The 56,121-nt window shown below is 59.2% G+C and carries 53 protein-coding genes, 4 tRNA genes, 2 pseudogenes and 1 riboswitch (2 of these 60 running past the window's edge); of the genes and pseudogenes, 40 read left to right on the top strand and 19 right to left on the bottom strand.

Going from position 1 to position 56,121, the window contains the following annotated elements; all coding sequences use genetic code 11:
- Window positions 1-12, top strand: the 3' portion of a protein-coding gene (htpG, locus tag ABTV22_RS21885) for a molecular chaperone HtpG (RefSeq protein WP_433736553.1). 1,893 nt of this gene lie to the left of the window's left edge; 12 of the gene's 1,905 nt are visible here — the last part of the coding sequence; the start codon falls outside the window, past its left edge; the stop codon is at window positions 10-12.
- Between the two features lie 67 nt (window positions 13-79).
- Window positions 80-808 carry a dienelactone hydrolase family protein gene (locus tag ABTV22_RS21880; RefSeq protein WP_433736552.1) on the top strand — a complete coding sequence of 243 codons (729 nt, stop codon included), beginning with the start codon at window positions 80-82 and terminating at the stop codon, window positions 806-808.
- A gap of 98 nt (window positions 809-906) precedes the next feature.
- On the opposite strand, the gene ABTV22_RS21875 is transcribed toward ABTV22_RS21880, so the two are convergent.
- The 5 genes from ABTV22_RS21875 to purM form a co-directional block, all read right to left on the bottom strand.
- Entirely contained in the window at window positions 907-1,767 is an 861-nt protein-coding gene (locus tag ABTV22_RS21875) for a pirin family protein (RefSeq protein ID WP_433736551.1), read from the bottom strand.
- 62 nt (window positions 1,768-1,829) lie between these two features.
- Window positions 1,830-2,246: an OsmC family protein gene (locus ABTV22_RS21870; RefSeq protein ID WP_433736550.1), complete on the bottom strand. Its 417-nt coding sequence runs from the start codon at window positions 2,244-2,246 to the stop codon at window positions 1,830-1,832.
- A gap of 246 nt (window positions 2,247-2,492) precedes the next feature.
- A complete protein-coding gene (locus ABTV22_RS21865; RefSeq protein WP_433736549.1) occupies window positions 2,493-3,206 on the bottom strand; it encodes a DUF3108 domain-containing protein in 714 nt (237 codons plus the stop codon).
- A gap of 8 nt (window positions 3,207-3,214) precedes the next feature.
- Window positions 3,215-3,865, bottom strand: a complete 651-nt coding sequence (gene purN / locus ABTV22_RS21860; RefSeq protein ID WP_433736548.1) for a phosphoribosylglycinamide formyltransferase — start codon at window positions 3,863-3,865, stop codon at window positions 3,215-3,217.
- Entirely contained in the window at window positions 3,865-4,923 is a 1,059-nt protein-coding gene (purM, locus tag ABTV22_RS21855) for a phosphoribosylformylglycinamidine cyclo-ligase (RefSeq protein ID WP_433736547.1), read from the bottom strand. The genes purN and purM overlap by 1 nt, the downstream gene beginning before the upstream one ends.
- 384 nt (window positions 4,924-5,307) lie before the next feature.
- Here purM and ABTV22_RS21850 point away from each other — a divergent pair, with 384 nt between their 5' ends.
- The 6 genes from ABTV22_RS21850 (at window position 5,308) to ABTV22_RS21825 (ending at window position 10,618) form a co-directional block, all read left to right on the top strand.
- Window positions 5,308-6,360 carry a DUF2066 domain-containing protein gene (locus ABTV22_RS21850; RefSeq protein ID WP_433736546.1) on the top strand — a complete coding sequence of 351 codons (1,053 nt, stop codon included), beginning with the start codon at window positions 5,308-5,310 and terminating at the stop codon, window positions 6,358-6,360.
- A gap of 36 nt (window positions 6,361-6,396) precedes the next feature.
- Window positions 6,397-7,470 carry an AI-2E family transporter gene (locus tag ABTV22_RS21845; RefSeq protein ID WP_433736545.1) on the top strand — a complete coding sequence of 358 codons (1,074 nt, stop codon included), beginning with the start codon at window positions 6,397-6,399 and terminating at the stop codon, window positions 7,468-7,470.
- Between the two features lie 197 nt (window positions 7,471-7,667).
- Entirely contained in the window at window positions 7,668-8,372 is a 705-nt protein-coding gene (gene hda, locus ABTV22_RS21840) for a DnaA regulatory inactivator Hda (RefSeq protein WP_150772678.1), read from the top strand.
- Between the two features lie 227 nt (window positions 8,373-8,599).
- Window positions 8,600-9,244, top strand: a complete 645-nt coding sequence (locus ABTV22_RS21835) for a C40 family peptidase (protein WP_433736544.1) — start codon at window positions 8,600-8,602, stop codon at window positions 9,242-9,244.
- A gap of 165 nt (window positions 9,245-9,409) precedes the next feature.
- A complete protein-coding gene (locus ABTV22_RS21830; RefSeq protein ID WP_433736543.1) occupies window positions 9,410-9,946 on the top strand; it encodes a C40 family peptidase in 537 nt (178 codons plus the stop codon).
- Between the two features lie 18 nt (window positions 9,947-9,964).
- Window positions 9,965-10,618 carry an O-methyltransferase gene (locus ABTV22_RS21825; RefSeq protein ID WP_433736542.1) on the top strand — a complete coding sequence of 218 codons (654 nt, stop codon included), beginning with the start codon at window positions 9,965-9,967 and terminating at the stop codon, window positions 10,616-10,618.
- A gap of 119 nt (window positions 10,619-10,737) precedes the next feature.
- Here the strand turns inward: ABTV22_RS21825 and ABTV22_RS21820 are convergent, their stop codons facing one another.
- Both ABTV22_RS21820 and ABTV22_RS21815 read right to left on the bottom strand, forming a co-directional pair.
- Window positions 10,738-12,051 carry a PQQ-dependent sugar dehydrogenase gene (locus ABTV22_RS21820; RefSeq protein ID WP_433736541.1) on the bottom strand — a complete coding sequence of 438 codons (1,314 nt, stop codon included), beginning with the start codon at window positions 12,049-12,051 and terminating at the stop codon, window positions 10,738-10,740.
- Window positions 12,052-12,118: 67 nt separating this feature from the next.
- The gene (locus ABTV22_RS21815) at window positions 12,119-12,703 is read right to left on the bottom strand and encodes a hypothetical protein (RefSeq protein WP_433736540.1); all 585 of its coding nucleotides are present in this window, start codon (window positions 12,701-12,703) and stop codon (window positions 12,119-12,121) included.
- A gap of 152 nt (window positions 12,704-12,855) precedes the next feature.
- Window positions 12,856-13,085, top strand: a riboswitch (cobalamin riboswitch).
- Window positions 13,086-13,168: 83 nt separating this feature from the next.
- On the opposite strand from ABTV22_RS21815, the gene cobO reads away from it, so the two are divergent.
- From cobO to ABTV22_RS21745, 14 genes are all read left to right on the top strand, one after another.
- Window positions 13,169-13,780 (top strand): cob(I)yrinic acid a,c-diamide adenosyltransferase, encoded by a 612-nt coding sequence (gene cobO, locus ABTV22_RS21810; protein WP_433736539.1) that lies wholly within the window; start codon window positions 13,169-13,171, stop codon window positions 13,778-13,780.
- Window positions 13,777-15,177, top strand: a complete 1,401-nt coding sequence (locus ABTV22_RS21805) for a cobyrinate a,c-diamide synthase (protein ID WP_433736538.1) — start codon at window positions 13,777-13,779, stop codon at window positions 15,175-15,177. Before cobO ends, ABTV22_RS21805 begins: the two co-directional genes overlap by 4 nt.
- A complete protein-coding gene (gene bluB, locus ABTV22_RS21800) occupies window positions 15,174-15,824 on the top strand; it encodes a 5,6-dimethylbenzimidazole synthase (protein WP_433736537.1) in 651 nt (216 codons plus the stop codon). Before ABTV22_RS21805 ends, bluB begins: the two co-directional genes overlap by 4 nt.
- Complete coding sequence (gene cbiB / locus ABTV22_RS21795; protein WP_433736536.1) at window positions 15,821-16,729, top strand: adenosylcobinamide-phosphate synthase CbiB; 909 nt, start codon at window positions 15,821-15,823, stop codon at window positions 16,727-16,729. Before bluB ends, cbiB begins: the two co-directional genes overlap by 4 nt.
- Window positions 16,722-17,714, top strand: a complete 993-nt coding sequence (cobD, locus tag ABTV22_RS21790) for a threonine-phosphate decarboxylase CobD (protein WP_433736535.1) — start codon at window positions 16,722-16,724, stop codon at window positions 17,712-17,714. Before cbiB ends, cobD begins: the two co-directional genes overlap by 8 nt.
- A complete protein-coding gene (locus ABTV22_RS21785; protein WP_433736534.1) occupies window positions 17,711-19,162 on the top strand; it encodes a cobyric acid synthase in 1,452 nt (483 codons plus the stop codon). The genes cobD and ABTV22_RS21785 overlap by 4 nt, the downstream gene beginning before the upstream one ends.
- 148 nt (window positions 19,163-19,310) lie before the next feature.
- Window positions 19,311-19,832: a bifunctional adenosylcobinamide kinase/adenosylcobinamide-phosphate guanylyltransferase gene (gene cobU / locus ABTV22_RS21780; protein ID WP_433736533.1), complete on the top strand. Its 522-nt coding sequence runs from the start codon at window positions 19,311-19,313 to the stop codon at window positions 19,830-19,832.
- Entirely contained in the window at window positions 19,829-20,884 is a 1,056-nt protein-coding gene (cobT, locus tag ABTV22_RS21775) for a nicotinate-nucleotide--dimethylbenzimidazole phosphoribosyltransferase (RefSeq protein ID WP_433736532.1), read from the top strand. The genes cobU and cobT overlap by 4 nt, the downstream gene beginning before the upstream one ends.
- On the top strand, window positions 20,881-21,456 hold the full coding sequence (cobC, locus tag ABTV22_RS21770; RefSeq protein ID WP_433736531.1) for an alpha-ribazole phosphatase family protein: 576 nt from the start codon (window positions 20,881-20,883) through the stop codon (window positions 21,454-21,456). The genes cobT and cobC overlap by 4 nt, the downstream gene beginning before the upstream one ends.
- Before the next feature lie 2 nt (window positions 21,457-21,458).
- Window positions 21,459-22,193, top strand: a complete 735-nt coding sequence (locus tag ABTV22_RS21765) for an adenosylcobinamide-GDP ribazoletransferase (RefSeq protein WP_433736530.1) — start codon at window positions 21,459-21,461, stop codon at window positions 22,191-22,193.
- A gap of 151 nt (window positions 22,194-22,344) precedes the next feature.
- A complete protein-coding gene (locus ABTV22_RS21760; protein ID WP_433736529.1) occupies window positions 22,345-22,749 on the top strand; it encodes a MarR family winged helix-turn-helix transcriptional regulator in 405 nt (134 codons plus the stop codon).
- A 52-nt stretch (window positions 22,750-22,801) separates the two neighbouring features.
- Window positions 22,802-24,010, top strand: a complete 1,209-nt coding sequence (locus tag ABTV22_RS21755) for an MFS transporter (protein WP_433736528.1) — start codon at window positions 22,802-22,804, stop codon at window positions 24,008-24,010.
- Complete coding sequence (locus tag ABTV22_RS21750; RefSeq protein ID WP_433736527.1) at window positions 24,007-24,129, top strand: hypothetical protein; 123 nt, start codon at window positions 24,007-24,009, stop codon at window positions 24,127-24,129. Before ABTV22_RS21755 ends, ABTV22_RS21750 begins: the two co-directional genes overlap by 4 nt.
- Before the next feature lie 72 nt (window positions 24,130-24,201).
- Window positions 24,202-24,768, top strand: coding sequence for a glutathione peroxidase (locus tag ABTV22_RS21745; RefSeq protein WP_433736526.1), 567 nt, complete (start codon window positions 24,202-24,204; stop codon window positions 24,766-24,768).
- Window positions 24,769-25,006: 238 nt separating this feature from the next.
- Here the strand turns inward: ABTV22_RS21745 and ABTV22_RS21740 are convergent, their stop codons facing one another.
- The 3 genes from ABTV22_RS21740 to ABTV22_RS21730 form a co-directional block, all read right to left on the bottom strand.
- Window positions 25,007-26,278, bottom strand: coding sequence for an OmpP1/FadL family transporter (locus ABTV22_RS21740; protein ID WP_433736525.1), 1,272 nt, complete (start codon window positions 26,276-26,278; stop codon window positions 25,007-25,009).
- 147 nt (window positions 26,279-26,425) lie between these two features.
- Window positions 26,426-26,911: a hypothetical protein gene (locus tag ABTV22_RS21735; RefSeq protein ID WP_433736524.1), complete on the bottom strand. Its 486-nt coding sequence runs from the start codon at window positions 26,909-26,911 to the stop codon at window positions 26,426-26,428.
- A 275-nt stretch (window positions 26,912-27,186) separates the two neighbouring features.
- Window positions 27,187-27,411 (bottom strand): hypothetical protein, encoded by a 225-nt coding sequence (locus ABTV22_RS21730; protein WP_003204606.1) that lies wholly within the window; start codon window positions 27,409-27,411, stop codon window positions 27,187-27,189.
- A 962-nt stretch (window positions 27,412-28,373) separates the two neighbouring features.
- Between ABTV22_RS21730 and ABTV22_RS21725 the strand changes: the two genes are divergently transcribed.
- Complete coding sequence (locus ABTV22_RS21725) at window positions 28,374-28,697, top strand: sel1 repeat family protein (protein WP_433736523.1); 324 nt, start codon at window positions 28,374-28,376, stop codon at window positions 28,695-28,697.
- Between the two features lie 175 nt (window positions 28,698-28,872).
- A complete protein-coding gene (rmuC, locus tag ABTV22_RS21720) occupies window positions 28,873-30,237 on the top strand; it encodes a DNA recombination protein RmuC (RefSeq protein ID WP_433741469.1) in 1,365 nt (454 codons plus the stop codon).
- Between the two features lie 100 nt (window positions 30,238-30,337).
- Here the strand turns inward: rmuC and ABTV22_RS21715 are convergent, their stop codons facing one another.
- Window positions 30,338-33,808 (bottom strand): hybrid sensor histidine kinase/response regulator, encoded by a 3,471-nt coding sequence (locus ABTV22_RS21715; RefSeq protein WP_433736522.1) that lies wholly within the window; start codon window positions 33,806-33,808, stop codon window positions 30,338-30,340.
- Window positions 33,809-34,028: 220 nt separating this feature from the next.
- A complete protein-coding gene (locus ABTV22_RS21710) occupies window positions 34,029-34,565 on the bottom strand; it encodes a TetR/AcrR family transcriptional regulator (protein ID WP_433736521.1) in 537 nt (178 codons plus the stop codon).
- Window positions 34,566-34,716: 151 nt separating this feature from the next.
- Between ABTV22_RS21710 and ABTV22_RS21705 the strand changes: the two genes are divergently transcribed.
- The 3 genes from ABTV22_RS21705 (at window position 34,717) to ABTV22_RS21695 (ending at window position 39,178) form a co-directional block, all read left to right on the top strand.
- Complete coding sequence (locus tag ABTV22_RS21705) at window positions 34,717-35,907, top strand: MFS transporter (protein ID WP_433736520.1); 1,191 nt, start codon at window positions 34,717-34,719, stop codon at window positions 35,905-35,907.
- A 150-nt stretch (window positions 35,908-36,057) separates the two neighbouring features.
- Entirely contained in the window at window positions 36,058-37,209 is a 1,152-nt protein-coding gene (locus ABTV22_RS21700) for a TDT family transporter (protein ID WP_433736519.1), read from the top strand.
- A gap of 94 nt (window positions 37,210-37,303) precedes the next feature.
- Window positions 37,304-39,178, top strand: coding sequence for an MFS transporter (locus ABTV22_RS21695; RefSeq protein WP_433736518.1), 1,875 nt, complete (start codon window positions 37,304-37,306; stop codon window positions 39,176-39,178).
- 98 nt (window positions 39,179-39,276) lie between these two features.
- Here ABTV22_RS21695 and sugE read toward each other — a convergent pair whose 3' ends face one another.
- From sugE to rdgC, 3 genes are all read right to left on the bottom strand, one after another.
- Window positions 39,277-39,591, bottom strand: coding sequence for a quaternary ammonium compound efflux SMR transporter SugE (sugE, locus tag ABTV22_RS21690; RefSeq protein ID WP_433736517.1), 315 nt, complete (start codon window positions 39,589-39,591; stop codon window positions 39,277-39,279).
- Between the two features lie 118 nt (window positions 39,592-39,709).
- Window positions 39,710-40,675, bottom strand: coding sequence for a bile acid:sodium symporter family protein (locus tag ABTV22_RS21685; RefSeq protein WP_433736516.1), 966 nt, complete (start codon window positions 40,673-40,675; stop codon window positions 39,710-39,712).
- 156 nt (window positions 40,676-40,831) lie between these two features.
- On the bottom strand, window positions 40,832-41,752 hold the full coding sequence (rdgC, locus tag ABTV22_RS21680) for a recombination-associated protein RdgC (RefSeq protein ID WP_433736515.1): 921 nt from the start codon (window positions 41,750-41,752) through the stop codon (window positions 40,832-40,834).
- Window positions 41,753-41,912: 160 nt separating this feature from the next.
- On the opposite strand from rdgC, the gene ABTV22_RS21675 reads away from it, so the two are divergent.
- The 4 genes from ABTV22_RS21675 (at window position 41,913) to ABTV22_RS21660 (ending at window position 42,440) form a co-directional block, all read left to right on the top strand.
- Window positions 41,913-41,988: transfer RNA gene (locus ABTV22_RS21675), tRNA-Val, on the top strand.
- Window positions 41,989-42,007: 19 nt separating this feature from the next.
- Window positions 42,008-42,084, top strand: a tRNA-Asp gene (locus tag ABTV22_RS21670).
- A 188-nt stretch (window positions 42,085-42,272) separates the two neighbouring features.
- Window positions 42,273-42,348: transfer RNA gene (locus tag ABTV22_RS21665), tRNA-Val, on the top strand.
- Window positions 42,349-42,363: 15 nt separating this feature from the next.
- Window positions 42,364-42,440, top strand: a tRNA-Asp gene (locus ABTV22_RS21660).
- A 209-nt stretch (window positions 42,441-42,649) separates the two neighbouring features.
- On the opposite strand, the pseudogene ABTV22_RS21655 reads toward ABTV22_RS21660, so the two are convergent.
- Together ABTV22_RS21655 and ABTV22_RS21650 are read right to left on the bottom strand one after the other, a co-directional pair.
- Window positions 42,650-42,829, bottom strand: a pseudogene (locus ABTV22_RS21655) (catalase family protein); the annotation flags it as partial.
- A 2-nt stretch (window positions 42,830-42,831) separates the two neighbouring features.
- Window positions 42,832-43,542, bottom strand: a pseudogene (locus ABTV22_RS21650) (di-heme-cytochrome C peroxidase); the annotation flags it as partial.
- Between the two features lie 268 nt (window positions 43,543-43,810).
- On the opposite strand from ABTV22_RS21650, the gene ABTV22_RS21645 reads away from it, so the two are divergent.
- From ABTV22_RS21645 to ABTV22_RS21605, 9 genes are all read left to right on the top strand, one after another.
- A complete protein-coding gene (locus ABTV22_RS21645; protein WP_433736514.1) occupies window positions 43,811-44,524 on the top strand; it encodes an FKBP-type peptidyl-prolyl cis-trans isomerase in 714 nt (237 codons plus the stop codon).
- A 293-nt stretch (window positions 44,525-44,817) separates the two neighbouring features.
- Window positions 44,818-45,273, top strand: a complete 456-nt coding sequence (locus ABTV22_RS21640) for a YkvA family protein (RefSeq protein ID WP_433736513.1) — start codon at window positions 44,818-44,820, stop codon at window positions 45,271-45,273.
- 114 nt (window positions 45,274-45,387) lie between these two features.
- Entirely contained in the window at window positions 45,388-45,729 is a 342-nt protein-coding gene (locus ABTV22_RS21635; protein ID WP_433736512.1) for a helix-turn-helix domain-containing protein, read from the top strand.
- Window positions 45,726-46,097, top strand: coding sequence for a hypothetical protein (locus tag ABTV22_RS21630; protein ID WP_003223109.1), 372 nt, complete (start codon window positions 45,726-45,728; stop codon window positions 46,095-46,097). Before ABTV22_RS21635 ends, ABTV22_RS21630 begins: the two co-directional genes overlap by 4 nt.
- Window positions 46,098-46,505, top strand: a complete 408-nt coding sequence (locus ABTV22_RS21625) for a sel1 repeat family protein (protein WP_433736511.1) — start codon at window positions 46,098-46,100, stop codon at window positions 46,503-46,505.
- A 222-nt stretch (window positions 46,506-46,727) separates the two neighbouring features.
- The gene (locus ABTV22_RS21620; RefSeq protein ID WP_433736510.1) at window positions 46,728-51,500 is read left to right on the top strand and encodes an RHS repeat-associated core domain-containing protein; all 4,773 of its coding nucleotides are present in this window, start codon (window positions 46,728-46,730) and stop codon (window positions 51,498-51,500) included.
- Complete coding sequence (locus ABTV22_RS21615; protein WP_433736509.1) at window positions 51,500-51,850, top strand: hypothetical protein; 351 nt, start codon at window positions 51,500-51,502, stop codon at window positions 51,848-51,850. The genes ABTV22_RS21620 and ABTV22_RS21615 overlap by 1 nt, the downstream gene beginning before the upstream one ends.
- A gap of 124 nt (window positions 51,851-51,974) precedes the next feature.
- Window positions 51,975-52,958, top strand: a complete 984-nt coding sequence (locus ABTV22_RS21610) for a tetratricopeptide repeat protein (RefSeq protein WP_433736508.1) — start codon at window positions 51,975-51,977, stop codon at window positions 52,956-52,958.
- 484 nt (window positions 52,959-53,442) lie between these two features.
- Complete coding sequence (locus ABTV22_RS21605; RefSeq protein ID WP_433736507.1) at window positions 53,443-53,772, top strand: hypothetical protein; 330 nt, start codon at window positions 53,443-53,445, stop codon at window positions 53,770-53,772.
- Between the two features lie 145 nt (window positions 53,773-53,917).
- On the opposite strand, the gene ABTV22_RS21600 is transcribed toward ABTV22_RS21605, so the two are convergent.
- Together ABTV22_RS21600 and ABTV22_RS21595 are read right to left on the bottom strand one after the other, a co-directional pair.
- Complete coding sequence (locus ABTV22_RS21600; protein WP_433736506.1) at window positions 53,918-55,708, bottom strand: bifunctional diguanylate cyclase/phosphodiesterase; 1,791 nt, start codon at window positions 55,706-55,708, stop codon at window positions 53,918-53,920.
- Between the two features lie 144 nt (window positions 55,709-55,852).
- Window positions 55,853-56,121, bottom strand: partial view of a carboxy terminal-processing peptidase gene (locus tag ABTV22_RS21595; protein WP_433736505.1) — the 3' portion only. 1,813 nt of this gene lie beyond the right edge of the window; the window shows 269 of its 2,082 coding nt (coding positions 1,814-2,082); its start codon lies off the right edge, out of view; it ends in the stop codon at window positions 55,853-55,855.

Below are 56,121 nucleotides of genomic sequence, written 5' to 3'. Positions count from 1 at the left end.
TTGTCGGCTTAACTGTGTTGCAGAAAAACCCGCTTCGGCGGGTTTTTTCATTCTGGTGTTTAAAAATCAGGAGTCAGAAATGAGCCAAATCACTGTACGTTCCGTTGCTTACCAGATTGACGGCCAAGCCTACGAAAGCCGCCTGGCTTTCGACGCCGACCATAAGGGCGTGCGTCCGGGGTTGTTGATGGCGCCGAACTGGATGGGCGTCGGCGCCGGTGCTGAGGAGATCGCCAAATCGGTGGCGGCCAAAGGTTACGTGGTACTGATCGCGGATCTCTACGGACAGTCGGTTCGTCCGCAGAATAACGACGAGGCGGGCGCGGCGATGATGCCGCTGAAGAACGACCGAGCATTGCTGCGCAAGCGCATGCAAGTGGCGTTCGAGCAATTGCAGAAACAGGGCGAGGCGGCGGTCGACACGTCGAACCTGGCGACCTTCGGTTTTTGTTTCGGTGGTTGCTGCGCGCTGGAACTCGCGCGTACCGGTGCGCCGGTGAAGGCCGTGGTCTCATTCCATGGCACCCTCGATACACCAAATCCGGCCGATGCGAAGAGCATCAAAGGCAAGGTACTGGTGCTGCACGGCGCGTCCGATCCATTGGTGCCGAAAGAGCAGTTGCCGGCGTTCGAGGATGAAATGAATGCCGCCGGTGTGGATTGGCAGTTGTTGAGCTACGGTGGTGCATTCCACTCGTTCACTGACCCGCATGCCAAGGTGCCGGGCATGATGATGTACGACGCCAAGGTTGCTGCACGGGCGTTTACGTCGATGCACAATTTGCTGGATGAAGTATTCAAGGGTTGATTACCTGAAGATCAAAAGATCGCAGCCTGCGGCAGCTCCTACAGATTTACGCGTTACCCTGTAGGAGTTGCCGAAGGCTGCGATCTTTTGTTTTTGCTCTAGGGCAATTCGATCCGCTCAACTTCCCCCGGTACCGTCGGCCAATCCCCGGCCGCCCAGCGCCGCCGTGCTTCGTCGATCAACGCCGGGTCGCTCGCCACAAAATTCCAGTTGATTCGCCGCGGACCATCCAGCGGTGCCCCGCCAAACAACACCGCATGGCAATCGCTTTCGGCGAACAAGGTCATCTCCTCGCCGGCCGGCAGCACCACCAGTGCATGGGGTTCAACCGTTTCGCCGTCCAGTTGCACCTCACCGCTCAGCACGTACAGCGCACGTTCTTCGTGCTCGGTGGGAATCAGCAGCGTCGTTGCCGATTGAAGATTCACCTCGGCGTACAGTGTGGGAGAAAGCACCGGTACCGGCGATTCCAGGCAGAAGCCTGAGCCGGCAATCATGCGGATCTTCACCCCAAGGCTTTCACTGACCGGCAGCGTCGATGCAGGATGGTGGCTGTAATGACCCGGTCCATGCTCACGTTCCTTCGGCGAAGCCAGCCAGACCTGCAAGCCGTGCATCATGAAATCACTACCTTTGAGTGCTTCTGGCGTGCGTTCAACGTGGGCGATGGCACTGCCAGCGGTCATCCAGCTGACATCCCCAGCATTGACGATCTGATCCGACCCGAGGCTGTCCTTGTGCTGGAGCTGTCCCTCAAAGAGGTAGGTGAGTGTGGACAGGCCAATGTGCGGATGTTGGCGGATATTCATGCCTTCTCCCGCGGCGTAGCGGGTTTGGAGCATGTGATCGAAGAATACAAAAGGCCCGACATTGCGGCATTTGGCTGACGGCAACGGGCGAAGAATCGGCTGGCCTTCGACATCTTCGGCACGAGGGCGAATCACGAGCGGAGTGTTCATGGTGCATTCCAGGCTGAGCGGGTGATGCCATCGAGCATAACCCGCCTGCGCGGTCGTTGCCGCTATTGGCTGAAGGCACCTTCCGAAAGATGGGTTTCGATGCTGACTTCGCTGGTGGTCATCAGCTTGTGAATCGGGCAGCGGTCGGCCACGCGGTGCAGTTCGTCACGCTGGGCGTCGGTGAGTACGCCTTTGAGGGTCAATTTGACGTGCAGCGCGTATTTGCCCTTTTGCTCTTCGCTGTTGTCGCGTTTGACCTCGACGCCAACACCGGTCAGGGGGATGCCCTTCTTCCTGGCATACAGCTTCAGGGTCAGGGCTTTGCAGGCGCCCAGTGCCGCGTCAAAGTAATCGTGGGGTTCCGGTGCCGAGCCTTCACCACCCGCCGTGGTGGGGACGTCGGCAAAAAGCTCATGGTCATCGATTTGTACACTGTGACGAAAACCTTCGGCGGAGACGGTATTGACGGTAACGGTCATGGGAAACCTCGCTGGCATCAGGAGCAGACATTCGATCAAAAAAGACCTTGAAGGTATAGAGCATTGCTCCTGTGGCGGGTTCCACTTTCTTGCTCACGGCTGGACGCGGACCCGTAGGAGCCAGGCTTGCCGGCGAAATCGTCCCGGAGAGCGCCTTCGCCGGCAAGCCTGGCTCCTACAATGAGGGCGCAGACATCCGGCGAAAAAAAGCCCCGCATTGGCGGGGCTCTTTCATATCGGTCTGATTCAACTGCCTTTGACAGCCTTGCCGTTGACCTTGCCGTCCAGGAGCATGATGTTGTATTCCTTGCCGTCGGTTTCGACCTGTTGCAGGCGAACCAGCAGGTAGTCCCAATCCTTGGCAAACCACAGCACGGTAGTGCGCTTGCTTTGTGTCGGGTCGCGTACGCGCTCGACTTTGACTGCGTCGATCTGGCCTGCCTTGGTATCGACCTTCTCCGAGCCCAGCACGCGGAAGTCATAGGTATCGACTTCGCCACCATCGACCACCTGATAGCTCATGCTTTTCTTGCCGGCGGCTACGTCATGCTGCAGGGCAAGCTGATAGGTGGATTTGTCGACCATGCCACGGTTAAGGGGGATGTTGACCGCGTCGCCACGGTCGGTGCCGGTGACCTTTTTGGCGGCCCAATCGAAGTCCAGATCGGCTTTCTTGGCTTTGCCCAGGCCGCCTCGTTCGAAGTGATAGGACTGCGGCAGCAGGGTGTCCTTGTCGAGGGTCAGGGTGCTTTCTTCGGTCAGGCTGGCGATCATCATCGAAGCCTTGAAGCTGAGCTTCCAGACGCCGTTGGCTTCCTTGGTCAGGCTGCGTTCGGCGGTGCCGCTCATGGGCAGCTGTTTCCAGTCGGCGGTGTAGCTGGCGGAGAAAGGTTGAAGTTCTGCAGCCTGTGCGAAGGGCAAAGCGAGCAGAGCGCAAGCGAGGAGCAGGGCGCGACGCATAATATCTCCTAGGTTCGAATCAAGTGGCCGCAGGCCGCGAGCAACTGTCCATCCAGTAAAGCACCTTGATCGCCAAGTGACAGTCGGCCTTCGGCAAACCAGCGCACGGCCATCGGGTAGATCAGGTGTTCCTGTACATGGACCCGCTGCGCCAGACTCTGCGGCGAGTCGTGCAACTCTACCGGTATTACTGCCTGTACGACCAGTGGTCCGCCATCGAGTTCCTCGGTGACGAAGTGCACTGAGCAGCCGTGTTCGGCGTCGCCGGCTTCCAGCGCTCGCTGATGAGTGTGTAACCCTTTGTATTTGGGTAGCAGTGAAGGATGGATGTTGAGCAGGCGACCCTGGTAATGGCGCACGAAATCCGCGCTGAGAATGCGCATGAAGCCAGCCAGTACCACGAGCTTGGGATTGAAGGCGTCGATCAGTTCGACCAGCGCGGCATCGAAGGCCTCGCGGCCGTCGAACGCTTTGTGATCCAGGGTGCGGGTGTCGATGCCCGCGTCCCTGGCGCGTTGCAGGCCGAAGGCGTCAGCGCGGTTGGAGATCACCGCAGCGATGCGGACCGGGCTGTCGCCGGTCCGCGTGCTGTCGATCAAGGCCTGCAAGTTACTGCCGGTGCCGGACAGCAGCACCACGACATCACAGGTGTTAGGCATCAGTGAGCCTTGAGGTTCTTCAGTTCAACCTGAGCCGCGCCTTCGGCAGCGGTGGCGATCTGGCCGATGACCCAAGGTTGCTCGCCAGCTTCACGCAGAACGTTCAGGGCGGTTTCAACGTGTTCTTGCGCCACGCAAATGACCATGCCCACACCGCAGTTCAGCACGCGGTGCATTTCGTTCTCGTCGACGTTGCCTTTCTCTTGCAGCCAGTCGAATACCGCCGGACGGTTCCAGCTCGCCACGTCAACCACTGCTTGTGCGCCTTTTGGCAGAACGCGCGGGATGTTGTCCAGCAGGCCGCCACCGGTGATGTGGGCCATGGCTTTGACGGCGCCGGTTTCCTTGATCAGCTTGAGCAGCGGCTTCACGTAGATACGGGTCGGAGCCATCAGCAGGTCGGTCAGTGGTTTGCCGTCCAGCTGGATGTTTTCGATGTCGGCACCGGACACTTCGATGATCTTGCGGATCAGCGAGTAACCGTTGGAGTGCGGGCCGGAAGACGGCAGGGCGAGCAGGGCATCGCCGGTGGCGACTTTGGAGCCGTCGATGATTTCGGATTTTTCCACGACGCCGACGCAGAAGCCGGCCAGGTCGTAGTCTTCGCCTTCGTACATGCCCGGCATTTCAGCGGTCTCGCCGCCAACCAGCGAGCAACCCGACAGTTCGCAGCCTGCACCGATGCCGGTCACGACCTGAGCGGCGGTGTCGACGTTCAGTTTGCCGGTGGCGTAGTAGTCGAGGAAGAACAGCGGCTCGGCGCCGCAAACGACCAGGTCGTTGACGCACATGGCAACCAGGTCGATGCCGATGCTGTCGTGCTTGTTCAGGTTCAGTGCCAGGCGCAGCTTGGTGCCGACGCCGTCAGTGCCGGAAACCAGCACAGGCTGCTTGTAGCCGGCCGGGATTTCGCAGAGGGCGCCGAAACCGCCCAGGCCGCCCATGACTTCCGGGCGCGCAGTGCGCTTGGCGACGCTCTTGATGCGTTCGACCAATGCTTCACCGGCGTCGATGTCTACACCGGCGTCCTTGTAGCTCAGGGAGGGTTGCTTGCTCATGATCCAGGCCTTTAGGGGGGATTTCTGGGTAACGACCGAGTTCAGCGGGGGCGCCGAAATCGACGGGGGCGATTGCCTCACGCGAATTTCGAAAGTGCCCGGCTGTTGCCGGTCTGCGAAGGCGCGCGATTTTATCAGGCTTGAAGGGCAGCGGCCATCCTCAGGCCGACAGCAGGGGCATATCGGCTTAAAAAAACCTTCATTACTGCGTGTTGATTGCATCCTTCAAGCTTGAGCAGGGTATCGTCATTAACCGTCTATCGTTATGACAGTGCGAAAACTTACCCGGGACGTGTGAATGTTTTGCGCCGGGCAATGGTCACAACCTTGCTCGGTCATCTTCATGCGGCCTGTTCCAGCCGCTCTTGTCGCCAGGAATCTTCCATGCGTTTGTGTAAATTCTTGTTTGTAGGCTGTTTGTCATTGGTCAGTCTGATTAGCCATGCCGAAACGGTCAAAGGCCTTTACCAGGTGCGCGAACCTGTGAGCGGCCAGTCACCCGAGGAGCGCGATCAAGCGACCCAGCGCGCCCTCGACACCCTTGTCTTGCGTCTGACCGGCGACCCCAAGGCCGTACAAAGTCCGGGACTGGCGGCGATCCGCAAAGACCCGCAGCAAATCATCAGTCAGTTCGGCTATGACGCCGGGCCACCGGAGGTATTGAAGGTCGATTTCGATCCAGGCACCACCGAGCAGGCGTTGCGTCGTGCCGGATTGGCCATGTGGGGCGCTAACCGGCCATCGATTCTTGGCTGGTGGCTGAACGATTACACCGAAGGATCAAGCCTGGTGGGCGATGCTCAGCCTGGCGCAGTGCCGTTGCGGCGTGCGGCGCAGCACCGTGGTTTGCCACTGCGGTTGCCGTTGGCGGATCTGAATGAACAGATTGTCGGCACCGCTGCGAACCTGGAAAGTGCCGACCCCGCGCCCTTGCACAACGCCTCGGAACGCTACAATGCCGATGCCCTGCTGGCGGTACATGCCCGCGAAGAAGGGGGGCAATGGCAAGCCAAGTGGCGTTTGTGGCTGGGGGATAAAGCCGAAACCGGTACCGCCACTGGTGCCGATCAAGCGGCACTGGCGGACGCGGTGATGCTGGCGGTCAACGAACGATTGGCGCCGCGGTTCGTCGCTAAGCCTGGGGCTACGGGTCAACAATTGCTGGCCGTTGACGGCATGAATCTTGAGCGTTACGCGACCCTTGGCCGTTTATTGGAGCCTTTTGGCGGGCGCCCGCAAAGCGTGAATGGCGACAAAATACTGTATCGGGTCAATGGCAGTACCGATCAACTGCGGGCGCAATTGTCGCTCGCAAAATTGCAAGAGGTGGCCGCAGCGCCGGCCCCCGTGGCGCCCGTAACGCCTGCGGCCGATGGTTCAACCCCTGCCGTGGCGCCGACAGTTGCACCTGCGCCGCAGCTGCATTTTCGCTGGTAGTTTTTCTTTCTATATATAGAAGCAATGGAGTGGTTCATGGCCGATACGCGGCGTTGGTTCTGGTTGGGTGGAGTGGTTCTGCTCTGCGCGTTTATCTGGCTATTACACCCGATACTGACGCCGTTCCTGGTGGCGTTGCTGCTGGCTTATCTGTTTGATCCGTTGGTGGATCGGCTGGAAAGGGTCGGGTTGTCACGGACGTGGGGAGTGGTCGCGGTATTCGCCTTGTTCTCCTTGATCTTCACGACGTTGCTGCTGGTGTTGGTTCCGATGCTCGCCAAGCAGCTGTTTCGTCTGTATGAGCTTGCGCCGCAGATGTTGGACTGGTTGCAGCACACTGCACTGCCTTGGGCACAGTCAAAGTTTGGTTTGTCCGAGGGGTTCTGGAAGTTCGATAAGCTCAAGGCTGCCATCAGCGAACACATGGGCCAGACCACCGACATTGTCGGGGTGGTGCTGAGTCAGGCGACGGCTTCCGGCCTGGCGTTGATCGGCTGGCTGGCGAATCTGGTGCTGATTCCGGTGGTGAGTTTTTATCTGCTGCGCGATTGGGACCTGATGATGGCGAAGATTCGCAGCTTGCTGCCCCGTGATCGTGAGGAGCGTGCGGTGTTGCTCGCCGGCGAGTGCCATGAAGTACTTGGAGCCTTCGTGCGCGGGCAATTGCTGGTCATGTTGGCCTTGGGCGTGATCTACGCCGCAGGGCTGATGCTGGTGGGGTTGGAGTTGGGGCTGCTGATCGGTTTGATTGCCGGTCTGGCGGCGATTGTGCCGTACATGGGCTTCATTATCGGCATTGGTGCCGCTTTGATCGCCGGTCTGTTCCAATTCGGCGGCGACCTGTACCCAATGATTGGCATTGTCGCGGTGTTTATGGTCGGTCAAGCGCTGGAGGGTATGGTGCTGACACCATTGCTGGTGGGGGATCGCATCGGTCTGCACCCGGTGGCGGTGATCTTCGCGATCCTGGCCGGCGGTGAACTGTTTGGTTTCACCGGTATTTTGTTGGCATTGCCGGTGGCGGCCGTGATCATGGTGCTGGTGCGCCATGTGCATGATTTGTATAAGGATTCGGAAATCTACAGTGGTGTCGACGAGCCCGAGCTTTAGGCTCGATCGCGGGTAACCCGGTTTGCTACCGGGTTGATCCCCGCACCGCCAAAGAAACCGGCATGAAACCGGCCTGCTGACGCAAACCTTTGATTTTGCTTGTGGTGTGTCGCATTGTGCCGTCGGCTTCACGGGTATAAACTTCGCAAACTTTACACAGAGGCCACTTACGGTTCCTTTGGAACTGTTCAGTCAGCATGAAACCGATTCAGCTGCCCCTAGGTGTGCGTCTGCGTGACGACGCCACCTTTATCAACTACTACCCAGGCGCCAATGCCGCTGCACTCGGCTATGTCGAGCGGCTATGCGAAGCCGACGCCGGCTGGACCGAAAGTCTGATTTATCTCTGGGGCAAGCACGGGGTAGGGCGCACGCATTTATTGCAGGCCGCGTGCCTGCGTTTCGAGCAGATGGGTGAACCGGCGGTGTACCTGCCGCTGGCGGAGTTGATGGATCGCGGCGTCGAAATTCTCGACAACCTCGAACAGTACGAGCTGGTTTGCCTGGATGATTTGCAGGCCGTGGCAGGCAAGGCTGACTGGGAAGAAGCCTTGTTCCATTTGTTCAATCGCCTGCGTGACAGTGGCCGGCGTCTGTTGATTGCGGCGTCTACGTCCCCGCGTGAACTGCCAGTCAAGCTGGCAGACCTGAAGTCCCGCCTGACGCTGGCATTGATCTTCCAGATGCGCCCGCTCTCCGATGAAGACAAATTGCGTGCCCTGCAACTGCGGGCATCCCGTCGTGGCCTGCACCTGACGGATGAGGTCGGGCATTTCATTTTGACCCGTGGCACGCGCAGCATGAGTGCTCTGTTCGAGTTGCTTGAAAGGCTCGATCAGGCCTCGCTTCAGGCACAGCGCAAGTTGACCATTCCGTTCCTGAAAGAAACCCTGGGCTGGTAGCCAAGCCCGCGTGGTCTGCGGCTTGCGGCGGCTTGCGGCATATTCCAGACGCCAGAAAATGCGCTTTCCTGCAGGGCGCAGGCTACGCAAATGATCAAAATGGGCTTAAGCGCTTAGATGTAACCGGGAAACCGGGAAGTCACAAAAAGTTCGATTGAATTTGCAAATGAGGGTGATAGCGGGCATAGTCTCGACTTCTTTACCACTCATCAGCCACGGTCGTGCCCATGCTAAAGCGCTTCGCACCCCTCGTGCCTCTCGCACTCGTTACCCTGTTGTTCGGTTGCGCTGCCCACACGCCAGTGTCCCAGCAAGCGCCACAACAGGCTCAAAATTCCGTTACTGCCCAGTCTTCCGTCCGTTATCAAGACTCTCTTTACCAGGACGAAGTGGCCACCGAAAAAGAACTGGCCGCTTTTGCTGATGGCAAGTCCTACCAACTGCCTGCTCTGGCCGACAGCATCCTCGAACGTGGCATGTCCCTGATCGGTACCCGTTACCGTTTCGGTGGTACCTCTGAAGCCGGTTTCGATTGCAGCGGCTTCATCGGCTATCTGTTTCGTGAAGAGGCCGGCATGAACCTGCCTCGCTCCACCCGTGAAATGATCAACGTGGACGCGCCACTGGTTTCTCGCAACAAGCTGGAGCCGGGCGACCTGTTGTTCTTCGCTACCAACGGTCGTCGCGGTCGCGTCAGTCACGCCGGGATCTACTTGGGTGACAACCAGTTCATCCATTCCAGCAGCCGCAAAAGCGGTGGCGTGCGGATCGACAACTTGGGCGACAGCTACTGGAGCAAGACCTTCATCGAAGCCAAGCGCGCCCTTGCGATGGCTCCCGCTGCAAACCCGATTGTCACTGCACGCAAGTAAGCGGACAGTTTGTAAGGCGAACTTAAAGTCTTACTTGAAGTTTGCTGCATAAGCGCTAGAATCTGATCTATGAATGATGGCAAACCGCCTGCGTGCTGCGCAGGCGGTTTTCTTTTCTGCGTCCTCTGCAGGAAAAAGCCGCAGCCAGATCAGGGTGTTCTGCTTATGACGACGTCGGCCCGCCTCACAATCTTGCTCTTCGCCGCGCTGCTCAGTGCTTGCGCCAGTCGCACGCCGCCGCCAGCGCCGGTGGTTCGCCCCCCCATCGTGTTCGGCTCTTCCCAGGCGTTCTCGCCTGAAGCGGAAGACGTGCTGTTTCGTGCGCTCGGTCTGGTGGGCACACCTTATCGCTGGGGCGGCAATACACCGGACTCCGGTTTCGATTGCAGCGGGCTGATCGGCTATGTGTATCGTGATGTCACTGGCATTTCCTTACCACGCACCACCCGTGAAATGATCTCCATGCAAGCGGCCGATGTCGGCAAGGAAGGTCTGCAAACAGGCGACCTGATCTTCTTCGCCACCAATGGCGGTTCCCAGGTCAGCCATGCCGGCATCTACGTCGGTGAAGGTCGCTTCGTCCATGCACCAGCCACGGGTGGCACGGTGAAGCTCGACAGCTTGTCCAAGGCGTATTGGCAGAAAGCCTACCTGAGCGCCAAGCGCGTCCTGCAACCGGAGCACCTGGCGCGAAATCCGTAATCGCCGGAGGTCGTGCTCATGACCGCTCGTACGCTCAATCTCGATGATTCGCTCTATCAGTACCTGCTGGATGTTTCCCTGCGCGAAACGCCGTTACTCAAGCGTTTGCGTGACGAAACCCAGGCGCTGCCCATGGCGCGCTGGCAAGTGGCGCCCGAGCAGGGGCAGTTTCTTGCCCTGCTGGTGAAACTCACGGGCGCCAGGCGTGTGCTTGAAGTCGGCACCTTCACCGGTTACAGCGCCCTGTGCATGGCGGCGGCATTGCCGCAAGACGGTTCGCTGATCTGTTGTGACATTCCAGGCGATTACAACGCCACCGCCCGTCGTTACTGGCAGGAAGCGGGACTCGCTGAGCGCATCGATCTGCGTCTGGCGCCCGCCCTGGAAACCCTGGGCAAGCTGGACTCGCCAGGTCAGTTCGATCTGATCTTTATCGATGCCGACAAGGCCAACTATCCCGCCTATCTGGAGCATGCACTGCGTCTGTTGCGTGTCGGAGGCCTGGCGGTGTTCGACAACACGCTGTGGAGCGGACGAGTGCTTGAGGCTAATCCGGAGAGTGAAGATACCCGAGCCATCCAGGCACTCAATCGTGCCTTGAAAGAGGATGCGCGGGTGGATCTGTCGTTGTTGCCGTTGGGGGATGGGCTCACGCTCTGCCGTAAACGTTAAACACTGAAACTGCGGGCTTGCCCGCGATAGAGGTGGATCGTCCAACATCAATGTTGAATGTGCCTGCCTCATCGCGGGCAAGCCCGCTCCCACAGGTTTTTTGGTCCGCAGGCAATGTGCTATTTGGCGACTGACACCCGCCACACCTTGTTCCCCACATCGTCGGCCACCAGCAAATCCCCCTGCTGGTCAATCACCACGCCCACGGGGCGGCCCATGGCTTCTTCTTTGTCATTGAGAAAACCGCTCAGCACATCCACGGGTGGCCCGACCGGTTTTCCGGCGCTGAAGGGCACGAAAATCACTTTGTAGCCACTGTGCGGTTTGCGGTTCCATGAACCGTGCTGGCCGATAAAGGCGCCTTCCTTGAATTGCGCCGGTAACGTATTGCCTTTGGCGAAGGCCAGGCCCAGCGATGCAGTGTGTGGGCCGACTGCGTAATCGGGTGCAATGGCCTTGGCCACCAACTCAGGGTTTTGCGGTTCGACGCGAATGTCGACGTGCTGACCGTAATAGCTGTAGGGCCAGCCATAGAATCCGCCGTCCCTCACCGATGTGATGTAGTCCGGCACCAGGTCGCTGCCGATTTCATCTCGCTCATTGACGGCGGTCCAAAGGGCGCCGCTTGAAGGCTCCCAGGCCAGGCCATTTGGATTACGAATCCCGGAGGCAAAAATCCGGTGATGGCCGGTCGCGCGATCCACTTCCCAGATCGCCGCGCGTCCTTGCTCCTGATCCATGCCGTTTTCACCGACATTGCTGTTCGAGCCGACAGTGACGTACAGCTTGCTGCCGTCCTTGCTGGCGATGACATTCTTCGTCCAATGGTGATTGAGGGTGCCGCCTGGCAAGTCGACCACTTTGATCGGCTGTGACTTGATCACCGTGTCGCCGTTTTCGTAATGAAAGCGCAGCAGGCGATCGGTGTCGGCGACGTACAGGTCGTTGCCGACCAGGGTCATGCCAAAGGGCGAGTTGAGGTTTTCCAGAAATACAGTACGGGTTTCGGCGATGCCATCGTGGTCCTTGTCCCGCAGCAGGGTGATGCGGTTCGGGCTCGGCACGGCAGCCCCGGCGCGGCCCATGACTTTTTTCATGACCCAGCCACGAATGCCTTTGCCATCATCGGGTTTGGGCGGGGCGTTGGTTTCAGCCACCAGCACATCACCATTGGGCAGCACGTAAAGCCAGCGCGGATGGTCCAGCCCTTCGGCGAACGCGGTCACTTGTGTGCCGGCGGCTGCGACGGGTTTGGCGCCTTGCGGCCAGCCGACAGCCGGAGCGATATTCATCGTCGGGAACAGGGTCTTGTTCGGTTCCGGCAATTTGGGCGACGGACCGGTGCCGTCAGAAACTTGCAAGCTGGAGGTTTCACCGCAGGCGGTGAGCCCGCAGGTGAAACCGAGGACGAGAGCGAGCTGGAGCTTGCGCATGCTGATCTTCCTATGAATGCAGTGACCTGATCAGTAGAGAAGCGCCGGTGCGTGTTGGTTCAACCGCTCAGCCGTGCGCCTCCTTGAGCAACATGGCGATGCCGGGGTGATACTGGCCCGCTTCGTTGTGCAACTTGCGGTAGGCATAAGGGAAATACCAGGCCACGGCGCAGCTGTGCTCTTTTTGCAGATCGTCGACCATGTCCTGCAATTCTTCCGGCGTGGCGCTGTGTTGGGTTTTTTGCGGGGCGACGAACAGGCAGCCGAGTTTCAGGTCGCTGGCGTAGCTGATCTGCCTGGCACTGCTGGTGATGTCGTGCAGGGCCTGAGTCAGATTCAACTGGTTGACCCGTGGCCAGCGTTGCGTCGCCTGTAGCCAGGCGCGTGCTTCGGGCGTGGCGATGAACAGATCGGCGCGGCCGTTGCGCTGGCCTTCTTCGATCTGTTTGCGAGTAGGCGATTGTTCCAGGGTGATGATCTCGGCCATCCACGCGGCAGCACTGAGCAAGCCGAGATTGGCTTTCTCGTCGAGCCAGTAGGGCGTTTCACTGTCGCCACGGATGGCGTTGTAGCGATCGATACAGTCAAACCAGCGTTCCAGCACCGGGCGCAGGAATTCCAGCTTCGGATTGCTGATGATCATGCCTTGCATGGGGCTCGCCTTTTTATTGTGGTGTGAGTTATGGCTCTTTGATATCACTGCTGGCAGCGCGGCACAAGATTGACGTCAGAATATTGAGCGGCAGTCGATATTCCCGAAGCAGGGCCCCGGCTTTAATTGACGCTCCATGCCCAACCCTCTAACCTTCGCCGCTTGTTTCAGGTGCTCTGTGGCCCCGGTCGACAGAGTGAAACAGGGAAGCCGGTGAGTGATCCGTTCAACCGATGAACGCCCACGATCCCGGCGCTGCCCCCGCAACGGTAAATGAGTGAAAACTGCGCCTTGAGCCACTGTGTCCAACGACATGGGAAGGCGCGCAGTTCGGCCAATGCCGCTCATGAGCCCGGAGACCGGCCTGATCCATCCAAGCGGCATCACGGTGGGCGATGCCAGGCTTCTTGCCGTCTATTCTTGTGCCTGCCCGCCGTTATTCCTGCCTCAACGGAGAGCTTCCCCATGACCGATACCCCTGATCGTGACGAACGTCATCTGGCGCGCATGCAGCGCAAAAAAGCCGTGATCGATGAACGCATCGCCAATTCCCCGAACGAATGCGGCCTGCTGCTGGTGCTGTCCGGCAATGGCAAGGGCAAGAGCAGTTCGGCGTTCGGCATGCTGGCCCGCTCGATGGGGCATGGCATGCAGTGCGGCGTGGTGCAGTTCATCAAGGGGCGCAACAGCACGGGCGAAGAGTTGTTCTTCCGGCGCTTTCCCGAGCAGGTGCGTTTTCATGTGATGGGCGAGGGCTTTACCTGGGAAACCCAGGATCGCCAGCGGGACATCGCCGCCGCAGAAGCGGCCTGGGCGGTTTCGCAGGAACTGCTGCGCGACCCGTCCATCGGCCTGGTGGTACTGGATGAATTGAACATCGCCCTCAAGCACGGTTACCTCGATCTCGATCAGGTGCTCAGCGATTTGCAGGCGCGTCCGCCGATGCAGCATGTGGTCGTGACCGGCCGTGGTGCCAAGCCCGAGATGATCGAACTGGCCGACACCGTGACCGAGATGGGCATGATCAAACACGCCTTCCAGGCTGGCATCAAAGCGCAAAAAGGCGTCGAGCTGTGAATCAACCCCGTCACTGCCCTGCGGTACTGATTGCCGCGCCGGCTTCCGGTCAGGGCAAGACCACCGTCACCGCCGCGCTGGCCCGTTTGCATCGCAATCAAGGGCGCAAGGTTCGTGTGTTCAAATGCGGTCCCGATTTTCTCGACCCGATGATTCTCGAGCGCGCCAGCGGTGCGCCGGTGTATCAACTGGACATGTGGATGGTCGGCGAGCAGGAAAGTCGCCGCTTGCTGTGGGAAGCCGCCGGTGAAGCGGACCTGATTCTGATCGAAGGGGTGATGGGGTTGTTCGACGGCACGCCGTCCAGCGCCGACTTGGCGCGACACTTCGGCGTGCCTGTCCTGGGCGTGATCGACGGCACCGCCATGGCCCAGACCTTCGGTGCATTGGCGTTGGGGTTGGCGCGCTATCAGCCGGACTTGCCGTTTGCCGGCGTCCTGGCCAACCGCGTCGGCACCTTGCGTCACGCACAATTGCTCGAAGGTAGCCTGACCGAAGGCTTGCGCTGGTACGGCGCCTTGTCCCGGGAAACCGGAATCGAATTGCCGAGCCGCCATCTGGGGCTGGTGCAGGCCAGCGAGTTGAACGACCTTGATGTGCGCCTCGATGCGGCGGCCGATGCCTTGGCCAGCAGTTGCGAGGTCGCGTTGCCACCGGCAGTGGAATTTGCCGCGCCGGATGTGATGGCTGTCGAACCACTGTTGGCTGGCGTGCGCATTGCCGTGGCCCGTGACGAGGCCTTTGCTTTCACCTATGGCGCCAGTTTGGATTTGCTGCGGGCGATGGGCGCCGAACTGCGGTTTTTCTCGCCGATTCATGACCGCCAATTACCAGAGGCGGACAGCCTGTATCTGCCGGGTGGTTATCCGGAATTGCACCACGTGGCGCTGGCAAAAAACACCTCGATGCTGAGCGCCATCCGTGCCCACCACATCGCAGGCAAGCCCTTGTTGGCGGAATGTGGCGGCATGCTGTATCTGCTCGACTCGCTGACCGACGTCGAAGGCACCCGCGCTGAGCTGACCGGTTTGCTGAGCGGTGATGCGGTGATGCAAAAGCGCCTTGCCGCGCTGGCCTTGCAGGCGGTCGAGTTGCCGGAAGGTTCGCTGCGCGGACACACCTATCACCATTCGCTGACCACCACCGAACTGACGCCGATTGCCCGGGGCTTGAGCCCCAACGGTGGACGCGGGGCGGAGGCGGTTTATCGCGAGGGGCGGATGACCGCTTCGTATGTTCACTTTTATTTTCCGTCCAATCCGTCGGCGGTTGCCGCGTTGTTTGCGCCTGTCTGTGAGACCGCCATCGCTGGCAAGCCAGCTCCCACAATGGACGGTGCAATGCCTGGTGTTATGCAATCTCCTGTGGGAGCGGGCTTGCTCGCGAAGCGGCCATGACCGACAACACATTCAGTGCGGCCGAACGCGAAGCGGTTTACCGCGCCATCGCCGAACGCCGCGACATGCGCCACTTTACAGGCGGCACCGTCGAGCCTGAGCTGTTGCGCCGACTGCTCGAAGCCGCGCACCAGGCGCCGAGCGTCGGCCTGATGCAGCCCTGGCGATTCATCCGCATCAGCGATCGCACGCTGCGCGGCAAGATCCAGGTGCTGGTGGAAGAAGAACGCATCCGCACCGCCGAGGCCCTCGGCGAGCGCACCGACGAATTCATGCAACTCAAGGTCGAAGGCATCAACGATTGCGCCGAGGTGCTGGTGGCCGCGCTGATGGACGATCGCGAGCGGCATATTTTCGGTCGACGCACCTTGCCGGAAATGGACATGGCCTCGTTGTCCTGCGCGATCCAGAACCTGTGGCTGGCATCCCGCGCCGAAGGCTTGGGCATGGGGTGGGTTTCCCTGTTCGAGCCGCAAGCGTTGGCGGACTTGCTGGGCCTGCCGCCCGGCGCTAAACCGTTGGCGATTTTGTGCCTGGGACCGGTCAAGGCATTTTACCCAGCGCCAATGCTGGTACTGGAAGGCTGGGCGCAAGAGCGTCCGCTCAGTGAATTGTTGTATGAGAATTTTTGGGGAGTGCGTCCATGAGTGTGGCGTTGTTGAGTGTCGCCGCCGTGGGGTTGGATGCGCTGCTGGGTGAACCCAAACGCTGGCACCCGCTGGTGGCGTTCGGCCGTTTTGCCGACCGCATCGAGCAACGTTTCAACGGTGGTGGTCGTGGCTGGCGCAGCCATGGCGTCACTGCGTGGGTGATCGCGGTGTTGCCGCTGACGTTGCTGGCGACGGCGTTTTCCTGGGCGCCTTACATAGGCTGGATCGTCGAGATTCTTGCCCTGTATTGCGCCCTCGGCATGCGCAGCCTGGGCGAGCACGTGGAGCCTGTGGCCAAGGCCTTGCGCAGCGATGATCTCGACGAAGCGCGCCAGCGCGTCAGTTATCTGGTCAGCCGTAAAACCAGCGAGCTGGATAAAACCGAAGTCGCCCGTGCCGCCACCGAGTCGGTACTGGAAAACGGCAGTGACGCGGTGTTCGCCGCTTTGTTCTGGTTTGCCGTGGCCGGTGCGCCGGGTGTGGTGCTCTACCGGTTGAGCAATACCCTGGATGCCATGTGGGGCTATCGCAACGAGCGCTTCGAGCGTTTCGGCTGGGCGGCGGCGAAGATCGACGATGTACTCAATTACATTCCGGCGCGTCTGGTGGCGTTGACTTACGCGCTGTTGGGCAAAACCCGACTGGCGTTGAAATGCTGGCGCAGCCAGGGCCCGACTTGGGACAGCCCCAATGCCGGCCCGGTGATGGCGGCAGGTGCCGGTGCATTGGGCGTCGAGTTGGGCGGTCCGGCGATTTATCACGGCGAACTGCACGAGCGTCCGCAGCTGGGCCAGGGCGTGCCAGCGGATGCCGACTCCATTGATCGTGGCTGGCAACTGGTCCAGCGCGGGGTATGGTTATGGCTGCTGATTCTCTGCGTGGGGGCTGAATTTTATGCTTGAACACGGTGGACGGTTGCGCAAGGCGGCGCTCGAATACGGCATCGAGGAAGCCGATTGGCTTGATCTGTCCAGCGGTCTGGCGCCCTGGCCATTCCCGGTTCCGGACATCCCGCTGCGCGCCTGGGCGCGATTGCCGGAAACCGATGACGGGCTCGAGCAAGCCGCCTGCGATTACTACGGCACCTTGCACGCGTTGCCGGTGGCCGGTTCGCAAATGGCCATTCAGTTGCTGCCGCGATTGCGTCGGGCAGGCAAGGTCGGCGTGCTCTCGCCGTGTTATGCCGAACACGCCGAAGCCTGGCGTCGCAATGGCTACATCGTGCGTGAGGTGCTGGAACAGGAAGTCGACTTCTTCATCGACAGCCTGGATGTGCTGGTGGTGGTCAACCCGAACAATCCGACCGGCCTGAGACTGACCCCGACCCGATTGCTCGACTGGCATTCGCGACTGGCCCAGCGCGGTGGCTGGCTGGTGGTGGACGAAGCGTTCATGGACAACACACCGCACTTGAGTGTGGCGCCGTTTGCCCACCAGGTCGGACTGATCGTGCTGCGTTCGTTCGGCAAGTTTTTCGGCCTGGCCGGGGTGCGTCTGGGGTTTGTCCTGGCCGAGCGCAAGTTGCTCAAATTGCTTGCCGAACAGGTGGGGCCTTGGGCGGTGAGCGGCCCGACCCGGGTGTTGGGCCAGGCTTGCCTGCGCGATACCGAAGGCCATACGCGGCAACGGGTGCGCGCCGAGGAGGCCAGTGAACGGTTGGCATTGATGCTGGAGCACTACGGCTTCAAACCCCAGGGCGGTTGCGCTTTGTTCCAATGGCTGATCACCGAGCGTGCCGAACAGTTGCATGAGTTCATGGCCCGGCGCGGCATTCTGCTGCGGTTGTTCACGCACAACAGCAGTCTGCGTTTTGGCTTGCCGGCTGATGAAGCCGATTGGATTCGCCTCGCCATCGCATTCGACGCTTTCACCAAGGAAAACCCATGACAACGCTGATGGTGCAGGGCACCACTTCCGACGCCGGTAAAAGCACGCTGGTGACGGCGCTGTGCCGTTGGGTCACGCGGCAGGGCGTGGGCGTGGTGCCGTTCAAGCCGCAGAACATGGCGCTCAACAGCGCGGTGACGGCCGACGGTGGCGAGATTGGTCGTGCGCAAGCGGTGCAGGCCCAGGCCGCGTACCTGGAGCCGCACACCGACATGAACCCGGTGCTGCTCAAGCCTAACAGCGACACCGGCGCCCAGGTGATCATTCATGGTCGAGCGGTCACGACCATGAACGCCGTCGCCTATCACGACTACAAATCCATCGCCATGCAAGCGGTGCTGGCTTCCCATGCACGATTGAGCGCGGCCTATCCGCTGGTCATGGTCGAAGGCGCCGGCTCGCCGGCCGAAATCAACCTGCGCGCGGGCGATATTGCCAATATGGGCTTCGCCGAAGCGGTGGATTGCCCGGTGGTGCTGATCGCCGATATCAACCGTGGCGGGGTGTTCGCCCATTTGGTGGGCACGCTGGAGTTGCTGTCGCCCAGTGAGCAGGCACGGGTCAAGGGTTTCATCATCAACCGTTTTCGTGGCGACATCGCCTTGTTGCAACCGGGACTGGATTGGTTGGAACAGCGCACCGGTAAACCAGTGATCGGCGTGTTGCCGTACGTCATGGATTTGCACCTGGAAGCCGAGGACGGCATCGATCAGCGCCAGACTGACAAGGCCGAGCAGGTACTGAAAGTAGTGGTGCCGGTGTTGCCACGCATTAGCAACCACACCGATTTCGATCCGCTACGCCTGCATCCGCAAGTGGACCTGCAATTCATCGGTCCTGGCCAGGTGATCCCGTCGGCCGATCTGATCATTCTTCCAGGCTCCAAGAGCGTACGTAGCGATCTGGGGTACCTGAGGGTCAACGGCTGGGACACCGCGATTGCTCGACATCTGCGTTATGGCGGCAAGCTGCTGGGCATCTGCGGCGGTCTGCAAATGCTCGGCGAACAGCTGCATGATCCGCTGGGCCTCGAAGGCGCTCCAGGCTCCAGTGCCGGTTTGGGCTTGCTGGCGTTTGAAACGCAGCTGGAAGCAGAGAAGCAACTGCGTAACGTGCGCGGGCGTCTGGTCCTTGAGAATGCTGAAGTGTGCGGTTATGAAATCCATGCGGGCGTTACCACAGGGATCGCCCTGGAAAACGCTGCGGTGCAGCTTGATGACGGCCGTTGCGATGGCGCGCAAAGTGCCGACGGGCAGATTTTTGGCACCTACCTGCATGGCCTGTTCGAATCGCCAGCGGCGTGCAGTGCGCTGCTGCGTTGGGCGGGTTTGCGAGATGTGCAGGATGTGGATTACCACGGGTTGCGCGAGCGGGATATCGAGCGGCTGGCGGATCTGGTGGAGAAGCATCTCGATACCGGATTGTTGCGTGAGCTCTGTGGAATTTGAGGCAATTGTGAGGACGCCTTCGCGGGCAAGCCTCGCTCCTACAGGTTTCGTGTCGTCCATTGCTGCTGTAAACGACACCCAATCTGTAGGAGCGAGGCTCGCCCGCGAAGAGGCCAGATGCCGCACCGAAGACTTCAAGGAATAAACCATGCTCCAACTGATCCTCGGCGGCGCCCGTTCCGGCAAAAGTCGCCTGGCTGAAAAACTGGCAACAGACAGTCAACTGCAAGTGACCTACATCGCCACCAGCCAACCCCTGGACGGAGAAATGAACGACCGGGTCGCTCATCACCGCGCCCGTCGCCCGGCCGAATGGGCGTTGATTGAAGAACCCCTGGAACTGGCTCGCGTCCTGCACGAAAACGCTCGCGTCGATCATTGCCTGTTGGTGGACTGCCTGACCCTCTGGCTGACCAATTTGCTGATGCTCGAGGACAACGAGCGCCTGAGCACCGAGCGTGATGCGCTTTTGGAGTGCCTGGCGTCGTTACCGGGTGAAATCATTTTTGTCAGCAACGAGACCGGAATGGGTGTCGTGCCGCTGGGCGAATTGACTCGCCGTTTTGTCGATGAAGCCGGTTGGCTGCATCAAGCTCTGGCCGAGCGTTGTCAGCGCGTTGTCCTGACCGTTGCCGGCCTGCCCCTGACTTTGAAAGGAACTGCGTTATGAGCTCATCTTGGTGGCTGAACCCGTGCAAAGCGATCAACGCTCAAGCGCTCGAGCAGGCGTCAGCCCGTCAGCAGCAATTGACCAAACCGGCCGGCTCGCTCGGTCAACTGGAGTCTGTGGCGGTGCAGTTGGCCGGCATGCAGGGGCAGGTCAAGCCGCGACTGGAGCAGGTCGCTATCGCGATTTTTGCCGGTGATCACGGCGTCGTGGCTGAAGGGGTGTCGGCGTTTCCTCAAGAAGTCACCGGGCAAATGCTGCACAACTTCGTCAACGGTGGCGCGGCGATCAGCGTACTGGCGCGGCAACTGGGTGCCACTCTGGAAGTGGTGGACCTGGGCACCGTGACACCGTCGCTCAGCTTGCCGGGCGTACGTCACCTGAATATTGGCCCTGGCACGGCGAATTTTTCACAACAACCGGCGATGACCGTGGATCAAGGCGAACGGGCATTGCAGGCCGGTCGTGACAGCGTGTTGCGCGCGAAAGCGGCAGGTGCGCAGTTGTTCATCGGTGGCGAGATGGGCATCGGCAACACCACCGCCGCCAGTGCGTTGGCCTGTGCCTTGCTGGATTGCCCGGTGGTGCACCTCACGGGCCCAGGCACGGGATTGAATTCGGCGGGCGTCAGCCACAAGGCCGAAGTGATTGAGCGTGCATTGGTCTTGCACGGGGCTCAGCGCGGCGATGCATTGCAAACCCTGTTCAACCTTGGCGGTTTTGAAATCGCAGCATTGGTCGGCGCTTATCTGGCGTGCGCCCAGGAAGGCGTTGCGGTGCTGGTGGACGGTTTCATTTGCAGCGTCGCGGCGTTGGTGGCGGTGCGCTTGAATCCGGAGTGCAGGCACTGGCTGTTGTTCGCTCATCGTGGTGCCGAGCCGGGGCATCGACATGTGCTGGAAACCCTGAACGCCGAGCCACTGCTCGATCTGGGCTTGCGCCTGGGCGAGGGGAGCGGGGCGGCGCTGGCGGTACCGCTGTTGCGACTGGCGTGCGATCTGCACGGGCAGATGGCGACGTTCGCCGAAGCTGCGGTAGCGGATCGTCCGGCATGACCTTGCAACTTGATATGCTGCGTCACGGCGAAACCGAACTGGGCGGCGGCTTGCGTGGCAGTCTTGATGATGCGCTGACCGAAAAGGGCTGGCAGCAGATGCGCGCGGCGGTGATGGAGCAAGGGCCGTGGGACCGTTTGGTCAGTTCGCCGTTGCAGCGTTGTGCGCGCTTCGCCGAAGAACTCGCCGCGCAATTGGATTTGCCGGTAACGCTTGATCAAAACCTGCAAGAGCTGCATTTCGGTCGCTGGGAAGGGCAGAGCGCGGCGGCATTGATGGAAACCGATGCCGAAGACCTGGGGCGGTTTTGGGCCGACCCTTATTCATTCACACCACCCGATGGTGAGCCGGTAGCCGAATTCTCGGCGCGCGTGTTGTCGGCGGTTGCGCGTTTGCAGGCAGCCTATGCCGGCGAGCGCGTGTTGCTGATCAGCCATGGCGGAGTCATGCGGTTGCTGCTGGCTCAGGCGCGAGGTCTGCCCCGTGAACAGTTGCTCAACGTCGAAGTGGCGCATGGTGCGCTGTTCTCGCTTTCGGTCGCGTCCGATGGCGTATTAAGGGAAGTGCTCTGAACATGTTGCCGTTCTGGATCGCCCTGCAATTTCTCAGCAGCCTGCCGATTCGCCTGCCCGGCATGCCGGCACCGCAGGAACTTGGGCGGTCGCTGCTGTTTTATCCGCTGGTGGGGTTGTTGTTCGGTGCGATTTTGTGGGCATCGAACTGGCTGTTGGCGGGCGCACCCTTGTTGCTGCACACGGCGTTGTTGCTGACAGTCTGGGTGTTGCTCAGTGGTGCGCTGCATCTGGATGGCCTGGCTGACAGCGCCGATGCCTGGCTGGGTGGTTTCGGTGACCGCGAGCGCACGCTGACCATCATGAAAGACCCGCGCAGCGGACCGATTGCGGTGGTGACACTGGTGTTGGTGCTGCTACTGAAATTTGCCGCGTTGCTGGCGTTAATCGAGCAGCAGCACGCCATGGCGCTGGTTATCGTTCCTTTACTGGGGCGCAGTGCGTTGCTGGGCTTATTCCTGACGACGCCCTATGTGCGCCCCGGTGGGTTGGGGCAGGCATTGGCCGATCATCTTCCCCGATTGGCGGGTAAGCAGGTGTTGGCGGTCAGCGCGTTGGTTTGTGTGCTGATCGCAGGCCTCAGTGGTGTATTTGCCGTGGTGCTGGCAATCCTGCTGTTCGTCTGGCTCCGGCACGTGATGCTGCGGCGACTGGGTGGGACGACGGGCGACACCGCGGGGGCGTTGCTGGAGTTGTTGGAGGTGGCGGTGCTCGTAGGGCTGGCGCTCACCCTGTAGGAGCGAGCCTGCTCGCGATGGACGTAAACGTTAACGCGTGCTTCCTGAATAAACGCGTCAGCCTCGAGTTCATCGCGAGCAGGCTCGCTCCTACAGGGTTTGCGTGTAACATAAATTTGCATTCCATTATTCGCGGGTATATACACGCACCATGCTCGACTCCCAATGTTTATGCATCAACCTGCGTCGCGCCGCCCGTGGCGTCAGCAGGCATTACGACGGCGCTCTCGACGGCTTCGGGATCAACGTCGCGCAGTATTCTTTACTGTGCAATCTGCAGCGTCTGGATCAACCGAGTATTTCCACCCTGGCCGAAGCCATGGGGCTGGATCGCAGTACCCTGGGGCGCAATCTGCGGGTGCTGGAAGGCGACGGCTTGGTGACGCTGGTGGAAGGCGAGGACATGCGCAATCGCATCGTTCTACTGACCGAAGCGGGCGCCGAGCGTCTGAAAGCAGCCTTGCCGGCCTGGGAGGCGGCGCAACAGCGATTGGTTGATCGCCTGGGCGCAGACAAGCGTGAAACGTTATTGAAGTTGCTGGACGAACTGGCCTGACGCCGGTTGGTTCGATCTTAAGCGGGTATATACCCGCGACCGGAGAACAAGAATGACATCGATGTGGCGTACGTGCGGTTGGGTTCTGTTGGGGAGTGCGCTGATTCTGGCGTTGTCTCTGGGAGTGCGACATGGCTTCGGGCTGTTCCTGGCGCCCATGAGTGCCGAGTTCGGCTGGGGGCGTGAAGTCTTTGCTTTCGCCATCGCCCTGCAAAACCTGATCTGGGGCTTGGCGCAACCCTTTACCGGCGCGCTGGCTGACCGCTTTGGCGCGGCCAAAGTGGTACTCATCGGTGGAGTTCTGTACGCCTTGGGCCTGGTGTTCATGGGCTTGTCCGACTCTGCGGTGACTTTGTCCTTGAGCGCCGGCCTGTTGATTGGTATCGGCCTGTCCGGCACCTCGTTTTCCGTCATCCTCGGCGTGGTCGGTCGTGCGGTACCGCCGGAAAAACGCAGCATGGGCATGGGCATTGCCAGCGCTGCCGGTTCGTTCGGCCAGTTCGCGATGCTGCCCGGTACGCTGGGGTTGATTGGCTGGTTGGGCTGGTCCGCGGCCTTGCTGGCACTCGGGCTGCTGGTGGCGCTGATCGTGCCGCTGGTGAGCATGCTCAAGGACAAGCCGTTGCCGGTGCTTGGTCATGAACAAACGCTGTCCGAAGCCCTGCGCGAGGCCTGTTCCCATTCCGGGTTCTGGCTGCTGGCGTTCGGTTTTTTTGTCTGCGGTTTTCAGGTGGTGTTCATCGGCGTGCACTTGCCGGCGTATCTGGTGGATCAACACCTGCCGGCCACCGTCGGCACCACGGTGTTGGCGCTGATCGGTCTGTTCAATATCTTCGGCACCTACACCGCAGGTTGGCTCGGCGGGCGCGTGTCCAAGCCGCGACTCCTCACTGGCCTGTATGTGTTGCGGGCGGTGGTGATTGCGCTGTTCCTGTGGGCACCGGTGACGACCACCACGGCGTATCTGTTCGGCATGGCCATGGGCTTCCTGTGGCTGTCGACGGTGCCCTTGACCAACGGCACGGTCGCGACCTTGTTCGGCGTACGAAACCTGTCCATGCTCGGTGGGATTGTTTTCCTGTTTCACCAACTGGGCTCGTTCCTCGGCGGCTGGTTGGGCGGAGTGGTGTACGATCGAACCGGGAGTTATGACTTGATCTGGCAGGTCGCAATTCTCTTGAGCCTGATGGCTGCCGCCCTGAACTGGCCCGTGCGCGAACAACCGGTGGCACGCCTGCAAACGCAAATGAGTGCGACATGAACAGTCTCTGGCCACGCATCACGCTTTTTACTGTCTGTGCTTTGCTGCTGGCCCTGGTGTGGTGGGGCTGGCATCAGGGTGGGCTGGCGTTGATGCAGTTGGGTATGGCTGTTTGTTAGAGGGACGCTTGCTCGCTGGATGTGGGGGCGAGTAACTTCGCGTTCTGACGATTCCTACTAGGAAACACCGATATGCTGATGCGCTGGTGTGCAGTTCCCGCGTTACTGGTAGCGTTGACCGGATTGGCTCAAGCGGCAGAGTGCCCGGATTTGCTGCAAGGCTCATTGCCCAAGTTGCGCGCCAATGAATCCATCGATTTGTGCCAACGTTTTGCCGACAAGCCGCTGGTGGTGGTCAATACCGCCAGCTTCTGTGGCTTCGCACCGCAATTCAAAAGCCTTGAAGCGCTGAATCAACGCTTCAAAGGTCAGGGGTTGGAGGTGATCGGCGTGCCTTCCAATGACTTCAAGCAGGAGTCCAAGGACGGCGCCGTGACCGCCAAGGTGTGCTACGTCAATTACGGCGTGACCTTCACCATGACCGAGCCGCAAAGCGTTCGCGGCGACGATGCCACGCACCTGTTCAAGGTCCTGGCCAAGCAGAGCAGTGCGCCGAAGTGGAATTTCTACAAATACGTGATTGATCGCCAGGGCAAGGTGATCGCCAGTTTCTCCAGCCTGACCAAGCCTGATGATCCTGAGTTCATCGCTGCTGTGGAGAAGGCCCTGGCATCTGCGCCGTTAGCCTCCACACCGTGATCTGAAACCGGTTGGTTTCCTTGTAGGAACTGCCGAAGGATCAGGCCGTGTTCGGGTTTTGCCTTTGAAAATCAAGATCAAAAGATCGCAGCCTTCGGCAGCTCCTACAGGGAAACGCATTCCAATGTAGGAGCTGCCGAAGGCTGCGATCTTTTTTCAACGAAAAAGCCCCGCCTCTGTACAAGAGCGCGGGGCTTTTTTGATTCAGTGGCGAGTGGTTCAGGCTCGCCGGGAATCATCAGAAGCGGTAGGTCGCACCGAGACCGAAACCGTTCGCCCAGTTTTCATACTTGGCGCTGTAGGCTTGACGGCCGTTGTTGTTATTGACCTTGACGTCCTCTTCCTTCAGGTAGGAGTACGCCACGTCAATGGTCAGGTCGTCGGTTGGGCTCCAGCCGGCGCCCAGGCTGAAGACCGTGCGGTCGCCAGTCGGGATACGCGGGGAGCGGTTTTCGTTGTTGGTCGGCGACTGGTCGACGGACAGACCGGTGCGCAGTACCCACTGCTTGTTCAACTGGTACGAAGCACCGATGGCGTGGGCCCAGGTGTCGTGCCAGTTCTGCTCTTCAGTGATGGTGCCGAAGCCACGTGCGGCCAGTGCTGCAGGTACACCTTCGTTCTCGACGGAAATATCTTTCAGACGGCTCCAGCGCGTCCAGGTGCTGCCTGCGTACAGGGTCCACTGGTCGTTCAGCTGATGGGTCACGGAGAAGTCAACCGACTCAGGCGTGGTGATATCCAGCGAAGCATCAAACTTTTGGTTCGGGTTCTGGCCCAGGGCCGCCAGCAGGCCGTAGTTGACCTTGGTGTTACCTTCGAGCGTGTACTTCACTTTCGAGTGGTAGGTCAGGCCGAGGCGAGTGCTTTCCAGGGCTTGAACCATGATCCCGATGTTGTAGCCAACAGCGGTGTCATCACCCTCGATCTTGACGTTGCCGTCCGGTGCTCGCGGGTTCAGCGACAGGTTCGATTTCAGGGTGCCGTCGATACGGTTGATGGTCGGACCGAAACCGATCGACACCTTGTCGTTGAAGGCGTAACTGACGGTTGGTTGCAGGGTGACGACTCGCACTTCGCTCTTGCTGCCGAAGTAACGGCCGGCAAAGCTGTTCTCGTAATCGGTCACCAGGCCGAACGGCGCGTAGACGCCGAAACCGAACGTCCAGTGGTCATCGATCGGCTTGACGTAGTAGCCCATCGGCACGCCCATGAACGGGACCATGTCACCGTTGTTGGTGCCGCCGCTCGGACTGGAATGGGCATCTTTGATGTCGGTGTGCGCGTCGATGAATGCAACACCGCCGGTCACTTGTTCGCGTTTGAGGCGAGACATGCCGGCAGGGTTACCAAAAACGGTAGATGCGTCGTCGGCAGAAGAAGATCGCCCGGCAAAACCTGTCCCCATGCCGCTGATGCTTTGTTCGTTCAGGGCAAAGCCACTGGCGAAGATCTGGGTGGATGCCATGGCAACGGCGAGGCTAATGGTGGTTTTGAGCATTACTTTTTTCATTATTAGAACTCCTGGTGATCACCGGGGCGAAAATTACCAACATTTTCGTCCCAGCGCTATAGGCTGCATCGCTTGAGTTAGAGCGGTTTTGTAGGACAATCCGACCAGATTCGCGACCTGTTGTGCGATCTTTGGATCCAGAGGTGATTAGCAGGCGACCTGATTCAGCGGTGAAACACAGGTTTGCCAGGCGCAGGTGAAGTCTCTGAGGCGACCCTGGGGCTGGAAGGTCTGGCGCCAGATTCGGGCCATGCCCAGCAAGTCGTCTGCTTGGGTGGGGAGGGGCGTGTTTTGTTCTTCAACCAGCAGCCAGGCAATGGCGGTGGCGTAACGCAGGTTAACGGTCAGTTCCAGGTGCGGGCCGCTGAGAAAGGCATGCTGGCTGGCCAGGCCGCGAACCAGGCTGGCGCGCTCGGGGTCGAGTGCCAGGTAATGGTCCCAAAGTGCTTGATGGCGGGGTTCGGCGATGCGGTACAGACCGTGTCCACGGCGATCGTGCAAAGCGGTACCAAGGGCTGACTGACTGGCGGCGATGCCCAGCAGCAGGGATTCGGCGGTGGCGCTATGGCATCCAAGGTAAATCAAGGTCGGACGAATCACATAACGGCACAGTTCGCTGGCAGCGATACCCATAAAACCCTCGAAACACGAAATGGTCGGCGAAACCTGAAGGTAGCGTTGGCAGCGATGAATCGACTCAGGTTCGCCGGAAGCGGCTCAGACCGCTTGAGTTGAAGTGTAGTGTCATATTCGCCGCGTAAAGGTCTGTTTTTAAAATATTTCCAGCTTCCAGTTATAACCGTTATACCGGTTGGTGCTTAACCGTAGTGCAGGCCATGTGAAATGACGGGCAACAAAAAGCCCCGCTTTTTGAGCGGGGCTTTTGGTGTTTCAGCCTTGCTGGCGTCTCAGGCGACCAGTGCCTGACGGGTACGCTCGATCACGGCCTGCAGCGGTTCAGCGCTGGAGTATTGATCGGGGTACAGGCGTTCGCTGTGACGGGCGATGCCGTGTTCGTTGACCAGGGTAAAGCTGAAGCAGCCTTTGCGAGCGGCCATGATCAGGCAGTTCATTGGTGCAAAAGCGTTGGTTAGGGTGCGGATGGCATCCTGTGCATGGATTTGAGTAGACATAGTCATGGGTGTTCCTACAAGCGACACGGATAAGAGCCGTGCAAAATTAAAACGTTCCAGTAACGACGACCACCGTTGGTCGAACGAAGAACCCGACTGGAACAAAGCAGCCAGTTTGAAGCGCTGATAATTGGCGCGCTTGGGCTGGCAGGTAGGTACTTAGGAGGGCAGGCAACACATCGAGGGCAAAGGTTCTGGGCCCGGGGTGCAGATCCTGATCAATTTGCAGGTTGGTTCGGTCAGAGTAAATGAGCCTTGCAACACCCTTTGTTTTCGATTCAAAGGCCGTGTTGGCGCTGTATTTACCTGGAAACCATCGAGGTGGTCGATCCCGCTTGTTCGGTGGAAGGCTTCCGTCGGGAAGGCTAACCGGGGGGATTTGTTCGACCAGAATTGACTTTCAGCTTGGTACTAACGCCGCGGATACTAACGGATTGAATTGACGAAGGGAAGTGTGTTAGCCAAAAAGATCTTTTACACAGGGCCTTTGCAGTGGCGAGGCGTCATTTTTCCTTGGGTTATGGGCTGGAATCCGACCGGCGGTACACGCGATTCGCTGCCAGAATCACGGGTTTGGCGGGGTTTATCCCCAGGCAGGGCAAAAAATGCGTCGAAAAAGGGCAGCGATATAACCGACGCGAAGGTACTTGTGCACATTAATTGCGCAGTCTGTAATGCCGCTGTCATCCAGCCTTCAAGTGCGGTGGGTGCCTGTAACCAAATTTTAAGTCAATGAAAAACATCGCTTTTTTTTGCTGGTGAAAAAATCGTCAGTTTGACTGCAGGCCACGTTCCACAGGGGTTTGCGGGGTTTGAGGGGCGGTTGTCCACTGAGTTATCCACAGCTTCTGTGGATTGTCCCGAGCGCTTGCTCTAGGACGGGCGTGCCGGGATTTTTTCACCTTTACCTGTAAGAAAAAAAGAGTAGAGTGGCGCGCCTTCCGATCTGCCCACAGTGCTTTATGAAGTTTCGTACACCATCTGATTCCTCCGCTTCCAAAACGCCCACTGTTGTCACGCCCAAGCGCTTTTCAATGCGGGTGGCCGAATGGCTGCTGGACAGCCCGCGCCTGGGCGAAAACACAAACGTTAAACACATCGCCGGACGACTGCTCAAGCAGCCAGCCCGCGAAGGAATCGTGGAAGCACAAAGTCGCCTCGGCCAGTTGATGTGCCGCGAGTGTGGTAATGCCAGGGACCGTCGGATCGGTCAGGATCTTTTGCGCCAGGCCGCACGGGCAGGGGACCGGCGCGCGCAACAGGAATTGGGTCTGATCGAAGACTGAGCTGTCCAATACTGGAGGCCTTGGTTAACCTTCGAGCATTATTTCAATGGCAGGATTGGCTATGGCTATGGACTTGACCAGCGCATTGCTCGGTCTGGCGGGCGCTGCTCTGCCGTTACTGGTATTGGCCTGGCAAATTCAACGCAAGGCAAGCACGGCCCAAGCCGAAGTGGCGCTGCTGGAAGAGCGACTGGCCACGGCGCATCTGGCGCAGGATGGTTTGAACGCGCAACTGGAAGCCTGTCGCGATGAAATCGCCGATCTCGGCCAGGTCAATGCTGCCCGGCAAGCTGATCTGGCTGCGGTGCGCCGCGAAGTCGAGTTGCTGCAAATCGAACGGGACGATGCCCGCGACGCCTCCCACGCATGGAATATCGAACGCGCCGGCAAAGACGCCGAATTGCGTCGCCTGGACGCCCAAGCCGCCTCGCTCAATGCCGAACTGCGCGAGCAGCAGGAAAGCCATCAGCAACGCCTCAACGACCTGCAGGGCTCGCGGGACGAGCTGCGTGCGCAGTTCGCTGAACTGGCAGGAAAAATTTTCGATGAGCGCGAACAGCGTTTTGCCGAAACCAGTCAGCAGCGCCTGGGGCAATTGCTCGACCCATTGAAAGAGCGCATCCAGTCTTTTGAAAAACGCGTCGAGGAGAGTTATCAGGCCGAAGCCCGGGAGCGCTTTTCATTGGCCAAGGAGCTGGAGCGGCTGCAACAACTCAATCTGCGCCTGAGCGATGAAGCCACCAACCTGACCCGTGCCTTGAAGGGACAGAAAACCCAGGGCAACTGGGGCGAACTGATTCTGGAACGGGTGCTGGAGCATGCCGGGCTGGAGAAGGGCCGCGAGTATCAAACCCAGGTCAATCTCAAAGGCCCGGACGGTGAGCGTTTCCAGCCGGACGTGATCATCTATCTGCCGGGCGACAAGCAGGTGGTGGTCGACTCCAAGGTCAGTCTCACGGCCTATCAGCAATACGTGGCGGCCGAGGACGAAGGCATCCGCCAGATCGCCATCAAACAGCACGTATTGTCCTTGCGCAGCCACGTCAAAGGCTTGGCCGGCAAGGATTACAAGCGGCTCGATGGCTTGCATAGCCTTGATTTCGTCCTGTTGTTCGTGCCAATCGAGGCAGCTTTTTCCGCCGCGTTGCAGGCCGAGCCGACCCTGTTCCAAGAAGCGTTCGACCGCAACATCGTGATTGTCAGCCCGACCACCTTGCTGGCGACCCTGCGCGTGATCGACAGCTTGTGGAAGCAGGAGCGGCAAAGCCAAAACGCCCGGGAGATCGCCGAGCGGGCCGGCTGGCTGTACGACAAGTTCGTGTTGTTCATTCAGGATCTGGACGAAGTGGGCAATCGCCTGCAGCAACTGGACAAAGCCTACAGCTCAGCGCGCAACAAGCTGACAGAAGGGCGCGGCAATTTGGTCAGCCGCAGTGAACAGCTGAAATTGCTCGGGGCGAGGGCGAGTAAAAGTTTGCCGGCGGATTTGCTGGAGCGGGCGATGACGGATGTCGATGGATTGGTCGAGTTGCCGGAGTAGATACCTGTAGGAGCGAGCATGCTCGCGATGGACTCAAGCGCACCGCGTTTTTCCAGAACACACGGGGCATCGTTGACGACCATCGCGAGCATGCTCGCTCCTACAACGGCAAATGCCTGCTCAACAATGCCCGCAACGCCGCGGGTTTCACCGGTTTCGCCAGATAGTCCAGTCCCGCCGCATGCACCTGAGCCAGGGTCTCCGGTCGCCCATCGGCGCTGATCACCACACCCGGCACAGGCTCACCCAATCGCGTACGTAACCAGGCCATCAACTCGGTTCCCGTTTCGCCATCGTCCAGGTGGTAATCCACCAGCGCCAATTGTGGCCGTACCCCGTCGCCCAGCAGCGCCGCGCACTCTTCGCGGTTGCGCGCAGTCCAGACCTGGCAGCCCCAACGGGTCAGCAAGCTGTTCATGCCGATCAGAATGCTGTCTTCGTTATCGATGCACAGCACCTGCGCACCGCCGAGCAATTTGCCATTGAGTTCAGCTGCCTTGGTGGGCACCGTCGCTTGCGTCCGGGCCAGCGGTACGCTGACGCTGAACACGCTGCCATGGCCCGGCCACGAGCGTACGCGCAAGGTATGGCCCAGTACGCGGCACAACCCATCGGCAATCGCCAGGCCCAGTCCCAGGCCTTTTTCGGCGCGGGTCTGATGACTGTCGAGACGTTTGAACTCTTCGAAAATCACTTGCTGCTTGTCTTCCGGAATGCCAGGGCCGCGGTCCCAGACTTCCAGGCACAGCTCGCCCTTGCGTCGGCGAACCCCCAGCAATACCGGGCCCTTGGCATAGCGGAAGGCGTTGGTCAGGAAGTTCTGCAGGATCCGTCGCAACAGTTTGATGTCGCTTTCGATACGCAGTGTGCTGCCTCGCACACGGAATTCCAGCCCTTGCTCCCGGGCCAGCGCCTTGAATTCGGCACCGAGGGCGTCGAACAATTCATTGAGTACGAATGGCTTGGCGTCGGGGTTGATCTTGCCGTTTTCCAAGCGGGAAATATCCAGCAAATCGCTGATCAGGTCTTCGGCAGAGCGCAGTGAGCTGTCCAGGTGCTGCACCAGTTTTTGCGCCTCGGCGGACAAGCCGTCTTCCTGATGAGTCAGGGCGGCGGAGAACAGTCGCGCCGCGTTCAAGGGCTGCATCAAGTCGTGGCTCACCGCTGCCAGGAAACGGGTTTTCGACTGGTTGGCTGCCTCGGCAGTGCCCTTGGCTTCGGTCAGGGCCACGTTGAGTTGCGACAGTTCGTGGGTACGTTCGGCCACTCGCTGTTCGAGGCTTTCGTTGGCTTCGGTCAACGCCTGCTCGGCTTCGCGGAACGGGGTGATGTCGGTGAAACTCATGACGAAACCACCGCCGGGCATCGGGTTGCCGATCAGTTCGATCACCCGGCCATTGGGGAACAAACGCTCGGAGGTGTGCGCCCGGCCCTGGCGCATCCAGTGCAGGCGGCGGGCGACGTGAACTTCGGCTTCGCCGGGGCCGCACAAGCCACGTTCGGCGTTATGGCGAATGATGTCGGCAATCGGCCGGCCAACGCTGATCAAGCCATCGGGGTAATTGAACAGTTCCAGGTAGCGACGGTTCCAGGCCACCAGCTTCAGCGACTGGTCGACCACACTGATGCCCTGGCTGATGTTCTCGATAGCGCCTTGCAGCAGTGCGCGGTTGAACTGCAGCACCTCCGAGGCTTCGTCGGCGATGCGCACCACGTCCTCCAGTTGCATCTCCCGGCCTTCGATGGCGGCTTTTACCACCGCGCGGGTCGACGAGGCGCCGAGCACACCGGCCAGCAAACGTTCGGTGTGGGCGATCCATTCACTGTCGGCGTTCTGGTTCGGATTGAAACCTTTGCCCTGGCGGTAGGCAAAGCGAATGAAACTCTGCCGGGCGCGCTCTTCACCGACGAAGCGCGCAGCCAGTTGCAGCAAATCGTCGATCTGCACCGCCAGCATTGAGCGCGCACTGGGGCGTGCGCTGATTTCCTGGCCGATGAAACGACCGGCCTGCCAGTGCTCCGAAACTCGCGTGCGCGACAGCACCGAGACCCAGGCGAACAGCGTGAAGTTGCCGGCCAGGGATAGCACAACGCCTTGGGTCAGTGGGGTGATCGGCAGGTTCAATGGATTGCTGTGCAGCCAGGCCAGCCCGGGGAAACTGCTCAAGGAAAGGCCGAGGCTGTGGGCGGCGATCGGCAAAATCAGGGTGTAGAACCATAGGAACGTCCCGGCGGCGAGACCGGCGAAAACGCCGCGACGGTTGGCCTGTTTCCAGTACAGCGCACCGAGCATGGCCGGGGCCAGTTGCGTTACGGCGGCGAAGGCGATCTGGCCGATGGTTGCCAGGCTCGCGGTCGAGCCCAGCAGCCGATAGCTGACATAGGCCAGCAGCAGAATCACCACAATGCTCACGCGACGCACCGACAGCATCCACTGGCGGAACACTTCGAACGGGCGCTCGGCATTGTTGCGGCGCAACAACCAGGGCAGCAGCATGTCGTTGGAGACCATGGTCGACAGCGCCACGCTGGCCACGATCACCATGCCGGTGGCCGCCGATGCGCCGCCGATAAATGCCAGCAACGCCAGGGCCGGGTGTGCCTGGGCCAGTGGCAGGCTGATGACGAAGGAGTCCGGCAGCACTGAACTTGGCAGCAACATCTGGCCCGCCAGTGCGATCGGCACGACAAACAGGGCTGCCAGAGCCAGGTAAGCGGGAAATACCCATTTGGCCAGGCGTAAATCCTGGGGTTCGATGTTTTCAACTACCGTGACGTGGAACTGTCGTGGCAGGCAGATGATCGCCATCATCGCCACCCCGGTTTGCACCACCATCGAGGGCCAGTTGACGGTTTCCTTCCAGTATTCTTCCAGGCGCGGGGCGAGCATGGCCTGGTCGAACAGGTCATCGAAACCGTCATACAGGCCAAACGTCACATAGGCACCCACCGCCAGAAAGGCGAACAGTTTCACCAGCGATTCGAAGGCAATCGCCAGCACCATGCCCCGGTGGTGTTCCGTGGCATCGAGGTTGCGGGTACCGAAGACGATGGTGAACAAGGCCAGCACCAGTGATACCACCAGTGCAGTGTCCTGCGCGCGGACCCCCATGGCGTCGGCGCCTGCACCGATCAGCAGGTTCACCCCGAGCACGATGCCTTTGAGCTGCAAGGCAATGTAGGGCAGCACGCCGACCAGGCAGATCAGTGCCACCACCACCGCCAGCGACTGGGATTTGCCATAGCGCGCGGCGATGAAGTCGGCGATGGAGGTGATGTTCTCCTGCTTGCTGATCATCACCATTTTTTGCAGGACCCACGGCGCACCGATCAGCAGAATGATCGGCCCGAGGTAGATCGGCAGGAACGACCACAGCTGTTCGGCCGCCTGGCCCACCGCACCGAAGAACGTCCAGCTGGTGCAATAGACAGCCAGCGACAGGCTGTACACCCAGGCCCGCACCCGCGGCGGCAGTGGCGCGCTGCGACGGTCACCGTAAAAGGCGATGGCGAACATGATGGCCATATAGGCCAGGGCGACGGCGGCAATCAGCCCGCTGGACAGCGACATGGGAACTCCAGGTAACCAAAGACACCGGGCCTCCCGCCCGGACAGACAGTCTCGCACGATGGCAGGGGTTAGTCAGTGTCGACCAAGGTCGTGGCGTGGCGGGGTGTCGCAGGTGGGGTGTCAGTCAGATTTCCGGTGTTCGTTTGGGCCTCTTCGCGAGCAAGCCCACTCCCACAGCAACGATACCCGTAGGAGCGAAGCTTGCTCGCGAACAGCAGTGTCATGGCCTCAACGCAATCTCGATCAACCGATGCAACTCCGCAACCTCCAGCGGTGCTTCGGAAAACAGGATGCGAAACACGATCGGCGCGGCGACCATGTTGATCAGCCGATCGACACTGGGTTTGGGCACATCCGGATAACGATCCAGAATGACCTGCAATTGCCCGCCGATGATCGTCGCGCAATAGCTTGGCTTGAGACTCGCCTGCACGTCGCGCAGCATGTTGCGTCCGGGGGCGGAGCTCATCTCGTCCAGATACTGTTCCGCCCAGGCCCGCACATCCCCTGGCAGGCTGCCGGTCCTGGCCGACTCGGTTTCCGGTTGCATGCGCGCCAGGGCCACGTCCGCCAGCAGCGCCGCCAGATCACCCCAGCGCCGATAAATGGTCGAGGGCGTGACACCCGCCCGCATGGCGATTTGCGGCACCGTCACAGTGGCGCGGTCCTGCTCTTCGAGAAGTTCGCGCACGGCGGTATGAATCGATTCCTGGACCCGGGCGCTTCGGCCGCCGGGGCGTAAAGTGGGAGCGGTCATTCGGTGTTTCCTGTTTCGCGCCGGTGTTGCGGCAATGCAACGCCGGTCCTGAGAAGCCATGGATGGGACCTTAACACAAAGAATTTGCTTTAAGCGCAAGCGGGGAGCACACTCCGCAAAAGCAAAAAATTAGCTTTTGCGGAGCGTGCTCATGTCCAGTACCCATTCAAATCGTGCCAGTCTGTGGTTTCTGGCCATCACCTTGCTGAGTTTTCTGGCGGCTTCCACCGCGCCGACGCCCTTGTATCACCTGTATCAAGAGCAGCTGCATTTCTCTGCGGCCATCTTGACGGTGATCTTCGGCGTATACGCGCTCAGTTTGTTGGTGGCGCTGCTGACGGTCGGCTCGCTCTCGGATCATCTGGGGCGCAAACCCGTCATCTTCACGGCAGTGCTGCTCAACAGTGTGGCAATGCTGCTGTTCATCTACGCCGATAACGTCGCCTGGCTGATCAGTGCCCGGGTGCTACAAGGTTTCGCTACCGGCATGGCGACCGCGGTGTTGAGTGCCACGCTGCTCGATACCGACCGCCAGCAGGGGCCGCTGATCAATAGTGTGGCACCCCTGATAGGCATGGCATTGGGTGGATTGGGTTGTGGATTATTGGCCGAATTCGCACCGGCGCCGTTGCATTTGACCTACTGGCTGTTACTGGCGCTGTTCGGGATGCAAGCCGTGTATGTCTGGCGCTTGCCGGAAAGTGTCTCGCCACAGCCTGGTGCGTGGTCCTCATTGCGCCCGACCTTGCATGTGCCGGTGCAGGCACGTTCTACCTTGTGGCGGTTGCTGCCGCTCAATACGGCGACCTGGGCACTCGGCGGTTTCTTTGCTTCCCTGGCACCCTCGTTGGTGCGTGCGGCCACAGGCTCGACGTCGAACCTGATCGGCGGATCGACCGTGGCGGCGTTGACGATGACCGGCGCGCTGATGATTTTCACCCTGCGTAATCGGCCGGCCACCCTGGGGCTTCGAATAGGTGCCATCTCGCTGCCGGCGGGGATCATCCTGATTCTGATCGGCGTGCACAGCGCCAGCCTTGCCTTGTTTTTCGTGGGCACACTCATCGCCGGTTGCGGCTTCGGCGCCGGTTTCCTCGGTACGGTACGCAGCTTGGTTCCGCTGGCGTTACCGCACGAGCGGGCCGGCTTGATGTCGGCGTATTACGTGCTCAGTTACCTGGCGTTCTGCCTGCCTTCCTTGTTGGCCGGCAACCTCGCCCACGCTTTTGGTCTGGTAACGACCACCGATGGATATGCCGGTGTGCTGATCATTCTGTCGTTTGGGGCGTTGCTGGCGATGATGCGACAGCGCGCTGCCAGTGTTTGCAATGCCGCTGGTTGACCCTGAAAGCGCGGTGCCCAATCAAGGCACCGCGTTGTCATGACCAGTATCATCTGTAAAACAGATAACTTATAGAGATATTACCCGTTATATAGATATTCTATTCGGATCTATGATGGCCTCCACCTCACCTGAGGACAGGAGTTAGCCATGACATGCACCAATACCGCTAAACCCGGCATCAAGCCTTTCAGTCACCTGCAGCATCCGCGTGAAGTGATTCGTCAGTTCACCCCTAACTGGTTCGCCGCCACCATGGGCACCGGCGTGCTGGCGCTGGCATTGGCACAGTTGCCCGTCGCCAATCCCGTTTTGCACGCCATTGCCGAAGCGCTCTGGCAGTTCAATATCGTGTTGTTCCTGCTGTTCACCGCGTTGTATGCGGCACGTTGGGTGCTGTTTTTCGATGAGGCCCGGCGAATTTTTGGCCATTCCACGGTTTCGATGTTTTTCGGCACCATTCCCATGGGCCTGGCGACCATCATCAACGGTTTCCTGGTGTTCGGCCTGCCGCGTTGGGGCGATGGCGTGATTCAGTTGGCCGAAACCTTGTGGTGGCTGGACGTAGCAATGTCATTGGCGTGCGGGGTGCTGATTCCCTACATGATGTTCACCCGCCAGGAGCACAGCATCGACCAGATGACCGCCGTGTGGTTGTTGCCTGTGGTGGCGGCGGAAGTGGCGGCTGCCAGCGGTGGCCTGTTGGCGCCGCATCTGGCCGACGCCCATTCGCAACTGGTGGTGCTGGTGACCAGCTATGTGCTGTGGGCCTTTTCCCTGCCGGTGGCGTTCAGCATTCTGACCATTCTGTTGTTGCGCATGGCGCTGCATAAGCTGCCCCACGAAAACATGGCCGCTTCGAGCTGGCTGGCGCTTGGTCCGATTGGCACCGGGGCCCTGGGCATGTTGCTGCTGGGCGCCGACGCGCCGGCGATTTTTGCCGCCAATGGTTTGCCGGGTATCGGTGAGATCGCCGCCGGGTTGGGCCTGGTGGCCGGCATTACGTTGTGGGGCTTCGGTTTGTGGTGGATGCTGATGGCGGTACTCATCACCTTGCGTTATCTGCGCGAGGGCATTCCATTCAACCTTGGCTGGTGGGGTTTTACCTTTCCGTTGGGCGTCTATTCGCTGGCAACGTTGAAACTGGCCAGCACGCTGCATCTCGGATTTTTCAGTGTCTTCGGTTGCGTCTTGGTGTCGTTGCTGGCCGTGATGTGGCTGATTGTCGGCAGGCGCACGGTGCAGGGCGCGTGGCGGGGCGAGCTGTTTGTTTCGCCGTGCATTGCCGGATTGAAGAAATGAGCCGCTGATTTTAGGTAATGTGTGGCCTGGATCGGTGTGCGGCATTCCAATCACTGTATTCAGGCCACTCTCTAAAATCAGGGACACATGGAAGATGAGTCACCCCTCACAGTTCACCTTGCTGCGTACCCGGCGCTTCCTGCCGTTTTTCGTGACCCAGTCCCTCGGGGCGTTCAACGACAACATCTTCAAGCAGTCGTTGATCCTGGCCATTTTGTACAAGCTCACCCTCGACGGTGATCGTTCAATCTGGGTCAACCTGTGTGCGCTGCTGTTCATCCTGCCGTTCTTTTTGTTCTCGGCGCTGGCCGGGCAGTTTGGTGAGAAATTCGCCAAGGACGCGTTGATCCGTCTGATCAAGCTCGGGGAAATCGCCATCATGGCGGTCGGCGCGGTCGGATTCATGTTCGATCATCTATCGCTGATGTTGCTGGCGCTGTTCGCCATGGGTACACATTCGGCGCTGTTCGGGCCGGTCAAATACTCGATCCTGCCCCAGGCCCTACGTGAAGACGAACTGGTCGGTGGCAACGGTCTGGTGGAAATGGGCACCTTCCTGGCGATCCTGGCAGGGACCATCGGTGCCGGGATCATGATGTCCTCCAGTCATTACGCGCCGGTGGTGTCCACAGCGATCATCGGCATCGCCGTACTCGGTTATCTGGCCAGTCGCGGGATTCCGCGGGCGGCGGCCGCTTCACCGCAAATGCGCCTGAACTGGAATATCTTTAGCCAGTCCTGGGCCACGTTGAAGCTGGGCCTTGGGCAAACGCCTGCGGTGTCGCGCTCGATTGTCGGCAACTCATGGTTCTGGTTTGTCGGGGCGATTTATCTGACGCAAATTCCGGCCTACGCCAAGGACTGGATGCACGGCGACGAAACCGTGGTGACGCTGATTCTGACGGTGTTTTCGGTCGGTATAGCCGTGGGGTCGATGCTTTGCGAGAAACTCTCCGGGCGTAAAGTCGAAATCGGTCTGGTGCCGTTCGGTTCGTTCGGCCTGACCGTATTTGGTCTTTTGCTGTGGTGGCATTCCGGCGGGATTCCGGACAGCGTGGCGGGGCATGGCTGGATCGAAGTTCTTGGATTTGGCCATACGTGGCTGGTGTTGATCGACATCCTCGGCCTGGGGATTTTCGGTGGTTTCTACATTGTGCCGCTGTACGCGTTGATCCAGTCCCGCACCGCCGAAAACGAACGGGCGCGGGTCATTGCCGCCAACAACATTCTCAACGCCTTGTTCATGGTGGTGTCGGCCATTGTCTCGATCATCCTGTTGAGCCTGTTAAAGCTGTCGATCCCGCAGTTGTTCCTGGTGGTGTCGTTGCTCAACATCGGCGTCAATGCCTACATCTTCAAGATTGTCCCCGAGTTCACCATGCGTTTCATGATCTGGCTGCTTAGCCATTCCATGTACCGCGTGGAGCATCGCAATCTGGACTTGATCCCCGAAGAAGGCGCGGCGCTGCTGGTGTGCAATCACGTGTCGTTCGTCGATGCCTTACTGATTGGCGGTGCGGTGCGTCGGCCGATTCGCTTTGTCATGTACTACAAGATCTACAACCTGCCGGTGCTCAACTTCATCTTCCGAACCGCCGGGACGATTCCGATTGCGGGTCGCCAGGAAGATATCCTGATCTACGAACAAGCCTTCACGCGCATTGCTCGTTATCTGAAGGACGGCGAGCTGGTGTGCATTTTCCCTGAAGGAAAATTGACCGCCGATGGTGAGATCAACGAGTTCAAGGGCGGGTTGACGCGGATACTCGAGGAGACGCCGGTGCCGGTTATTCCACTGGCGTTGCAGGGGTTGTGGGGGAGTTTCTTCAGCCGTGATCCAGCCAAGGGGCTGTTTCGTCGGTTGTGGTCGCGGGTGACCCTGGTGGCGGGAGAGGCGGTGGCGGTCGAGGTGGCGCAGCCGGCCAGATTGCAACAGATGGTGGGGGATTTGCGGGGGGGCGTTAGATAGCGGGCGAGTGGGCGGGCCTCTTCGCAGGCAAGCCTCGCTCCTACAGGATCGATGTAAGCCTGTAGGCGCGAGGCTTGCCCGCGAAGGCAGTCTCTCGGTTAAGCGCTAACCTTGAGCCCAATCAACCCGGTGACGATCAACGCCACACTGGCCAACCGCACCAGTGCCATCGACTCACCGAACAAAATGATCCCGGCAATCACCGTGCCCACGGCACCCACGCCGGTCCAGATCGCATAGGCCGTGCCCAGCGGCAATTCCTTCATGGCAAGGCCCAACAAGCCAAGGCTGACAGCCATGGCCGCGACGGTGAGGGCGGTGGGGAGCGGACGGCTGAAACCGTCGGTGTACTTCAGGCCTACGGCCCAGCCGACTTCGAACAGGCCGGCGAAAAACAGAATGATCCAGGACATGAGAGACCTCCATCGATTGACGGGGTCGTCCCCAGATTAATGACTCGATCGAGCCGCGAGGTCGTCCTCGCGTTGCGCAATATAGTGCCCAGCATTAATCCGGGGATCAAGTTTTGGATCAGTCGGTGGCTTGCTGAGCAGCGATTTTGCGGTCTTCTTTCTCGCTCATGCGGCGGAAGTACGTCGACAGCAATGCCCCAGAGATGTTGTGCCAAACGCTGAACAGCGCGCTTGGCACCGCTGCCAGCGGCGAGAAGTGCGCGCTGGCCAAGGCGGCACCCAACCCCGAGTTCTGCATACCGACTTCCAGGGCCAGAGATTTGCGCTGGGCCAGTGGCAGCTTGAACAGGCGGCCGGTGAAGTAACCCAGCAGGTAGCCAAAGCTGTTATGCAGCATGACCACGGCCATGATCAGCAGGCCGGATTCGGCAATCTTGGCCTGGCTGGCGGCAACCACGGCGGTAACGATGATCACGATGCTCACTACCGACACCAGCGGCAACACGTCCACTGCGTGACGAACCCGATCACCCAACAAACGCTGGGCAACGACACCCAATACGATCGGCAGCAGTACCACTTGCAGGATCGACCAGAACAATTCCATGAACGAGACCGGCAGCCAGGCCGACGCCAGCAGCCAGATCAGCGCTGGGGTCAACAACGGGGCGAGGAGGGTAGTGACGGCCGCAATGGCGACAGACAGCGCCAGATCCCCGCGTGCCAGCCAGGTCATCACGTTCGACGAGGTGCCGCTTGGGCAGCAACCGACCAGGATCACTCCGACGGCAATCTCCGGCGGCAAATGGAAGGCCTGGCAGAGCAACCACGCCACACCGGGCATGATCACGAAATGCGCCACCACACCCAACGCCACACGCCACGGATGACGAGCGACTTCGGCGAAGTCTTCGAGCTTGAGGGTCAGGCCCATGCCGAACATCACCAGCCCCAACAGCGGCACGATGGCGCCTTTGAGGCCGATGAACCATGCCGGTTGCAGGAAGGCCACGACGGCGAAAATCAGAACCCAGTAAGCGAAGGTGTTGCCGACAAAACGACTCAATGCAGCCAGTGCGCGCATGGCTTGTTCCTTGTTATGTAAAAGCGTTAGGGAGCTAAGCATACGCTGCTTATAAAAAAGATCGCAGCCTGCGGCAGTTCCTAAAGGGAAATGCGAATCCCTGTGTAGGAGCTGCCGCAGGCTGCGATCTTTTTCAAACGCCAAGGATCAAGGCAATCAGATGCCCTGTGGTGTCTCCTCGCCACCCAGCGCTTCAACCAGCGCCGGCAGGAAATCGCCGAAGGTCAGCATCATCAGAGTGAAGCTGGCGTCCAGCTGGCCGAGGGCTTCGTCGCCACCGTCCTGTTCCGCCTGGTCTTGCAACAGGTCTTCGAACTTCAGGCGCTTGACCACCATTTTGTCGTCGAGGACGAAGGACAGTTTGTCCTGCCACGCCAGCGACAACTGCGTGACCACTTTGCCGGTGCTCAGGTGCAGCTGGATTTCTTCGCTGGTCAGGTCCTGGCGCTTGCAGCGCACGATGCCGCCGTCTTCGTGGGTATCGCGCAGTTCGCACTCGTCCAGCACGAAGAAATCGTCCGCGGCTTTCTGGGTGGTGACCCACTCGGTCATGGTGGCGGTCGGAGACATTTTCACGGTCAAAGGGCGAACGGGCAGGGTGCCAATCACTTCACGCAGGGTCGACAGCAGGTCTTCGGCGCGCTTGGGGCTGGCCGAGTTGACCAGGATCAGGCCTTGCTTGGGCGCAATGGCGGCGAAGGTCGACGAGCGACGGATAAAGGCGCGCGGCAGGAACGCCTGGACGATTTCATCCTTGATCTGATCGCGTTCCTTTTTATAGACCTTGCGCATTTGCTCGGCTTCGATCTCTTCGACCTTTTCCTTCACCGCATCACGCACGACGCTCCCCGGAAGAATGCGTTCTTCCTTGCGCGCACTGATCAGCAGGAAGTCACCGCTGACATGAACCAGCGGTGCATCTTCGCCCTTGCCGAACGGTGCGACGAAACCGTAGGTGGTCAACTCCTGGCTTGCACATGGGCGCGCCAGTTTGGTGGCCAGTGCAGTTTCCAACGCCTCGGCATCAACAGGCAGATCTTGGGTCAGGCGATAGATAAGCAGGTTCTTGAACCACATGGGGTGACTCTCTCCTTTATACAAAGGGGGGCATTATTGTCCTCCGTGTGTCATAGGCCAACCCTTCTCTAAGCCTTTGGAAGGCATGAAAAAATTAATTAAAAAAGTGCTTGCCAGAGGTAGGGTCGCTCCGTAGAATGCGCGCCACACCGAACGTGAAGGGTGATTAGCTCAGCTGGGAGAGCGTCTGCCTTACAAGCAGAATGTCGGCGGTTCGATCCCGTCATCACCCACCATTCGCATTCAGTGTTACGCGCAGCGGTAGTTCAGTCGGTTAGAATACCGGCCTGTCACGCCGGGGGTCGCGGGTTCGAGTCCCGTCCGCTGCGCCATATTCGGTAACCTGGAACACTGAACGCCAGGTCACCACGGAAAAAGCCCGCTGATGCGGGTTTTTTTCTGTCTGTTGTTTCGCGGTTTGCATCGTTTCACCGGTTTTCAGATTTTTTTGAAAAATTTATCAATTAAATCAACACTTTACGAAAACCTGTGGCATAATGCGCCCCGCAACGAAGGTAAAGGGTGATTAGCTCAGCTGGGAGAGCGTCTGCCTTACAAGCAGAATGTCGGCGGTTCGATCCCGTCATCACCCACCACTTTCAACGCTACGCGCAGCGGTAGTTCAGTCGGTTAGAATACCGGCCTGTCACGCCGGGGGTCGCGGGTTCGAGTCCCGTCCGCTGCGCCATATTCGGTAACCTGGAACACTGAACGCCAGGTCACCACACAGAAAGCCCGCCTTGTGCGGGCTTTTTGTCGTCTGGGATTTGACAGTCCATGTCCCTGTAGGAGCGAGCATGCTCGCGATGGTCGTCAACGATAACGCGGGATGCCAGACACTCTGCGGTGTTCTCAGTTTCTTCGCGAGCATGCTCGCTCCTACAGTTCGATGTTGGTTTATTGCCCCGCATTGCGAGCATGTCGGTAATCACTGACAGCCTCATAAACGGCTTTACGCAGCCGGTTGATGCCGCCAATCGGGCGATGCGCCTCAATACCAAACCATGGATTGAAAGACTGATTGTCACACTGCAGGTTCAGCGCCGGTGTGTCGAAGTCCTGCGCGGGTACGGTTACGCCCCGGGGCCTTCTTCGGTCGGGTAGAGTCCGCGATGGGTGTCGTTCCAGGCCGCTTTGAAGAAGGTATCGAGCGAGCCTTTGAATTCCTTGCGCAGTTGCTCGTGTCGAACCTCGTAGTCAGGGCCCAGCACTTTGCGGGCGAAGCGTTCGAACTTCCATGGGTTGTAGTAAGTCGAGGCCAGGCTCGCCACCAAGGCTTGTCCGAAACTGCCACCTTTGAGTGTAGGAACGCTGGAGGGCAGTACATGCTGTGCGGAGCCGCCATCGATACGTACGGCTTGCCCTTTGAAACGAAGTTCTCCGGTGTGACAGGCGGCGCAGGTAATATCCAGAAATGCATCGGGGCTGCCAGGATTTTGATGTCGGGCGAAACCGACGGGCAGGTTGCCGGGGTTGTTCGGTGTGGGTTTCTGCTTGGGGTCGATCAGGAAACCGAAGCGCGCTAGATATTCAGGGGCGGCGAAACGTTGCTGTGAGAAGGGCAGTTCAAGGGCCGTGAACCAGTCATAACGCAAGCCTTTGACCTGAGTGCCCTGGGGCGTGAAGTAATAGGTTTGGCGGTCGTCGGCGCTCCACTGATCCAGGTAATTCACCTGTTGCGCGGGTGTCCAAAGCGGCAGTTTCGGGTTGGCAACGTAGTACAGAACCACGGCCAAGCCCACGCTCAATAGGCCAACGATCAGCACCAACAAGCGGATAATCAGGCGCAAGATGAACATCCTTGTCGATTTGTTCTCCCGTTATGCCTGGGCACCCAATGGGCAGCAAGTGGCCATTACGCCAGATGTGAGGGATGAAGAATTTGTCTGTGTGGGAGCGAGATGACAGAAGTTTCATCATCTACACTGCGAAAAGCGTTTAAACACCTGAACTTATCAGAAATCTCTGGCTCTCATGCCGGTAGCCATTGGTCGTGGCCGCCTGATAAGCTCGCGGCTTTACTCGATTGCCCTTTAGGCGAATGAACAAGGAAATAGCATGAAACAGCATCGGTTGGCGGCGGCGGTGGCCCTGGTTAGCCTGGTACTCGCGGGTTGTGACTCGCAGACCAGCGTAGAGCTGAAAACCCCGGCGCAAAAAGCTTCCTACGGCATTGGCCTGAACATGGGCAAGAGCCTGGCTCAGGAAGGCATGGATGACCTGGATTCCAAAGCCGTAGCCCAGGGCATCGAAGATGCCGTTGGCAAGAAAGAGCAGAAGCTCAAAGACGAGGAGCTGGTTGAAGCCTTCGCAGCACTGCAAAAGCGTGCCGAAGAGCGTATGGCCAAGATGAGCGAAGAGTCGGCAGCCGCTGGCAAGAAATTCCTCGAAGAAAACGCCAAGAAAGCTGGCGTCGTAACCACCGCTTCCGGCTTGCAGTACGAAGTGGAAAAGAAAGCCGATGGTCCTCAGCCCAAGCCGACTGACGTCGTGACTGTTCACTACACCGGCAAGCTGACCAATGGCACCGTTTTCGACAGCTCCGTCGAGCGCGGCAGCCCGATCGATCTGCCGGTCAGCGGTGTGATTCCAGGTTGGGTCGAAGGCCTGCAACTGATGCACGTCGGCGAGAAGTACAAGTTGTACATTCCAAGCGATCTGGCTTACGGCGCGCAAAGCCCAAGCCCGGCGATTCCAGCCAACTCGGTGCTGGTATTCGACCTGGAACTGCTGGCCATCAAGGATCCAGCAAAAGAAGACGCCGCCAAGTAATCAGCGTCTGCTTTAAAAACAACGCCTCGCTCATGCGGGGCGTTGTTGCATCTGGCGTGCGGTACGGGTAAACAAATCGAACAGATGTTGCAGGCTGTAGTCATAGCCATTGTGAGAGCGGCGCTAACCGCGCCAGAGCGCCAAGTCAATGAATTATTGGGTTTTTTTTGATGAGTAAAAAACGCCCGATCTAAGCTCAGCCCTTGTGCAGCGGGGCTTTCAGCCGTGAAAAGCAGCTCTGTTCACAAGGTTATCCACAATTTGTGTGGATAACATTCGCGCGGGAGAACCCCATGAAAGCACCTTGGAATTTTGCTCGTTTCTTGCCCTTGGCAGGACGCCTGCTGGCACGTGGGCGCTTGCCGACCTTGCTGTTCGCGGTGGCCAATAAAGCGGCCAATCAGGGTAACCGACTGGGCAAGCTCAAGGATGATCTGAGCCTGTTGCAGGCACTTTGCCTGGCGTACTGGCGCGGTGAGTACCGTGCGATCAGTCCCAAGGCCGTAGTATCGGTTGTAGCCGGCTTGATGTACTTCCTCAGTCCGCTGGACGCGATTCCGGACTTCCTTCCCGTGTTCGGCATGCTCGATGACATCGCTGTTCTGGGGTGGCTGATGAAAGTTCTCGATGATGAACTCAATGCCTTTCGCGTCTGGCGCAATCGTCAGGTGCCCGAGAAACTCGCGGTGGTCGAACGCTTGCCTGATACGCCTGAACAACTCCAACTTCAGGGACCGAAAAAACGTTGAGCCGAACAACTCTCATCTATAGATAGATACCCCCCGCGACCTTAGCCGCTGTTAGGATTACACTTCAAAGGAAAAGTGCCGACTCGCTAAGTGTTGTTGTCCTACGGGGTAGTCATGGATATTCAGATAATTACACGCGAAGGCGAACCAGAGTACGCGGTTCTGCCATGGGCTCAGTATCAGGCATTACTGAAAGCAGCAGGCATCAACGAAGCACCGTCGCGTCCGGCCCCAACGCCGAATGTGGCAACCCAGGACCCGATTCTTCCGGGTCTTGATCAACTACGCAGTTTGCGCGAAGGGAAGGGCATCGCCATCGAGGCGCTCGCCCGCACGGTAGGCATCAGCCCGTCTTATCTGGCCATGATCGAAAGTGGCGAGCGTCAGCCCGACGCCGCAATTCGCCGCAGCCTGGCCTGGGAATTGACGGTGCCGGGGTGGAGGGATGAATCGTGAGCGTACGCATCAGTCGTCAACATTGGGACGGATTGCTGGGCGAGCTGGATCAGGCGCGCCGTCAGCGTCACCTCCTGACTTATCGGGCATTGTTGGAGCGTTTGCAGTTGCCCACGCCCGCCATGCAAACCCTGACGGCCGCACTTGAGCATCTGGCCGCGCTGGACGCCAAGGCCGAGCAACCCTTGCGCAGTTCGTTGGTGATCAGCCAGGGGGCGAGTCGATTGCCGCGCACGGGTTTCTTCGAGTGTGTCGAGCGTCTTGGGCGATTTTCCGGGCCGTCCGATGGTGTCGCTGCCGCTTCCTGGCATGCCTCGGAAGTGGTGCGGGTGTTCGAATACGAATACCCCGAGTCGGCTGAGGCCTGAGTGTTTTTCAGGCTCAAGGCGCGGGTCAATTACTGGCTTGCTCGCCGGCTGTTTCACTGGCAGTGGTTTGTGCGCCAACCCCGAGGCTGGAGCTGGCTTGAAGGGCAGTTCGCCCGGATGGCGAACCTGGGCGATGTCGGCGCCCAGAGTTTTTATGGCCATATCCTGACCTTTCGTGGTGTTGGTCTGGGCGCGCGCGAAGAGGGGATTCGTTTGCTGCGCCTGGCGGCATTGGCCGGTGATGGCAAAGCGGCTTATCAAGTGGGGGTGATCAGTCTTGCCGGGACCCCAAGCAAGGCGCCGGACCCGGTCGAAGCGGCTCGGTTCTGGCGAATGGCTGCGAAGGCTGGGCACCCACTGGCGCCGATAAAACTTCAGGAACTGGCCTCGCGCAATTCCACGGAGTAAAACCGATTTATCTGACAGATCCGGGTGGCGCAGGAGGAAACTCCTGCGCCACTTTTTTATGGGCGAAGCGGTTTTAGCGAATCGCCCTACACGAAACACGTCCTTATCTGACTTCTTTCCCCGCTGATCCCCCGCAAAGTCCCTCGCGCCCTATTTCCTGTGCGAGGGATTGCTCGTGTTTGACCCGTTTTTACATGTCACTTCCTGCGTATCGGTGGGCTGATGGATCACATCGCCCGGATCGAACAGGAGCTCGAGCATTTTCCAAACACGCTGACGCTCTATCGCCAACAGGTCTCGCGTTGGTTCAGTCAGACCGCCGACAGGTTCAGCCACGCCGCTGACTTGCCCTCGCTCATGGGCATGGAACGGGTGATCAAGTTGGGGAGCACCAGCACCGCTGTCAGCAGTGGTGACGACGATTTTATCTCGGCGGTAGCGCAGTGCCCGAAGGTCGGAGTTCTGCAGATCGAGAGCAAGTTCGAGTCGGTGTACGACATTGCGCTGGGGAATATTCAGGTCGATGTGATTGCGGTTGAGGGCGGTCAGTCGACGCCCGTCATGTTGGATGAAAACGGCAAGGGGCAGTTCAGGGGAGAGGCGGGCAAGTTCTACCGCGTACGGGTGCAGAGCGAGGTCACGCCGAATCAGCTCGATGAGCTTTTCCAATCCTATGACGGACTGACGCAGACGCTGGAGCAGTGGCTGCGCAGCGAGTGGGAAGGGTTCAGGCCGCAGTGGTCGCAGTCGACTTTTTTGGCTGTGGGCAACGGGATGTTGGCTGGCAGTTGGGCTGCAATTGAAGGCGTGTGGGATGGCATCAATCTCCTTTCGGACATTCTCCAGGATCCCGGCAAGTTTATTGATCGACTGGGTAGCAGCGCTGCTCAGTTGAAGGCGTTGGCGGAAAAAACACCGGAGACGATGGCGAAAATCCAGCTGCTGGCCAGTGACGAGGCGGCGCTGTGTTTGCTGTTGCGCGCTGCCAGCCTGTGGCTGGAAATGCTGCCACCCAGCTTGATTGCCGGTGAAACGGCCAAGGCTGTGTCGATGCGGGTGGTGGAGTTGCTGATCGACATCCTGATCGCGGTTGTCCTGACCTTTGCCGCTGCCGGGGCAGGCATTGCGTATCTGACGATGCGTTTGGCGCGCCATGGAACGCAGTTGATCAATGCGGTTTTGCGGCTGGTCGAGGCGTTGTTCTCGATCCTCAAAACTGTCATTGACTACGTCGAGCACTACAAAAAAGTCGCCGCCCGGGGCATCGCAGCGGGGCTGAAAAAAGGTCGGATGCAGGTGCGCTGGAACGCGCGCAACAACACCACGCTGAAGAAAGACGAACCTCACCACGACGCTCCGGTTCAAGCCAAAAACCCCAACGGCGACAGCGCCGAGCCCGCTGGGCACACCGCCACCCACGGTTGCCCGGTATCGCTGGTCACCGGCGAAGAACTGCTGACCCTCACCGATGCCACGCTCGACGGGATTCTGCCGTTCGAGTTCACCCGCCTGTATCGCACCAGCGCGGTGGAAATCGACAGCGGCCTCGGTTTCGGCTGGAGCCATTCGCTGAGCCAGCGCCTGGAGATCGACGGCGATAGCGTCACCTGGATCGATTCGGAGAACCGCCGCACGCCGTTTCCGCTGCCGACTCTGACGCGTCCGGCAATCCACAACAGCCTGTCGCGGGCGGCGATCTTTCTCGGGGAAACGCCGGAGGAGCTGATTCTCGCCCTGGCCGGTGAATCACCGCGCTTCTATCACTTCCAGCACGGCCGCCTGAGCGCGATCAGCGACGCCTACGGCAACCGGCTGAGCGTGCAGCGCGACCTGGCCGAGCGCATCCAGCGCCTGGACAACGGTGCCGGGCGCTGCCTGCACCTGCGCTATGACCGCCAGCACCTGATCGCCGTCGACTACCAACGCTGGCATCCGGCCGACGACCAGGAACCCGGTTGGCGCACCGAACAAACCCTGGTCAGCTACCGCTACGACGGCCGTGGCCGGCTGATCGCGGCGAGCAACGCCGTTGGTGAATCCGAGCGCTACGACTACGACGAACAGCACGTCATCCTGCAGCGGCAGCTGGCTGGCGGTGCGAGTTTCTACTGGGAGTGGCAACGCTCCGGCAAGGCCGCGCGCTGCATCCGCCATTGGGCGTCCTTTGCGCAGATGGACACCCGCTACGCCTGGGACGACGACGGCGGGGTGACGCTCAGGCACGCCGATGGCAGCCAGGAACGCTACGTCCACGACGAGCAGGCGCGGCTGGTGCATCGGCGCGCGGCCGACGGCGGCGAACAGCACAAGACCTATGACGCCCAGGGCCGGCTGATCGCCGAACAGGATGCCCTCGGCGCCGTCACCGAATACCACTACGACGAAGTCGGTCGGCTGATCGCGCTGATTCCGCCCGACGACGAACCGACGTCCTACGAGTACCGCAACGGTTTCCTGCACGCGCGGTATCGCGGTCAGGCCAAGTGGACCTACCAGCGCAATGCCCAGGGCGACATCACCTGGCTGATCGACCCCGACGGCCAGAGCACCTACCACGAATACGACGCGCAAGGCCGCCTGGTGCTGATCCGCTACCCGGACCGCAGCCTGCATCGCTTGCGCTGGAACGGCCTCGGCCAACTGCTCGAGGAAACCCTGCCCGACGGCGGGCGTCGGCAGTTTGCCTACGACGCCCTGGGGCGGCGGACCACGACCCAGGACGCATTCGGCGCCATCAGCCGTGAGCAGTGGGACGCGGTCGGCCGCCTGTTACAGACGACACTGCCGAGCGGCGCCAGCCGTCGTTTCAGCTACAACGCCTACGGCCAGGTCACCGCCGAGCGCGACGAACTGGAGTGTGTCACCCGCTACGAATACGCCGACGACCTGCACCGGGTCAGCCGGCGAATCAACCCCGACGGCACCCAGCTCAAGTACCGCTACGACCACGCGCAGCTGTTGCTGACCGAGATCGAGAACGAAGTCGGCGATAAATACCGCCTGGACTACACCCCCGGTGGTTTGATTCGACAGGAAACCGGCTTCGACGGCCGGCGCACGGCCTACGCCTACGACCTCAACGGCCAGTTGCGGGAAAAGACCGAATTCGGCGATGACGGTTCGTCGTTAGTCACCGGCTATGCACGCGACAGCGCCGGCCGTTTGCTGGTCAAGACCCTGCCCGACGGGAGCAAGGTCGAATACCGCTATGACCGCTTGGGGCGGCTGGTCAGCGTCGACGACGGCCAGGACCACCCGCTGGCGTTCGAGTACGACGCCCTGGACCGGCTGATCACCGAGCACCAGGGCTGGGGCACCCTGCGCTACGGCTACGACGCCAGCAGTCAGTTGCAGCACCTGCGCCTGCCGGACAACAGCCGCCTGCAATATCACCGCGCTAAAGGTGGAGCGCTGAGCGCCATCGACCTTAATGGCACGCGTCTCACCGCTCATCAGTTCGAATTCGGTCGCGAACGCCAGCGCCAGCAAGGCCGGCTGCACAGCGATTATGCCTACGACGATCAGGGGCGCTTGCAGGCCCACGCTGTCAGCCAACACCAGCGTCAACTGTACCGCCGCGATTATGCCTACGCCGCCAACGGCAACCTCCTGCACATCGGCGACACCCGCCACGGCCTGCGCCGCTACCAGTACGACCCGCTCGAGCGCCTGACCCGGGTGCACCACGCCCGCGAACAAACCCCGGAGCACTTCAGCCACGACCCGGCCGGCAACCTGCTGATCCACGACCGCCCCGGCCCCTGGCACCTCAAGGGCAACCGCCTGCTGCGCCACGGCGACCGCCATTACGCCTACGACGCCTTCGGCAACCTGATCCGCGAACGTCGCGGCCAACACACCACCGACTACCGCTACGACAGCCAGCACCGGCTGATCGGCGTCAGCCTGCCGGACGGCCGCCAGGCGTCCTACCGCTACGACGCCTTCGGCCGGCGCATCGACAAAACCGTCGACGGCCACACCACCAGCTTCTTCTGGCAAGGTGACCAACTTGTCGCCGAAAGCAGCCAAACCCACTACCGCAGCTACCTCTACGAGCCCAACAGCTTCCGCCCACTGGCCCTGCTCGACGGCAAAGGCCCGAAAAACGCCCGCTCGTTCTACTACCAACTCGACCACCTCGGCACCCCGCAGGAACTCACCGATCACAGCGGCGAGATCGTCTGGTCGGCGCAATACAGCGCCTACGGCCAACTCCGCGAGCTAACCCACGGCAGTGGCGAACAGTTGGAACAACCGCTGTGCTTCCAGGGCCAGTACTGCGACACCGAAACCGGCCTGCACTACAACCGCCACCGCTATTACCAACCGGACAGCGGACGTTATCTGACGCCGGACCCGGTGAAGCTGGCGGGTGGGCTGAACGCCTACCAGTACACGCGCAATCCGACGGGGTGGGTGGATCCGTTGGGGTTGAGTGGGAATTGTCCGGGGGGGAATAAGGCGGGGTGCTCGGCACCGGATGGTGTTGTTGGCGCTAGAGTTGATGAAGGTGAACCGCAGCTGCCGAAAATGACGGCTGAGCAGCGGCGTGAAAGGATTGATGAACTAGCCGAGGAAAATGCCTACCGGCGGTTGGACGAGATGGAACGCGCTACTCCAGGTGGGCATTTCTTAGAAAAACATGGAGCGCAGACTACTTTGCGATCCCAGCTTGAGAGGGTTAGATCAGCAAAAAATCCAACAACGGGAATAGTTGAGACATATGGCAACGGAAGGAGAGAGGGTCAACCTAAGATACCCACAGCGGCGACTCATTTTCTTAGTCATAGGGATCAGCTTAATTCAATATATAGAGCACAATTGATCTTGCGATATACCAATTTGGAGACTTCTCGCCTAGCTTTCGATATGGGGAAGAAAATTGGTGAAGGGTTCAAACGAGGAAACTTGGAGTATGGTCAGCAAACAAAGGCTATAGTTATATTAGATAATTCTGGCCGACCTAAAACTGCATATGCGGATTTTGATTGATGAAAAACTTATACAATATTGAAAATATACGCGGGCTGCTGTTTGTGTTTGATATAGAAAATGCTGACGATGAAGAGAGAGAGGCGCTAATTGCTTCTAAGAATGTAAACGATGAGAAAGAGCTCACTGATTTGTTCGATCTGGTACTGAGGCCAGAGTTTTTTGCCTATGAACAGAAGGGTAGAGAAACTTTAATTAATACGGTGGCCTACTTCTTGAGCGAAAATGACAATTTTGATCGAGTTTTTGAGCGAATGACTACTTACTTTGATGATGCTGTTGTGGATCAGGCGAAATTTATGAAGGTGTTGCTGGCGTGTTTACAGCGATATCAAAAGGAAGGCGAATGATCTTTCTTGATGCGAGTTTTTTATTTTGCAGGGGCGGCGAGTTTATTTTTTACGAGATGTCTCATTGAGTTGCACAAAATAAATTTGTCATTTTTTATGGTTGATTTATTGAGAAAATATTTAAATGAAGGGCTGGTTACGGATTTCTGGTGTTGGGTTGATAGTTTTGGCAGTTTCTTTGGGGATTTCTAATAGGAGGTTTGCGAGTGAGCAACCGATTGATTTGCTTGCTGCAATGGAGGCAGGTAGGTGTGAATCAGAAGTTGTGGATTTACATAAAATGGCATTGAAAGGTGATGCCTTGAGTCAACTAGCTTTTGGGCATGCAGTGCATGAGGATCTCTGCAACGCTGTCGACATCGGAAAGAATTTTTCAGATTACTGGTATCGTAAGTCTGCAGAGCAAGGAAACGCTGAGGCGCAAGCGGCACTTGGGCAATCTCTTATAAGATCGTGGAATCGGAAAGATGAAGAGGAGGCGTTTGTGTGGTATCGGCGCTCTGCAGATCAAGGCAATCCTCATGGCCAATTTGGCTTAGCTCAATTGTATGAGGGGGGAGCCATTTCGAAAAATATACCGAAGAACGAAGAATTGGCTCTGGAGCTTTATAATAAGTCCGCAGCCCAAGGCTATGTAAGGTCACATATTAGATTGTCAAGTTTTTACGAAAGTGGTAGCGGTGGTGTACAGAAAGATGATGTCAAGGCGGCATATTGGTATCGAAAGGCGGCTGAAAATGGCCAGCCTTATGCTCAAGGTAAATTAGCAGAGTTGTACCAAGAAGGTCGTGGTGTAGAAAAGAACGTTGCTGAAGCGAAAGTTTGGTTTGGCAAAGCTGCTGCTCAGAATGATATGTATGCTCAGGAAAGTTTAGCGAAAATATTGTTGGAAAGTGGTGGGGGTAGTCAAGATCAAAAAATGGCGGTGGAATTATTTAGAAAGGCTGCCGAAGCTGGAAATCCAAAGGCGCAGTATGAGTTAGGGAAGATTTATTTGATTGGATTGAACGGTGTGCCGCAAGATGAAAGTAAGGCGAAGTGTTGGTTCAAGCGCTCAGCAGATAGATGGCACCCTCCTGCGATAAAAGAGTTGGAAGGGCTACGATAAAGGGTAATTATGTTGGCGCACATTTAACAATGTAATTGGTACAATGCGTGTGCGGTCGATTGTGGTTTTTGGAAGTAGTAGCGGAGTAAGTATTGTTCATCGTCGAACTGGCGAAAGACGCGGGCATATGTTTTTAACGTGCGCCGTGCGAAATTTTCGGGCAATGTCCTAGGAGATTTCCTTCAAGTTCTAGAGATTTCCATGAACTGGTGCGACGCGGATTCCATGGATAGTCTTTAGCTGCCCCCGCAATTTCGGGGGTAGGGCGTAGGAACCCTTGAAGACTAGAATAACGTTTTGGCGTCAATATCTGATTTATGGTTAGCAATGTACATCCGTAAGATCATTTGCGGCGGCTGTGCGCGGGCATGCTTCGGTGTGGCCGAGTGCTCTGGTCTCGGTATTCCTACCCCGCGTATAGCTGCCACCCAAGCCTGTAGGAAGGTCGGTGGGGGCGTCCATTTCGCTACCAGAGGTTTGAACAATGAAAAGTCTTCATCCCGATCCATCCTACGAAAAACCAGCCCCCCATCCCGAAAACCGCTTCATGGCCCTCACCAGCAACTGCAACGACATGCCCACCCTGTTCGTCGATACCCACGCGCCGCTCGAAGTTTTGACCGATGCCGCGGGCTATCGAATTCGCGCCGTCACCCAAGTGCTGGAAAATCTGTCCATGCGTGGTTCGGTCGAGTGTGAGTCTTTCATTCTCAGTGATTTTGCTTTGTTGTGTGCCATTCCGTTGCGGGATGGGTGTGATGTGTTGGATGTGGTGGGGCGGCGGTTGCGGGGGCGGGCTTCGGCTGGCGCTTAGCTAGCAATTAATCTTCGAAGTTTGTGTTGATTGAACGGGCGTCATCGCGGGCGAGCCTCGCTCCTACAGGTATGTGTCGTTCACAAAAATGGCATACGACCTGGACCTGTAGGAGCGTGGCTTGCCCGCGAAGGCGTCAGATGATTCAGCGATGACCTGTGAGCCATTCGACTTCAGGCAGCGGCATCACCAGACTATCAATCACATGCACGCTATACCCCGGCACATTCTTCGCGTGGTGCTTGGCCTGCGATGCCATCTCCGCTAACTGGCTGGCATCAATTGCCTCACAAGCTTCTGGATGCAAATGCACCACGCCAATGGACAGGGACAGCAATGGAAATTCCTGGCGTACGCCCTGGCGGTTGGGGGCGGTGAAGCAGCCGGCTTCGAGGTGTTCGTTGCGGTAGAAGCGTCGACACTGACTCTGGAAGTCGTCCAGCAGTTGGTTCAAACGTTTGCGCCAGTCTTCCGGGCCGAGTACCAGCAGGAAATCATCACCGCCGATGTGGCCGACGAAGTCGCGGGACGGGTCGACACGGTCGTTCAGGCATTGCGCCAGGCACAACAGGACTTCGTCGCCGCGGCCGTAGCCGTAGATATCGTTGAAGGGTTTGAAGCTGTCGATGTCGACGTAGCAAATCACCGATTCGCGTTGCTGTTGCAGCAGCCGCGTGAGGCATTGCTGGATCGGTACGTTGCCTGGCAACAGCGTTAGCGGGTTGGCGTAGCGGGCTTGTTGGATTTTCAGTTCGGTGATCAGTTTGAGCACATCGATCACCCGGCCCAGGCCCAGATAGCTGCCGTTAAGGGTGATGATGAAATCTTCTTCGATGCGTTGCCGGGCGCGGCTGGTGATCAAGCGGCTAACCTGTTGCAGCGACTGGCTCATCTCGACGGCGAGGAAGTCATCGCTCATCAGGCGGCTGATGGGCTTGCGGGCAAACAGGTCGGTGGCAAACGGCTTGAGCAAGGCATCAGAGAGCGAATGTCGGTGGACGATACCGCAAGGCTGACCTAGCTCGTCCAGCACTGCCAGCGAGTTCAGGTTGGCCTGGCGGCGAAAAGCTTCGAGGACGTCGGCGGTCGGCGTGTGGCGACCCACTGCGGGCTGGTCGTTAAGCAGCGCAGTGAGGTCGCTGGCTTCATCGTTCAACACCATGGCGGTGTTGTCCTGGCGCGGCATCAAGGTCCTGGCATCCCGGGGCGGGTGTTCCTGAGGGCGGCAAAGCAAATAGCCCTGGACCAGATCGACGCCCATTTCGGTCAGCACGGCCAACTCTTCCGGCAACTCGATGCCTTCGGCAATTACCTGCGCCCGCGAGGCCTTGGCGATTTGCAGGATCGAGCCGACGAATTCGCGCTTGAGCGCATCCTGGTGAATGCCGTCGATGAAGTGCCGGTCGATCTTTACGTAATCCGGGCGCAGTTCCGACCACAGGCGCAGACTTGAATACCCCGCACCCAGATCATCCAAGGCAATGGAAAAACCCATCGCCCGGTAGTGATGCAGTGCGGTTTGCAACAACTGGAAGTCGTCGATGGGGGTCTGTTCAGTGAGTTCGATCACCACCTGGCTCGGCGGGATGCCGAAATCCTGCAGCAGCTGCAAGGTGCGACCCGGTTGGTGTGCGGCTTCGAGCAGGGACTCGGGGGAAACGTTGAGGAAGAGTTTGCCGGGCAGTTGTTGATCGTTGAAGCGTCGGCATGCGCTCTGCCGACAGGCGATTTCCAGTTCGCTCAAGCGCTCGGCCTGGCGGGCGACGGCAAACAAGGCGATGGGGGAGTGCAGCGGGCTGTTGGACGGGCCGCGACTGAGGGCTTCGTAGCCCAGAATCCGTCGCTCGGAGAGGCAAATGATTGGCTGGAACAGGCTGTGCAAACCACCTTGAGTCAGGATTGAGCTCAAGGCACTCAGCTGTTCGGTTGTGGTCATGGCGATCTCTGGCGATAAAAAAAGGACTGGGCGTGCTCTCGGTAAAGAGCACGCCCAGTCCTTTATTTCACGACAGGATGATGACTGTTTGATGACGCTCCGGGGAGCGTCAGCATTAAATTGCCATCACTTGTGGGTAAACACTCAGTGCTTGGCCACCGCCGTGTTGAGTTTGAGGTAATCCAGCAGGATGCGACCGGTCTCGCTGAGGTAGGCATCGTCTTCTGGCTTGACCTTGTCCGGCTCGGCTGCCGCAGCGTCTTCGTCTTCTTTCTTCAGCTCTTTGAGCGGCTCTTCGCCTTTGGCTTTGCGACGGATGTTCTCCATGGCCAGTTGTTTGGCTTCGATGTCCGCGTGTTGGGCACGGCGGTCGGCTTCATTGAGGCTGACGGTTTTTTCCGCCATCAGCTTCT

The sequence above is a fragment of the Pseudomonas putida genome, assembly GCF_050990305.1.
In the GTDB taxonomy this organism is placed as follows: domain Bacteria; phylum Pseudomonadota; class Gammaproteobacteria; order Pseudomonadales; family Pseudomonadaceae; genus Aquipseudomonas; species Aquipseudomonas putida_AH.
The sequence above is the reverse complement of the archived record's forward strand: the minus strand, read 5'-3'. Positions and strand labels throughout refer to the sequence as shown.

Coding starts and splice junctions, on each gene's coding strand:
- ABTV22_RS21830 (WP_433736543.1), top strand. CDS start 9,410: ATGACGACGTCGGCCCGCCTCACAATCTTGCTCTTCGCCGCGCTGCTC.
- ABTV22_RS21750 (WP_433736527.1), top strand. CDS start 24,007: ATGAACAGTCTCTGGCCACGCATCACGCTTTTTACTGTCTGTGCTTTG.
- cbiB (WP_433736536.1), top strand. CDS start 15,821: ATGAGTGTGGCGTTGTTGAGTGTCGCCGCCGTGGGGTTGGATGCGCTG.
- rdgC (WP_433736515.1), bottom strand. CDS start 41,752: ATGTGGTTCAAGAACCTGCTTATCTATCGCCTGACCCAAGATCTGCCT.
- ABTV22_RS21620 (WP_433736510.1), top strand. CDS start 46,728: ATGGATCACATCGCCCGGATCGAACAGGAGCTCGAGCATTTTCCAAAC.
- hda (WP_150772678.1), top strand. CDS start 7,668: ATGAAACCGATTCAGCTGCCCCTAGGTGTGCGTCTGCGTGACGACGCC.
- ABTV22_RS21825 (WP_433736542.1), top strand. CDS start 9,965: ATGACCGCTCGTACGCTCAATCTCGATGATTCGCTCTATCAGTACCTG.
- ABTV22_RS21765 (WP_433736530.1), top strand. CDS start 21,459: ATGTTGCCGTTCTGGATCGCCCTGCAATTTCTCAGCAGCCTGCCGATT.
- purM (WP_433736547.1), bottom strand. CDS start 4,923: ATGAGCAAGCAACCCTCCCTGAGCTACAAGGACGCCGGTGTAGACATC.
- ABTV22_RS21735 (WP_433736524.1), bottom strand. CDS start 26,911: ATGGGTATCGCTGCCAGCGAACTGTGCCGTTATGTGATTCGTCCGACC.
- sugE (WP_433736517.1), bottom strand. CDS start 39,591: ATGTCCTGGATCATTCTGTTTTTCGCCGGCCTGTTCGAAGTCGGCTGG.
- ABTV22_RS21835 (WP_433736544.1), top strand. CDS start 8,600: ATGCTAAAGCGCTTCGCACCCCTCGTGCCTCTCGCACTCGTTACCCTG.
- ABTV22_RS21610 (WP_433736508.1), top strand. CDS start 51,975: ATGAAGGGCTGGTTACGGATTTCTGGTGTTGGGTTGATAGTTTTGGCA.
- cobU (WP_433736533.1), top strand. CDS start 19,311: ATGCTCCAACTGATCCTCGGCGGCGCCCGTTCCGGCAAAAGTCGCCTG.
- ABTV22_RS21875 (WP_433736551.1), bottom strand. CDS start 1,767: ATGAACACTCCGCTCGTGATTCGCCCTCGTGCCGAAGATGTCGAAGGC.
- purN (WP_433736548.1), bottom strand. CDS start 3,865: ATGCCTAACACCTGTGATGTCGTGGTGCTGCTGTCCGGCACCGGCAGT.
- ABTV22_RS21725 (WP_433736523.1), top strand. CDS start 28,374: ATGAAGTTTCGTACACCATCTGATTCCTCCGCTTCCAAAACGCCCACT.
- ABTV22_RS21635 (WP_433736512.1), top strand. CDS start 45,388: ATGGATATTCAGATAATTACACGCGAAGGCGAACCAGAGTACGCGGTT.
- cobC (WP_433736531.1), top strand. CDS start 20,881: ATGACCTTGCAACTTGATATGCTGCGTCACGGCGAAACCGAACTGGGC.
- ABTV22_RS21755 (WP_433736528.1), top strand. CDS start 22,802: ATGACATCGATGTGGCGTACGTGCGGTTGGGTTCTGTTGGGGAGTGCG.
- cobT (WP_433736532.1), top strand. CDS start 19,829: ATGAGCTCATCTTGGTGGCTGAACCCGTGCAAAGCGATCAACGCTCAA.
- ABTV22_RS21785 (WP_433736534.1), top strand. CDS start 17,711: ATGACAACGCTGATGGTGCAGGGCACCACTTCCGACGCCGGTAAAAGC.
- ABTV22_RS21615 (WP_433736509.1), top strand. CDS start 51,500: ATGAAAAACTTATACAATATTGAAAATATACGCGGGCTGCTGTTTGTG.
- ABTV22_RS21640 (WP_433736513.1), top strand. CDS start 44,818: ATGAAAGCACCTTGGAATTTTGCTCGTTTCTTGCCCTTGGCAGGACGC.
- ABTV22_RS21880 (WP_433736552.1), top strand. CDS start 80: ATGAGCCAAATCACTGTACGTTCCGTTGCTTACCAGATTGACGGCCAA.
- ABTV22_RS21850 (WP_433736546.1), top strand. CDS start 5,308: ATGCGTTTGTGTAAATTCTTGTTTGTAGGCTGTTTGTCATTGGTCAGT.
- ABTV22_RS21865 (WP_433736549.1), bottom strand. CDS start 3,206: ATGCGTCGCGCCCTGCTCCTCGCTTGCGCTCTGCTCGCTTTGCCCTTC.
- ABTV22_RS21745 (WP_433736526.1), top strand. CDS start 24,202: ATGCTGATGCGCTGGTGTGCAGTTCCCGCGTTACTGGTAGCGTTGACC.
- ABTV22_RS21605 (WP_433736507.1), top strand. CDS start 53,443: ATGAAAAGTCTTCATCCCGATCCATCCTACGAAAAACCAGCCCCCCAT.
- ABTV22_RS21695 (WP_433736518.1), top strand. CDS start 37,304: ATGAGTCACCCCTCACAGTTCACCTTGCTGCGTACCCGGCGCTTCCTG.
- ABTV22_RS21740 (WP_433736525.1), bottom strand. CDS start 26,278: ATGAAAAAAGTAATGCTCAAAACCACCATTAGCCTCGCCGTTGCCATG.
- ABTV22_RS21705 (WP_433736520.1), top strand. CDS start 34,717: ATGTCCAGTACCCATTCAAATCGTGCCAGTCTGTGGTTTCTGGCCATC.
- ABTV22_RS21600 (WP_433736506.1), bottom strand. CDS start 55,708: ATGACCACAACCGAACAGCTGAGTGCCTTGAGCTCAATCCTGACTCAA.
- ABTV22_RS21645 (WP_433736514.1), top strand. CDS start 43,811: ATGAAACAGCATCGGTTGGCGGCGGCGGTGGCCCTGGTTAGCCTGGTA.
- ABTV22_RS21700 (WP_433736519.1), top strand. CDS start 36,058: ATGACATGCACCAATACCGCTAAACCCGGCATCAAGCCTTTCAGTCAC.
- ABTV22_RS21845 (WP_433736545.1), top strand. CDS start 6,397: ATGGCCGATACGCGGCGTTGGTTCTGGTTGGGTGGAGTGGTTCTGCTC.
- ABTV22_RS21715 (WP_433736522.1), bottom strand. CDS start 33,808: ATGTCGCTGTCCAGCGGGCTGATTGCCGCCGTCGCCCTGGCCTATATG.
- cobD (WP_433736535.1), top strand. CDS start 16,722: ATGCTTGAACACGGTGGACGGTTGCGCAAGGCGGCGCTCGAATACGGC.
- ABTV22_RS21760 (WP_433736529.1), top strand. CDS start 22,345: ATGCTCGACTCCCAATGTTTATGCATCAACCTGCGTCGCGCCGCCCGT.
- ABTV22_RS21820 (WP_433736541.1), bottom strand. CDS start 12,051: ATGCGCAAGCTCCAGCTCGCTCTCGTCCTCGGTTTCACCTGCGGGCTC.
- cobO (WP_433736539.1), top strand. CDS start 13,169: ATGACCGATACCCCTGATCGTGACGAACGTCATCTGGCGCGCATGCAG.
- ABTV22_RS21870 (WP_433736550.1), bottom strand. CDS start 2,246: ATGACCGTTACCGTCAATACCGTCTCCGCCGAAGGTTTTCGTCACAGT.
- ABTV22_RS21730 (WP_003204606.1), bottom strand. CDS start 27,411: ATGTCTACTCAAATCCATGCACAGGATGCCATCCGCACCCTAACCAAC.
- ABTV22_RS21710 (WP_433736521.1), bottom strand. CDS start 34,565: ATGACCGCTCCCACTTTACGCCCCGGCGGCCGAAGCGCCCGGGTCCAG.
- ABTV22_RS21815 (WP_433736540.1), bottom strand. CDS start 12,703: ATGCAAGGCATGATCATCAGCAATCCGAAGCTGGAATTCCTGCGCCCG.
- ABTV22_RS21685 (WP_433736516.1), bottom strand. CDS start 40,675: ATGCGCGCACTGGCTGCATTGAGTCGTTTTGTCGGCAACACCTTCGCT.
- bluB (WP_433736537.1), top strand. CDS start 15,174: ATGACCGACAACACATTCAGTGCGGCCGAACGCGAAGCGGTTTACCGC.